The organism is Enterobacter cloacae complex sp. 2022EL-00788, assembly GCF_026627565.1.
GTDB classification, from domain to species: domain Bacteria; phylum Pseudomonadota; class Gammaproteobacteria; order Enterobacterales; family Enterobacteriaceae; genus Enterobacter; species Enterobacter pasteurii.
In genome coordinates this window covers 230,687-287,060 of the sequence record NZ_JAPNMC010000003.1, presented here as the reverse complement: position 1 = coordinate 287,060, position 56,374 = coordinate 230,687, and the positions used below count along the sequence as shown (strand labels likewise).

The 56,374-nt window shown below is 55.9% G+C and carries 52 protein-coding genes, 7 tRNA genes and 1 other RNA gene (2 of these 60 cut by a window edge); 32 read left to right on the top strand and 28 right to left on the bottom strand.

Features of this window, described 5'->3' with window-relative positions; genetic code table 11:
- The 6 genes from OWK27_RS06165 to pdxK all read left to right on the top strand — a co-directional run.
- Window positions 1–741, top strand: the 3' portion of a protein-coding gene (locus OWK27_RS06165) for a sulfate ABC transporter substrate-binding protein (protein ID WP_267590030.1). Its footprint begins 273 nt before the window's first position; 741 of the gene's 1,014 nt are visible here — the last part of the coding sequence; its start codon lies beyond the left edge, outside the window; it ends in the stop codon at window positions 739–741.
- Window positions 741–1,574 carry a sulfate/thiosulfate ABC transporter permease CysT gene (gene cysT, locus OWK27_RS06160; RefSeq protein WP_107533459.1) on the top strand — a complete coding sequence of 278 codons (834 nt, stop codon included), beginning with the start codon at window positions 741–743 and terminating at the stop codon, window positions 1,572–1,574. Before OWK27_RS06165 ends, cysT begins: the two co-directional genes overlap by 1 nt.
- Window positions 1,574–2,449, top strand: a complete 876-nt coding sequence (cysW, locus tag OWK27_RS06155) for a sulfate/thiosulfate ABC transporter permease CysW (RefSeq protein ID WP_148419999.1) — start codon at window positions 1,574–1,576, stop codon at window positions 2,447–2,449. Before cysT ends, cysW begins: the two co-directional genes overlap by 1 nt.
- Entirely contained in the window at window positions 2,439–3,533 is a 1,095-nt protein-coding gene (gene cysA / locus OWK27_RS06150) for a sulfate/thiosulfate ABC transporter ATP-binding protein CysA (RefSeq protein WP_193356700.1), read from the top strand. Before cysW ends, cysA begins: the two co-directional genes overlap by 11 nt.
- 118 nt (window positions 3,534–3,651) lie before the next feature.
- Complete coding sequence (gene cysM, locus OWK27_RS06145; protein WP_176609804.1) at window positions 3,652–4,563, top strand: cysteine synthase CysM; 912 nt, start codon at window positions 3,652–3,654, stop codon at window positions 4,561–4,563.
- 5 nt (window positions 4,564–4,568) lie between these two features.
- A complete protein-coding gene (pdxK, locus tag OWK27_RS06140; RefSeq protein ID WP_267590029.1) occupies window positions 4,569–5,405 on the top strand; it encodes a pyridoxine/pyridoxal/pyridoxamine kinase in 837 nt (278 codons plus the stop codon).
- Between the two features lie 44 nt (window positions 5,406–5,449).
- On the opposite strand, the gene crr is transcribed toward pdxK, so the two are convergent.
- The 5 genes from crr to cysZ form a co-directional block, all read right to left on the bottom strand.
- Window positions 5,450–5,953, bottom strand: a complete 504-nt coding sequence (gene crr, locus OWK27_RS06135; protein WP_022648946.1) for a PTS glucose transporter subunit IIA — start codon at window positions 5,951–5,953, stop codon at window positions 5,450–5,452.
- A 43-nt stretch (window positions 5,954–5,996) separates the two neighbouring features.
- A complete protein-coding gene (ptsI, locus tag OWK27_RS06130) occupies window positions 5,997–7,724 on the bottom strand; it encodes a phosphoenolpyruvate-protein phosphotransferase PtsI (protein WP_023314613.1) in 1,728 nt (575 codons plus the stop codon).
- A 45-nt stretch (window positions 7,725–7,769) separates the two neighbouring features.
- Window positions 7,770–8,027 (bottom strand): phosphocarrier protein Hpr, encoded by a 258-nt coding sequence (ptsH, locus tag OWK27_RS06125; protein WP_000487600.1) that lies wholly within the window; start codon window positions 8,025–8,027, stop codon window positions 7,770–7,772.
- 317 nt (window positions 8,028–8,344) lie between these two features.
- Window positions 8,345–9,316 (bottom strand): cysteine synthase A, encoded by a 972-nt coding sequence (gene cysK, locus OWK27_RS06120; RefSeq protein ID WP_006811453.1) that lies wholly within the window; start codon window positions 9,314–9,316, stop codon window positions 8,345–8,347.
- Between the two features lie 163 nt (window positions 9,317–9,479).
- Window positions 9,480–10,241 (bottom strand): sulfate transporter CysZ, encoded by a 762-nt coding sequence (gene cysZ / locus OWK27_RS06115; RefSeq protein WP_267590028.1) that lies wholly within the window; start codon window positions 10,239–10,241, stop codon window positions 9,480–9,482.
- Window positions 10,242–10,470: 229 nt separating this feature from the next.
- Between cysZ and zipA the strand changes: the two genes are divergently transcribed.
- The 3 genes from zipA (at window position 10,471) to OWK27_RS06100 (ending at window position 13,755) form a co-directional block, all read left to right on the top strand.
- Window positions 10,471–11,454 carry a cell division protein ZipA gene (gene zipA / locus OWK27_RS06110; RefSeq protein WP_148419994.1) on the top strand — a complete coding sequence of 328 codons (984 nt, stop codon included), beginning with the start codon at window positions 10,471–10,473 and terminating at the stop codon, window positions 11,452–11,454.
- Between the two features lie 68 nt (window positions 11,455–11,522).
- Window positions 11,523–13,538: an NAD-dependent DNA ligase LigA gene (gene ligA / locus OWK27_RS06105; RefSeq protein ID WP_242171839.1), complete on the top strand. Its 2,016-nt coding sequence runs from the start codon at window positions 11,523–11,525 to the stop codon at window positions 13,536–13,538.
- Between the two features lies 1 nt (window position 13,539).
- Window positions 13,540–13,755: a DUF3820 family protein gene (locus OWK27_RS06100; RefSeq protein ID WP_267590027.1), complete on the top strand. Its 216-nt coding sequence runs from the start codon at window positions 13,540–13,542 to the stop codon at window positions 13,753–13,755.
- Here OWK27_RS06100 and OWK27_RS06095 read toward each other — a convergent pair.
- Complete coding sequence (locus OWK27_RS06095; protein WP_252004509.1) at window positions 13,752–14,747, bottom strand: bile acid:sodium symporter family protein; 996 nt, start codon at window positions 14,745–14,747, stop codon at window positions 13,752–13,754. The two genes, OWK27_RS06100 and OWK27_RS06095, sit on opposite strands and share 4 nt — an antisense overlap.
- Before the next feature lie 89 nt (window positions 14,748–14,836).
- Between OWK27_RS06095 and OWK27_RS06090 the strand changes: the two genes are divergently transcribed.
- Window positions 14,837–15,778 carry a LysR family transcriptional regulator gene (locus tag OWK27_RS06090; protein ID WP_252004508.1) on the top strand — a complete coding sequence of 314 codons (942 nt, stop codon included), beginning with the start codon at window positions 14,837–14,839 and terminating at the stop codon, window positions 15,776–15,778.
- On the opposite strand, the gene OWK27_RS06085 is transcribed toward OWK27_RS06090, so the two are convergent.
- The 6 genes from OWK27_RS06085 to OWK27_RS06060 all read right to left on the bottom strand — a co-directional run bounded on the left by OWK27_RS06085 (window position 15,769) and on the right by OWK27_RS06060 (window position 16,768).
- Entirely contained in the window at window positions 15,769–16,113 is a 345-nt protein-coding gene (locus OWK27_RS06085; protein WP_267590026.1) for a FlxA-like family protein, read from the bottom strand. The genes OWK27_RS06090 and OWK27_RS06085 overlap by 10 nt on opposite strands.
- A 122-nt stretch (window positions 16,114–16,235) precedes the next feature.
- Window positions 16,236–16,363: non-coding RNA, RtT sRNA (locus OWK27_RS06080), on the bottom strand.
- A gap of 27 nt (window positions 16,364–16,390) precedes the next feature.
- A tRNA-Lys gene (locus OWK27_RS06075) sits at window positions 16,391–16,466 on the bottom strand.
- Between the two features lie 4 nt (window positions 16,467–16,470).
- Window positions 16,471–16,546, bottom strand: a tRNA-Val gene (locus tag OWK27_RS06070).
- Window positions 16,547–16,575: 29 nt separating this feature from the next.
- Window positions 16,576–16,651 (bottom strand) — tRNA-Val (locus OWK27_RS06065).
- 41 nt (window positions 16,652–16,692) lie between these two features.
- A tRNA-Val gene (locus OWK27_RS06060) sits at window positions 16,693–16,768 on the bottom strand.
- Between the two features lie 258 nt (window positions 16,769–17,026).
- Here OWK27_RS06060 and gltX point away from each other — a divergent pair.
- The gene (gene gltX / locus OWK27_RS06055; protein WP_242171847.1) at window positions 17,027–18,442 is read left to right on the top strand and encodes a glutamate--tRNA ligase; all 1,416 of its coding nucleotides are present in this window, start codon (window positions 17,027–17,029) and stop codon (window positions 18,440–18,442) included.
- 51 nt (window positions 18,443–18,493) lie between these two features.
- Here the strand turns inward: gltX and OWK27_RS06050 are convergent, their stop codons facing one another.
- Together OWK27_RS06050 and OWK27_RS06045 are read right to left on the bottom strand one after the other, a co-directional pair.
- Window positions 18,494–18,880, bottom strand: a complete 387-nt coding sequence (locus tag OWK27_RS06050) for a YfeC-like transcriptional regulator (RefSeq protein ID WP_267590025.1) — start codon at window positions 18,878–18,880, stop codon at window positions 18,494–18,496.
- 1 nt (window position 18,881) lies between these two features.
- Entirely contained in the window at window positions 18,882–19,244 is a 363-nt protein-coding gene (locus OWK27_RS06045; protein WP_148419988.1) for a YfeC-like transcriptional regulator, read from the bottom strand.
- Window positions 19,245–19,462: 218 nt separating this feature from the next.
- Between OWK27_RS06045 and OWK27_RS06040 the strand changes: the two genes are divergently transcribed.
- The 3 genes from OWK27_RS06040 to OWK27_RS06030 all read left to right on the top strand — a co-directional run bounded on the left by OWK27_RS06040 (window position 19,463) and on the right by OWK27_RS06030 (window position 22,056).
- Window positions 19,463–19,538: transfer RNA gene (locus tag OWK27_RS06040), tRNA-Ala, on the top strand.
- 41 nt (window positions 19,539–19,579) lie between these two features.
- Window positions 19,580–19,655, top strand: a tRNA-Ala gene (locus OWK27_RS06035).
- 211 nt (window positions 19,656–19,866) lie between these two features.
- Window positions 19,867–22,056 carry an EAL domain-containing protein gene (locus OWK27_RS06030; RefSeq protein ID WP_267590024.1) on the top strand — a complete coding sequence of 730 codons (2,190 nt, stop codon included), beginning with the start codon at window positions 19,867–19,869 and terminating at the stop codon, window positions 22,054–22,056.
- A gap of 44 nt (window positions 22,057–22,100) precedes the next feature.
- On the opposite strand, the gene nupC is transcribed toward OWK27_RS06030, so the two are convergent.
- Window positions 22,101–23,288, bottom strand: a complete 1,188-nt coding sequence (gene nupC, locus OWK27_RS06025) for a nucleoside permease NupC (RefSeq protein WP_148419986.1) — start codon at window positions 23,286–23,288, stop codon at window positions 22,101–22,103.
- Window positions 23,289–23,633: 345 nt separating this feature from the next.
- Between nupC and OWK27_RS06020 the strand changes: the two genes are divergently transcribed.
- Window positions 23,634–24,872 (top strand): Nramp family divalent metal transporter, encoded by a 1,239-nt coding sequence (locus OWK27_RS06020; RefSeq protein WP_148419985.1) that lies wholly within the window; start codon window positions 23,634–23,636, stop codon window positions 24,870–24,872.
- 29 nt (window positions 24,873–24,901) lie between these two features.
- On the opposite strand, the gene OWK27_RS06015 is transcribed toward OWK27_RS06020, so the two are convergent.
- Both OWK27_RS06015 and mgrA read right to left on the bottom strand, forming a co-directional pair.
- Window positions 24,902–25,243, bottom strand: coding sequence for a DUF2502 domain-containing protein (locus OWK27_RS06015; RefSeq protein ID WP_193354521.1), 342 nt, complete (start codon window positions 25,241–25,243; stop codon window positions 24,902–24,904).
- Between the two features lie 126 nt (window positions 25,244–25,369).
- Window positions 25,370–26,368 carry an L-glyceraldehyde 3-phosphate reductase gene (gene mgrA, locus OWK27_RS06010; RefSeq protein ID WP_267590023.1) on the bottom strand — a complete coding sequence of 333 codons (999 nt, stop codon included), beginning with the start codon at window positions 26,366–26,368 and terminating at the stop codon, window positions 25,370–25,372.
- A gap of 185 nt (window positions 26,369–26,553) precedes the next feature.
- On the opposite strand from mgrA, the gene ipdC reads away from it, so the two are divergent.
- Window positions 26,554–28,212: an indolepyruvate decarboxylase gene (gene ipdC / locus OWK27_RS06005; RefSeq protein WP_267590022.1), complete on the top strand. Its 1,659-nt coding sequence runs from the start codon at window positions 26,554–26,556 to the stop codon at window positions 28,210–28,212.
- On the opposite strand, the gene OWK27_RS06000 is transcribed toward ipdC, so the two are convergent.
- Entirely contained in the window at window positions 28,213–29,448 is a 1,236-nt protein-coding gene (locus OWK27_RS06000; RefSeq protein WP_267590021.1) for an ion channel protein, read from the bottom strand.
- Between the two features lie 205 nt (window positions 29,449–29,653).
- On the opposite strand from OWK27_RS06000, the gene glk reads away from it, so the two are divergent.
- A complete protein-coding gene (glk, locus tag OWK27_RS05995) occupies window positions 29,654–30,619 on the top strand; it encodes a glucokinase (protein ID WP_267590020.1) in 966 nt (321 codons plus the stop codon).
- Between the two features lie 35 nt (window positions 30,620–30,654).
- Here the strand turns inward: glk and OWK27_RS05990 are convergent, their stop codons facing one another.
- Both OWK27_RS05990 and OWK27_RS05985 read right to left on the bottom strand, forming a co-directional pair.
- Window positions 30,655–31,386, bottom strand: coding sequence for a LytR/AlgR family response regulator transcription factor (locus OWK27_RS05990; RefSeq protein WP_242171857.1), 732 nt, complete (start codon window positions 31,384–31,386; stop codon window positions 30,655–30,657).
- A 13-nt stretch (window positions 31,387–31,399) separates the two neighbouring features.
- The gene (locus tag OWK27_RS05985; RefSeq protein WP_148419978.1) at window positions 31,400–33,097 is read right to left on the bottom strand and encodes a sensor histidine kinase; all 1,698 of its coding nucleotides are present in this window, start codon (window positions 33,095–33,097) and stop codon (window positions 31,400–31,402) included.
- A 386-nt stretch (window positions 33,098–33,483) separates the two neighbouring features.
- Between OWK27_RS05985 and alaC the strand changes: the two genes are divergently transcribed.
- Entirely contained in the window at window positions 33,484–34,719 is a 1,236-nt protein-coding gene (alaC, locus tag OWK27_RS05980; RefSeq protein WP_176609817.1) for an alanine transaminase, read from the top strand.
- 55 nt (window positions 34,720–34,774) lie between these two features.
- On the opposite strand, the gene ypdK is transcribed toward alaC, so the two are convergent.
- Window positions 34,775–34,846: a membrane protein YpdK gene (gene ypdK / locus OWK27_RS05975; RefSeq protein WP_099458937.1), complete on the bottom strand. Its 72-nt coding sequence runs from the start codon at window positions 34,844–34,846 to the stop codon at window positions 34,775–34,777.
- Window positions 34,847–35,205: 359 nt separating this feature from the next.
- The gene (gene lpxP, locus OWK27_RS05970; RefSeq protein WP_176611187.1) at window positions 35,206–36,126 is read right to left on the bottom strand and encodes a kdo(2)-lipid IV(A) palmitoleoyltransferase; all 921 of its coding nucleotides are present in this window, start codon (window positions 36,124–36,126) and stop codon (window positions 35,206–35,208) included.
- Window positions 36,127–36,394: 268 nt separating this feature from the next.
- Here lpxP and OWK27_RS05965 point away from each other — a divergent pair, with 268 nt between their 5' ends.
- Entirely contained in the window at window positions 36,395–37,774 is a 1,380-nt protein-coding gene (locus OWK27_RS05965) for a diguanylate cyclase (protein ID WP_267590019.1), read from the top strand.
- A 13-nt stretch (window positions 37,775–37,787) separates the two neighbouring features.
- On the opposite strand, the gene OWK27_RS05960 is transcribed toward OWK27_RS05965, so the two are convergent.
- Window positions 37,788–37,859: transfer RNA gene (locus OWK27_RS05960), tRNA-Arg, on the bottom strand.
- 75 nt (window positions 37,860–37,934) lie between these two features.
- Entirely contained in the window at window positions 37,935–38,864 is a 930-nt protein-coding gene (locus OWK27_RS05955; protein ID WP_242171861.1) for a formate/nitrite transporter family protein, read from the bottom strand.
- Window positions 38,865–39,177: 313 nt separating this feature from the next.
- On the opposite strand from OWK27_RS05955, the gene mlaA reads away from it, so the two are divergent.
- Window positions 39,178–39,930 carry a phospholipid-binding lipoprotein MlaA gene (gene mlaA / locus OWK27_RS05950; RefSeq protein WP_003861365.1) on the top strand — a complete coding sequence of 251 codons (753 nt, stop codon included), beginning with the start codon at window positions 39,178–39,180 and terminating at the stop codon, window positions 39,928–39,930.
- Between the two features lie 44 nt (window positions 39,931–39,974).
- Here the strand turns inward: mlaA and fadL are convergent, their stop codons facing one another.
- Window positions 39,975–41,258 (bottom strand): long-chain fatty acid transporter FadL, encoded by a 1,284-nt coding sequence (gene fadL, locus OWK27_RS05945; RefSeq protein WP_148419971.1) that lies wholly within the window; start codon window positions 41,256–41,258, stop codon window positions 39,975–39,977.
- Between the two features lie 372 nt (window positions 41,259–41,630).
- Here fadL and OWK27_RS05940 point away from each other — a divergent pair, with 372 nt between their 5' ends.
- The 4 genes from OWK27_RS05940 (at window position 41,631) to sixA (ending at window position 46,307) form a co-directional block, all read left to right on the top strand.
- Window positions 41,631–41,915, top strand: coding sequence for a YfcZ/YiiS family protein (locus OWK27_RS05940; protein WP_028013973.1), 285 nt, complete (start codon window positions 41,631–41,633; stop codon window positions 41,913–41,915).
- A 239-nt stretch (window positions 41,916–42,154) separates the two neighbouring features.
- The gene (fadI, locus tag OWK27_RS05935) at window positions 42,155–43,465 is read left to right on the top strand and encodes an acetyl-CoA C-acyltransferase FadI (RefSeq protein ID WP_176609819.1); all 1,311 of its coding nucleotides are present in this window, start codon (window positions 42,155–42,157) and stop codon (window positions 43,463–43,465) included.
- Entirely contained in the window at window positions 43,465–45,612 is a 2,148-nt protein-coding gene (gene fadJ / locus OWK27_RS05930; RefSeq protein WP_267590018.1) for a fatty acid oxidation complex subunit alpha FadJ, read from the top strand. The genes fadI and fadJ overlap by 1 nt, the downstream gene beginning before the upstream one ends.
- A 209-nt stretch (window positions 45,613–45,821) precedes the next feature.
- Window positions 45,822–46,307 (top strand): phosphohistidine phosphatase SixA, encoded by a 486-nt coding sequence (gene sixA, locus OWK27_RS05925; RefSeq protein ID WP_148419967.1) that lies wholly within the window; start codon window positions 45,822–45,824, stop codon window positions 46,305–46,307.
- A 46-nt stretch (window positions 46,308–46,353) separates the two neighbouring features.
- Here sixA and smrB read toward each other — a convergent pair whose 3' ends face one another.
- Window positions 46,354–46,905, bottom strand: a complete 552-nt coding sequence (gene smrB, locus OWK27_RS05920; RefSeq protein ID WP_148419966.1) for an endonuclease SmrB — start codon at window positions 46,903–46,905, stop codon at window positions 46,354–46,356.
- Between the two features lie 145 nt (window positions 46,906–47,050).
- Between smrB and prmB the strand changes: the two genes are divergently transcribed.
- Genes prmB through OWK27_RS05890 form a run of 6 tightly spaced genes read left to right on the top strand, consistent with a single transcriptional unit; the run spans window position 47,051 to window position 51,602 of the window.
- A complete protein-coding gene (gene prmB, locus OWK27_RS05915) occupies window positions 47,051–47,983 on the top strand; it encodes a 50S ribosomal protein L3 N(5)-glutamine methyltransferase (protein ID WP_267590017.1) in 933 nt (310 codons plus the stop codon).
- Between the two features lie 60 nt (window positions 47,984–48,043).
- Entirely contained in the window at window positions 48,044–49,129 is a 1,086-nt protein-coding gene (gene aroC, locus OWK27_RS05910; protein WP_148419964.1) for a chorismate synthase, read from the top strand.
- Window positions 49,130–49,131: 2 nt separating this feature from the next.
- Window positions 49,132–49,956, top strand: coding sequence for a penicillin-insensitive murein endopeptidase (gene mepA, locus OWK27_RS05905; RefSeq protein ID WP_176609823.1), 825 nt, complete (start codon window positions 49,132–49,134; stop codon window positions 49,954–49,956).
- The gene (locus OWK27_RS05900; RefSeq protein WP_148419962.1) at window positions 49,956–50,765 is read left to right on the top strand and encodes a sulfite exporter TauE/SafE family protein; all 810 of its coding nucleotides are present in this window, start codon (window positions 49,956–49,958) and stop codon (window positions 50,763–50,765) included. Before mepA ends, OWK27_RS05900 begins: the two co-directional genes overlap by 1 nt.
- Window positions 50,765–51,310 carry an elongation factor P hydroxylase gene (locus OWK27_RS05895; RefSeq protein ID WP_267590016.1) on the top strand — a complete coding sequence of 182 codons (546 nt, stop codon included), beginning with the start codon at window positions 50,765–50,767 and terminating at the stop codon, window positions 51,308–51,310. The genes OWK27_RS05900 and OWK27_RS05895 overlap by 1 nt, the downstream gene beginning before the upstream one ends.
- A gap of 13 nt (window positions 51,311–51,323) precedes the next feature.
- Window positions 51,324–51,602 (top strand): YfcL family protein, encoded by a 279-nt coding sequence (locus OWK27_RS05890; protein ID WP_267590015.1) that lies wholly within the window; start codon window positions 51,324–51,326, stop codon window positions 51,600–51,602.
- Window positions 51,603–51,648: 46 nt separating this feature from the next.
- Here the strand turns inward: OWK27_RS05890 and mnmC are convergent, their stop codons facing one another.
- On the bottom strand, window positions 51,649–53,646 hold the full coding sequence (gene mnmC, locus OWK27_RS05885; RefSeq protein WP_267590014.1) for a bifunctional tRNA (5-methylaminomethyl-2-thiouridine)(34)-methyltransferase MnmD/FAD-dependent 5-carboxymethylaminomethyl-2-thiouridine(34) oxidoreductase MnmC: 1,998 nt from the start codon (window positions 53,644–53,646) through the stop codon (window positions 51,649–51,651).
- A gap of 158 nt (window positions 53,647–53,804) precedes the next feature.
- Here mnmC and fabB point away from each other — a divergent pair, with 158 nt between their 5' ends.
- Both fabB and OWK27_RS05875 read left to right on the top strand, forming a co-directional pair.
- Window positions 53,805–55,022: a beta-ketoacyl-ACP synthase I gene (fabB, locus tag OWK27_RS05880; RefSeq protein WP_267590013.1), complete on the top strand. Its 1,218-nt coding sequence runs from the start codon at window positions 53,805–53,807 to the stop codon at window positions 55,020–55,022.
- A 68-nt stretch (window positions 55,023–55,090) separates the two neighbouring features.
- Window positions 55,091–56,269: an MFS transporter gene (locus OWK27_RS05875; protein ID WP_148419957.1), complete on the top strand. Its 1,179-nt coding sequence runs from the start codon at window positions 55,091–55,093 to the stop codon at window positions 56,267–56,269.
- A gap of 40 nt (window positions 56,270–56,309) precedes the next feature.
- On the opposite strand, the gene flk is transcribed toward OWK27_RS05875, so the two are convergent.
- Window positions 56,310–56,374, bottom strand: the final stretch of a protein-coding gene (flk, locus tag OWK27_RS05870) for a flagella biosynthesis regulator Flk (RefSeq protein ID WP_148419956.1). It continues 940 nt past the right edge of the window; the window shows 65 of its 1,005 coding nt (coding positions 941–1,005); its start codon lies off the right edge, out of view; it ends in the stop codon at window positions 56,310–56,312.

Below are 56,374 nucleotides of genomic sequence, written 5' to 3'. Positions count from 1 at the left end.
GTACAGATCCTGCACGACAGGGGCAAGCTGATCCCGGCGGACTGGCAGAGCCGCCTGCCTAACAACAGCTCGCCGTTCTACTCCACCATGGGGTTCCTGGTGCGAAAGGGCAACCCTAAGAATATCCACGACTGGAACGACCTGGTGCGTTCTGACGTAAAACTGATTTTCCCGAACCCGAAAACCTCCGGTAACGCGCGCTATACCTATCTGGCGGCGTGGGGCGCGGCGGACAAAGCTGACGGTAACGATAAGGCGAAAACCGAACAGTTCATGACCCGGTTCCTGAAGAATGTCGAAGTGTTTGATACCGGCGGCCGCGGCGCGACCACCACCTTCGCCGAGCGCGGGCTGGGTGACGTGCTGATCAGCTTTGAATCTGAAGTGAACAATATCCGCAAGCAGTATGAAGCGCAGGGATTCGAGGTCGTGATCCCGAAAACCAACATTCTGGCCGAGTTCCCGGTGGCGTGGGTGGATAAAAACGTCAAGGCCAACGGCACCGAGAAAGCGGCAAAAGCCTACCTTAACTATCTGTACAGCCCGCAGGCTCAGACGGTGATTACCGACTATTACTACCGCGTGAACAATCCCGAAGTCATGAACAAGCTGAAAGACAAATTCCCGCAGACCGAGCTGTTCCGCGTGGAAGACCATTTCGGCGCCTGGCCTGAGGTGATGAAAACGCATTTTGCCAGCGGCGGTGAGTTAGACAAATTGCTGGCGGCGGGGCGTAAGTAATGTTTGCAGTCTCCTCCAGACGCGTGCTGCCGGGCTTTACCTTAAGCCTCGGGACCAGCCTGCTGTTCGTCTGTCTGATTTTGCTGTTGCCGCTCAGCGCGCTGGTGGTGCAGCTCTCTGAAATGAGCTGGTCCCAGTACTGGGAAGTGGTCACTAACCCGCAGGTGGTGGCCGCCTATAAGGTCACGCTGCTGTCCGCGTTTGTGGCCTCAATATTTAACGGCGTGTTTGGCCTGCTGATGGCGTGGATCTTAACCCGCTACCGCTTTCCGGGCCGCACGCTGCTCGACGCGCTGATGGATCTGCCTTTTGCGCTGCCGACGGCGGTGGCCGGTTTAACGCTGGCGTCGCTGTTTTCCGTGAACGGCTTTTACGGCGAATGGCTGGCAAAGTTCGATATCAAAGTTACGTACACCTGGCTCGGCATCGCGGTGGCGATGGCCTTTACCAGCATCCCGTTCGTGGTGCGTACCGTGCAGCCGGTGCTGGAAGAGCTGGGCCCCGAATATGAAGAGGCCGCAGAAACGCTGGGCGCCACGCGCTGGCAGAGTTTTCGCAAGGTGGTGCTGCCGGAACTTTCGCCGGCCCTGCTGGCGGGCGTGGCGCTCTCCTTTACCCGCAGCCTCGGTGAATTTGGCGCGGTTATTTTTATCGCCGGGAACATCGCGTGGAAAACCGAAGTCACCTCGCTGATGATTTTTGTGCGTTTGCAGGAGTTTGATTATCCGGCCGCGAGCGCGATCGCCTCGGTGATCCTTGCCGCGTCGCTGCTGCTGCTGTTCTCGATTAACACTCTGCAAAGTCGCTTTGGTCGACGTGTGGTAGGTCACTGATGGCGGAAGTTACGCAATTGAAGCGCTATGACGCGCCCCGCATCAACTGGGGCAAATGGTTTCTGATTGGTACCGGCGTGCTGGTTTCCGCCTTCATCCTCGTTGTGCCAATGGTATACATCTTCGTTCAGGCCTTCAGCAAGGGGATCATGCCCGCGCTGCAAAACCTGGCCGATCCCGACATGCTGCACGCCATCTGGCTGACGGTGATGATTGCCCTCATCACCGTTCCGGTGAATCTGGTGTTTGGCGTATTGCTCGCCTGGCTGGTGACGCGCTTTAACTTCCCGGGGCGTCAGCTGCTGCTGACCCTGCTGGATATCCCGTTTGCGGTTTCGCCGGTGGTGGCGGGCCTGGTTTATCTGCTCTTCTACGGCTCCAACGGCCCGCTGGGCGGGTGGCTTGATGAGCACGACCTGCAGATCATGTTCGCCTGGCCGGGCATGGTGCTGGTGACGGTCTTTGTGACCTGCCCGTTCGTGGTGCGCGAGCTGGTGCCGGTGATGCTAAGCCAGGGCAGCAACGAGGATGAAGCGGCCGTTCTGTTAGGCGCTTCCGGCTGGCAGATGTTCCGCCGCGTGACGCTGCCGAATATCCGCTGGGCGCTGCTTTACGGCGTGGTGCTGACCAACGCCCGCGCGATTGGCGAATTTGGTGCGGTGTCGGTGGTATCCGGCTCGATTCGCGGTGAAACGCTGTCGCTGCCGTTACAGATTGAACTACTGGAACAGGACTACAACTCCGTCGGTTCCTTTACTGCCGCAGCGTTGCTGACGCTGATGGCGATTTTGACCCTGTTTTTGAAGAGTGTGGTGCAGTGGCGTTTAGAGAATCAGGAAAAACGTCAGCATCAGGAGGGAAATCATGAGCATTGAGATTGCCAATATTAAGAAGTCTTTTGGTCGCACCCAGGTGCTGAACGATATCTCGCTGGATATCCCTTCCGGACAAATGGTGGCGCTGCTGGGGCCGTCGGGATCCGGTAAAACCACGCTGCTGCGTATTATCGCCGGTCTTGAGCACCAGAGCAGCGGGCATATCCGCTTCCACGGCACCGACGTGAGCCGTCTGCATGCCCGCGACCGCAAGGTGGGCTTTGTGTTCCAGCATTACGCCCTGTTCCGCCACATGACGGTTTTCGATAACATCGCCTTTGGCCTGACCGTGCTCCCGCGTCGCGAGCGTCCGAATGCCGCAGCCATCAAAGCGAAAGTGACCAAACTGCTGGAGATGGTGCAGCTTGCTCATCTGGCCGATCGCTTCCCGGCGCAGCTTTCCGGCGGGCAGAAACAGCGCGTGGCGCTGGCGCGCGCGTTAGCCGTTGAGCCGCAAATCCTGCTGCTGGATGAACCGTTCGGCGCGCTGGATGCGCAGGTGCGCAAAGAGCTGCGCCGCTGGCTGCGCCAGCTGCACGAGGAGCTCCAGTTCACCAGCGTCTTCGTGACCCACGATCAGGAGGAGGCGATGGAAGTGGCCGACCGCGTGGTGGTGATGAGTCAGGGCAACATCGAGCAGGTTGACGAGCCGGAACAGCTCTGGCGTGAACCGGCGACCCGCTTTGTGCTGGAGTTTATGGGCGAAGTAAACCGCCTGAAGGGCACCATCCGCGGCGGCCAGTTCCACGTCGGCGCGCATCGCTGGCCGCTGGGCTACACCTCCGCGCATCAGGGGCCGGTCGATCTGTTCCTGCGCCCGTGGGAAGTGGACGTCAGCCGCCGCACCAGCCTGGATTCCCCGCTGCCGGTGCAGGTGCTGGAGGCTAGCCCTAAAGGCCACTACACCCAGCTGGTGGTACAGCCCCTGGGCTGGTACACCGAGCCGCTGACCGTTGTTATGCGCGACGACGAGCCGCCGCATCGCGGTGAACGCCTGTTTGTGGGGCTGCAGCATGCCCGTATTTATCACGGCAGCGAGCGCATCGAGACGCGCGAGGATATTGCTCTGGCGGAGTCAGCCTGATAGGTTAGTAGGATGTTTATCGCCCGGTGGCATCGCGCCTGCCGGGCGTACAGTTATCACTGCGTCTTGTAGGCCGGGATCGCTACGCGTCACCCGGCTTTTTTATTGAGTAAAAATCGTGAATACACTCGAACACACCATCGGCAACACTCCTCTGGTCAAGCTTCAGCGCATGGGGCCGGACAACGGCAGCGAAATCTGGGTCAAACTCGAAGGCAATAATCCCGCAGGCTCGGTAAAAGACCGCGCGGCGCTGTCGATGATTGTCCAGGCCGAAAAGCGCGGCGAGATAAAGCCCGGCGACGTGTTAATTGAAGCCACCAGCGGTAACACCGGGATCGCGCTGGCGATGATTGCCGCCCTGAAAGGCTACCGCATGAAGCTGCTGATGCCTGACAACATGAGCCAGGAGCGCCGTGCGGCCATGCGCGCCTACGGGGCCGAGCTGATTCTGGTGACCAAAGAGCAGGGGATGGAAGGGGCGCGCGACCTGGCGCTGGCGATGGCCGAGCGCGGGGAAGGCAAGCTGCTCGACCAGTTCAATAACCCGGACAACCCGTACGCGCACTACACCACTACCGGCCCGGAAATCTGGCAGCAAACCGACGGGCGCATTACCCACTTTGTCTCCAGCATGGGCACCACGGGCACCATCACCGGCGTGTCGCGTTTTCTGCGCGAGCAGGCAAGCCCGGTGACGATTGTCGGCCTGCAGCCGGAGGAGGGGAGCAGCATTCCAGGAATTCGCCGCTGGCCTGAGGAGTATATGCCGGGCATCTTTAACGCGCAGCTGGTTGACCAGGTGCTGGATATTCACCAGCGCGAGGCGGAGAATACCATGCGTGAGCTGGCCGTGCGTGAAGGTATCTTCTGCGGCGTCAGCTCTGGCGGTGCCGTAGCGGGCGCGATCCGGGTGGCAGAGTCCACGCCGGGGGCGGTTGTCGTGGCGATTATTTGCGATCGCGGCGATCGTTACCTGTCTACCGGCGTCTTTGGTGAAGAGAGTTATTCGCAGGGGGCGGGGATTTAAGCGTCATGGAGATGATTTTATTCCGGGATAAAACCCGGGCGCAGCAAACCGATATTGTCGCCGTACAGTCCCAGGTGGTGTACGGCAGCGTGGGTAACAGCATTGCGGTACCGAATATTCGTACCCACCGGCTTAACGTGACCGCCGTGCCGACGGTGCTGTTCAGCAATACGCCGCACTATGACACCTTCTACGGTGGCGTGATCCCGGATGAGTGGTTCAGCGGCTACCTTAAGGCGCTGGAAGAGCGCGAAATCCTGCGCGAGCTTAAGGCGGTGACCACCGGCTATATGGGCAGCGCCAGCCAGATCGTTCTGCTGGCTCAGTGGCTGAAGGCGATCAAAGTGCTGCATCCTGAACTGCTGGTGCTGGTCGATCCGGTGATCGGCGATATCGACAGCGGCATGTACGTGAAACCCGATATTCCTGAGGCCTATCGGGAGCATCTGCTGCCGCTGGCGCAGGGCATTACGCCCAACGTGTTTGAGCTGGAAGCGTTAAGCGGAAAGCCGTGCCGCACGCCGGAGAGCGCCATTGCCGCCGCGCAGGGGCTGCTGTCTGATACGCTGAAGTGGGTGGCGATCACCAGCGCGCCCGTGGCCGACGATCCGCAGAATATTCACGTCGTGCTGGTGAGCAAAGCGGGCGTTACCGTAAGCGCGCACCCGCGCGTCGAGACGGATCTCAAGGGAACCGGCGATCTGTTCTGTTCAGAACTGGTGAGCGGTATCGTGGGGGGAAAAACCGTTGCTGACGCCATCCGCATGGCAGGCGATCGGGTGACTGACGTCATGATTTACACGCAGTCGAAAGGCTATAACGAGCTGATCCTGCCCGCATAAACAAAAATGGCGCCCGAAGGCGCCATTTTTCTGTGCGGTAAGAATTACTTCTTGATGCGGATAACCGGGGTTTCACCCACGGTGACGCTGCCGGACAGTTTGATCAGCTCTTTGATTTCGTCCATGTTGGAAATAACAACCGGAGTCAGGGTAGACTTCGCTTTTTCTTCCAGCAGAGGCAGATCGAATTCAATCACCGGGTCGCCAACCTTAACACGCTGGCCTTCTTCCGCGATACGTTTGAAGCCTTCGCCTTTCAGTTCAACGGTGTCGATACCGAAGTGAACGAACAGTTCGATACCGCTATCGGACTCAATAGAGAACGCATGGTTGGTTTCAAAAATCTTACCAATGGTGCCGTCAACTGGAGCAACCATTTTGTTGCCAGTTGGTTTGATAGCAATGCCATCACCAACGATTTTCTCAGCAAACACTACATCCGGCACGTCTTCGATGTTGACGATCTCGCCGGAGAGCGGAGCAACAATCTCAATAGTTCCGGAGTCGCTATTGCTTTTGTCACCGAACAGTTTACTAAATAAACCCATTAGACTTATCTCCTAAGCAGTAATTTGGGCCGCATCTCGTGGATTAGCAGATTGTTTTTTCTTCAATGAACTTGTTAACCAGCGTCATTAACTCGTCCGTTGTCGGTTGAGCAAGAGCCTGCTCTGCTAATACCTTCGCATCTTCGAAGTTCGTGTTACGGATAATCTTCTTGATGCGCGGGATGGAAATGGCGCTCATAGAGAATTCGTCCAGACCCATACCCAGCAACAGAAGTGTAGCACGTTCGTCGCCTGCAAGCTCACCACACATGCCAGTCCATTTACCTTCTGCATGAGAAGCATCAATAACTTGCTTGATCAAATTCAGTACAGACGGTGACATTGGCTGGTAGAGATGTGAAATCATATCATTACCACGGTCAACTGCCAGGGTGTACTGCGTTAAATCATTGGTACCGATACTAAAGAAATCAACTTCTTTGGCTAAATGACGCGCAATGGTCGCGGCTGCCGGTGTTTCCACCATCACGCCGATCTCGATTGACTCGTCAAACGCTTTACCTTCGTCACGCAGTTCCTGCTTGTAGATTTCGATCTCTTTTTTCAGTGCGCGCACTTCTTCAACAGAGATGATCATCGGGAACATGATGCGCAGCTTACCGAAAGCGGAGGCACGCAGGATAGCGCGAACCTGGTCACGCAGGATCTCTTTGCGATCCATAGCGATACGCACGGCACGCCAGCCCAGGAACGGGTTCTCTTCTTTCGGGAAATTCATGTACGGCAGCTCTTTGTCGCCGCCGATGTCCATGGTACGGACGATAACTGCCTGAGAGCCGCAGGCTTCAGCAACAGCTTTGTACGCCGCAAACTGCTCTTCTTCAGTTGGCAGGGCGTCGCGGTCCATGAACAGGAATTCAGTACGATACAGACCTACGCCTTCCGCACCGTTGCGCTCAGCGCCATCAACGTCGCGTACGGTACCGATGTTGGCACAAACTTCAACCTGATGGCCGTCCAGCGTGATGGCTGGCAGGTCTTTCAGTTTAGCAAGTTCTGCTTTCTCGGTAGCAACCTGCTCCTGAACGGCGCGCAGTTGCTCGATCACATCGTTAGTTGGGTTGACGTAAACCACGTTGTTTACGGCATCCAGAATCAGATAGTCGTCGTTTTTAACCTGAGAGGTAACGCTACCGGTACCCACGATGGCTGGCAGCTCCAGAGAACGCGCCATGATTGAGGTGTGGGAGGTACGTCCACCTGCGTCAGTAATGAAACCCAGCACCTTGTTCAGGTTCAGCTGTGCGGTTTCAGACGGGGTCAGGTCAGCGGCAACCAGGATCACTTCGTCCTGAATCGCGCTCAGATCGATGATGGCCAGACCCAGGATGTTGCGCAGCAGGCGCTTACCGATGTCACGTACGTCAGCCGCACGCTCTTTCAGGTATTCATCGTCCAGCTCTTCCAGGGCAGATGCCTGACCTTCGATAACTTCATGCGCAGCCGCGTCGGCCGTCATGCCTTTATCTTTAATCAGGGCTATGATTTCCTGCTCCAGCTCCTCATCTTCGAGCAGCATAATGTGCCCTTCGAAGATGGCTTCTTTTTCTTCACCGAAAGTTTCGCCAGCTTTAGTTTTGATCGCTTCCAGTTGCGCAGATGCCTTGGCACGACCGCTCAGAAAACGTTCAACTTCCTGATCAACCTTGTCGGCAGAAATTTTTTTCCGGTCAATGACGATTTCGTCTTCTTTCAGCAGCAGTGCTTTGCCGAAAGCGATACCCGGGGATGCTAAAATGCCTGAAATCATAACCCTACCTTACTTGTGACTGATATTGAAAAGAACCCGGTAAACTTACTCGAGCTCAGCCATCAGCTTAACCAGATGCTCAACTGCTTTCTGCTCATCTTCACCTTCTGCGGAGATGGTCACAACGGTACCCTGAGTCAGACCCAGAGTTTGCAGTTTGAACAGGCTTTTCGCGCTAGCGCTTTTGCCGTTAGAAGTCACAGTGATTTCAGAAGTGAAGCCTTTCGCTTCTTTAACAAACTGAGCAGCAGGGCGGGTGTGCAGACCGTTCGGAGCGGTAATGGTAACTTCTTGCTGGAACATTGTATTTCCCCAACTTATAGGTTTAGTGTTGTGGAACTAAAGTCTAGCCTGGCGACTTAACTTTAGCCTGTATAGTTAGCGCTGACGTTTCAATCGTCATTAAACATTATGCAGTGAAAGCAAGACTTGAACCAAATCATAAAATCGATTCAGCAGCGCTATTTCGTTCACTGATTAATTTCGCGCATCAAAATAATTGCTGGTTTAAATACCAGACCCAACGGGGTGAAGCAATGCCAGGAGGGGTAAAAGTTTGAAGCAGGCCACAAAAAAGCACCTGAAAAGGTGCTTTTTTACGCGTTTTTAACATACTGGCATCACTGTTGCAGCTCTTTCTCTGTGAAGAGATCGGCAAACAGTGCGGTGCTCAAGTAACGCTCACCCGAAGACGGTAGGATAACCACAATATTCTTGTTGGTAAAGGTTTCATCTTCCAGCAGCTTAAGGGCTGCCGCAACTGCCGCACCGGAAGAGATGCCTGCCAGAATACCCTCTTCGTCCATCAGGCGACGCGCCGTGGAGATAGCTTCTTCATTGGTAATGGCCACGACTTTATCAATCAGCTTAAGATCCAGGTTGCCTGGAATAAAGCCCGCGCCGATACCCTGAATTTTGTGCGGGCCAGGTTTGATCTCTTCACCCGCCAGCGCCTGCGCTATAACAGGAGAATCGGTTGGCTCAACGGCAACGGTAATCAGATCTTTTTTACCCTTCGTGCCTTTAATATAGCGAGACACGCCGGTCAGCGTGCCGCCGGTGCCGACGCCGGAGATAAACACATCGACCTGGCCGTCGGTATCTTCCCAGATTTCCGGGCCCGTGGTTTTCTCGTGGATCTCCGGGTTAGCCGGGTTGCTGAACTGCTGAAGCAGCAGATATTTTGCCGGATCGCTGGCGACGATCTCTTCCGCTTTCTGAATCGCGCCCTTCATGCCCTTCGCGCCTTCGGTCAGGACCAGATTTGCTCCCAGCGCCTTCAGCAGCTTACGGCGTTCAATGCTCATGGTTTCAGGCATGGTCAGCGTCAGCTTATAGCCGCGCGCCGCCGCAACATAGGCCAGCGCGATCCCGGTATTGCCGCTGGTTGGTTCAACCAGCTCAACGCCCGGCTTCAGCACGCCACGTTTTTCAGCATCCCAAATCATATTCGCACCGATACGGCACTTAACGCTGAAGCTCGGGTTACGTGATTCGACCTTCGCCAGAATGCGTCCATTACCGATACGGTTCAGTCGAACCAGGGGCGTATGACCGATAGTCAGCGAGTTGTCTTCATAAATCTTACTCATGGCCTGTCCTTAACTGTATGAAATTGGGATACCGACCCAGCATACCTGTTGAACAGGTATGGGGAAGTAAGGAAATCGCATATCTATATGCTGCAAGGAAATAATGGGGATCAGTATGGAATAAGGGATAGCATAAGCTACCCCTTGTTTACACATTTTTGCATTATTTCCATAACGCGTGCTTTGCACGATAGCAGTCAACCCACATCGCCGTCGCACCGCATACCGCAACCGGCATGATGAACAAGTTGAGGAAAGGAATCATGGTGAACAGGCTGGTGAGCGCGCCGAACTGCATATTGGTGACCTTCCGGCTGCGCAGAGCCGTGCGCATTTCCTTAAACGGCACCTTATGGTTATCGAACGGGTAGTCACAGTACTGGATGGCAAGCATCCAGGCGCTGAACAGGAACCACAGCACGGGCGCGACCGTCTGGCCGATGCCGGGCACAAAATAAAGGATAAGCAGCACGACCGCGCGCGGCAGGTACCAGGCAAACTTTTGCCATTCGCGCTTCATAATGCGGGGGATGTCTTTCATGATCCCCAGTACGCCCGTGTCGGGTGGCGTTGCACCGGTAAGGCGCGCTTCCAGCTGTTCGGCCAGCAGGCCGTTGAACGGCGCGGCTATCCAGTTCGCAATCGTCGAGAAGAAATAGCCGAAGACCAGCAGCACGGAGATAACCGCAATTGGCCAGAGCAGGTAGTTAAGCCACTGTAACCAGTCCGGCACATAGCTCATAAGGGACGGGATCCAGCTTTCCAGCCTGGTGAACAGCCACCAGAAGGCGCCGCCCATCAGAATAATGTTGATCAGCAACGGCAAGATCACGAAGCGCCGAATGCCCGGCAGGGAGACCAGTTTCCAGCCCTGAGAAAAATACCAGACCCCGCTGCGTGGGGCAGAAGAAGATGTTGAAACCATACCAGGCTGTACTCCTTTTTACACAACCAGTGGAATTGCCCGCCTATATTATCCAGTTACGGGACAATGACCAGTTCGGAAATGTTCGAAAAACCAGCAAAAAGCACGATTTAGTTCATCTTTATGCTGTGAATGCTCTGCACACACTTGCACTTGACGTAAACGGCAAATACTCTTAGTGAGTAAATGTTTGCCGTGGTGGCAAGGTGTTAGAACAACAGAGAATATAATGATGCAGGATTTGCGTCTGATATTAATCATTGTTGGCGCGATCGCCATAATCGCTTTACTGGTACATGGTTTCTGGACCAGCCGTAAAGAGCGTTCCTCAATGTTTCGCGATCGTCCACTGAAGCGCATGAAGTCCAGTCGTGATGACGATGACGTGGAAGACGACATCGACGGGCTGGACGATGACGGCGTGGGTGAAGTTCGTGTGCATCGGGTCAATAGTGCGCCCGGCGCGGCTCATGGGGAGCATGAAGCCCCCCGCGCTCCGCAGCACCAGTATCAACCGCCGTATGCCTCTGCCCAGCCGCGCCAGCCAGCGCCGCAGCCGGTGGAAGAGCCTGTGCGTCAGGCGCCTCCGCAGCCTGTGCAGCAGCAGCCCGTGGCGCCACAGCCGGTACAGCCACAACCCGTGCCACAACCTGCGCCGCCAGTTCAGCAGCCGCAGCCGGTGCAGCCGCCGCAGCCTGAACCCGTGCAGCCTGCGCCACAGCCCGCACCTGCTCCGCGCGTAGAGCCTGAGCCGGTCGCAGAGCCAGAACCGGTTGTTGAAAAACCGCAGCGTAAAGAAGCGGTGATCGTCATGAACGTGGCCGCCCATCATGGCACCCATCTGAACGGCGATGTGCTGCTTAACAGCATTCAACAGGCGGGCTTCAAATTTGGCGATATGAATATTTTCCATCGTCATTTGAGTCCTGACGGCAGCGGTCCGGCACTGTTTAGCCTGGCCAATATGGTGAATCCAGGAACGTTTGACCCGGAAATGACCGGTGATTTCGTCACGCCGGGCGTAACCATCTTTATGCAGGTGCCGTCTTACGGTGACGAACTGCAAAACTTTAAGCTGATGCTCCAGTCCGCTCAGCACATTGCCGACGAAGTGGGCGGTGTGGTGCTCGACGACCAGCGTCGAATGATGACGCCGCAGAAGCTGCGCGAATATCAGGACCGCATCCGCGAAGTTAAGGAAGCTAACGCGTAATCGTCGCGTTTACTTCAACTCCTCCTCAACCCCCGCCTGTCGGGGGTTTTTCTCATTGATGGTGCGATATGGACTCAATCGAACAACAACTTACTGAACTGCGAACCACGCTTCGCCATCATGAATATCTCTATCATGTTATGGACGCCCCGGAAGTGCCGGATGCGGAATATGACCGCCTGATGCGCGAGCTGCGCGAGCTGGAAGCCCGCCATCCGGAGCTGATTACGCCCGACTCCCCGACGCAGCGCGTCGGCGCGGAACCGCTTGGCGCATTCAGCCAGGTGCGCCACGAGGTGCCGATGCTGTCGCTGGATAACGTGTTTGATGAAGAGAGTTTTCTGGCTTTCAACAAGCGCGTGCAGGATCGCCTGAAGAGTGTCGACAACCTGAGCTGGTGCTGCGAGCTGAAGCTGGACGGTCTGGCCGTCAGTATTCTTTATGAAAACGGCGTAATGGTGCGTGCCGCGACGCGCGGCGATGGCACCACCGGGGAAGATATCACCACCAACGTGCGCACCATCCGTGCAATCCCGCTGAAGCTGCGCGGCGATAACATTCCCGCGCGGCTGGAAGTACGCGGGGAGGTGTTCCTTCCGCAGGCGGGCTTCGAGAAGATCAACGAAGAAGCGCGCCGCACCGGCGGAAAAGTATTTGCGAACCCGCGTAACGCGGCGGCAGGCTCTCTGCGTCAGCTCGATCCGCGCATCACCGCGAAGCGACCGCTTACTTTCTTCTGCTACGGCGTCGGGATCCTGGAAGGCGGAGAACTGCCTGATACCCACCTGGGACGTTTACTCCAGTTCAAAGAGTGGGGCTTGCCGGTAAGCAACCGCGTGCAGCTTTGCGACTCCCCGGAGGCGGTGCTGGCGTTCTATCACAAGGTAGAAGAAGATCGTCCTGCTCTCGGGTTTGATATTGACGGCGTGGTGATCAAGGTTAACTCCCTGGCATTGCAGGAGCAACTGGGCTACGTGGCTCGCGCGCCTCGCTGGGCGGTGGCCTTTAAATTCCCGGCCCAGGAGCAGATGACCGTCGTTCGCGACGTGGAGTTCCAGGTTGGCCGTACGGGAGCGATTACGCCGGTAGCGCGGCTGGAGCCGGTGCAGGTGGCTGGCGTGCTGGTCAGTAACGCCACGCTGCACAACGCCGATGAAATCGCGCGTCTGGGCCTGCGCATTGGCGACAAAGTGGTTATTCGCCGCGCGGGGGATGTGATACCGCAGGTGGTTAACGTTGTGGAGTCAGAGCGTCCCGCCGATACCCGCGCCATTGAGTTTCCGGCCCACTGCCCGGTATGCGGTTCGGACGTAGAGCGCGTGGAGGGTGAAGCGGTAACGCGCTGTACGGGCGGGTTAATCTGCGGGGCACAGCGTAAGGAGTCGCTCAAGCACTTTGTCTCCCGCCGGGCGATGGACGTCGACGGAATGGGTGACAAGATTATCGATCAGCTCGTTGAAAAAGAGTACGTCCATACGCCAGCAGACCTCTTTACGCTGACTGCAGGTAAGCTGACCGGCCTTGACCGGATGGGGCCGAAATCTGCCCAAAACGTGGTCAATGCGCTGGAAGCGGCAAAAAATACAACCTTTGCCCGTTTCCTTTACGCGCTCGGCATTCGTGAAGTGGGGGAGGCGACGGCGGCAGGTCTGGCGGCCTATTTCGGCACGCTGGACGCGCTGGAGAAAGCCAGCATTGAAGAGTTACAGAAAGTCCCGGATGTGGGCATTGTGGTCGCAACCCACGTCTTTAACTTCTTCGCCGAAGAGAGTAACCGCGAGGTGATCGGCAAATTGCTGGAGCAGGGCATTCACTGGCCCGCGCCGGTAGTGGTTAATGCAGAAGAGATCGACAGCCCGTTCGCGGGTAAAACGGTGGTCCTGACCGGTAGCCTGAGCCAGCTCTCGCGCGATGATGCGAAGGCGCGGCTGGTGGCGCTGGGGGCAAAAGTGGCGGGGAGCGTGTCGAAGAAAACGGATCTGGTGATTGCCGGAGAAGCGGCCGGCTCCAAGCTCGCCAAAGCGCAGGAGCTCGGCATTGACGTGATCGACGAAGCGGAAATGATGCGTCTGTTAGGAGAATAACGTGGAAAAAGAGCAGATCGTTGAGATCGCCAATACGGAGATGCCGTTCGGTAAATATAAGGGCCGCAGGCTCATTGATTTGCCGGAGGAGTATCTGCTGTGGTTTGCCCGTAAGGATGAATTTCCTGCCGGGCGTCTGGGCGAGCTGATGGCCGTCACGTTACTGATCAAAACCGAGGGGCTGACCCAGCTGGTTCAGCCCCTGAAGCGTCCTTAAGCCTTTGCGGCGCGGGTCTCTTCCTGCGCCAGTTTTTCCGTCTGCGCCTTGTAACGGCGCGCCAGTACCGCACAGACCATCAGCTGGATCTGGTGGAAAATCATCAGCGGCAGCACCATCATCCCAATGACCGAGGTCGGGAACAAAATATTGGCCATCGGGATCCCGTTGGCCAGGCTCTTTTTCGAGCCGCAAAACACGATGGTGATTTCATCGGCTTTACTGAAGCCGCATTTGCGGGCCACGAAGACGTTAACCGCGATGACGATCGCCAGCAGAACGATACTGACCACAACAATAAACAGCAGCGAACCGGCCCCCACCTTGTGCCAGATGCCGTTGACAACGGCTTCGCTAAAGGCGGTGTAAACCACGAGCAGAATCGAGCTCTGATCCGTCTTCGCGATCCATTTTTTGCGTTTAGCCACGAACGCGCCGATCCAGGGGCGGGAGAGGTGCCCAAGCACAAACGGCAGCAGCAGCTGCAGGCAAATTTTACCCACCTGCTCCAGGTTACCCTCCGCGCCGTGCATATTCATCAGCAGACCAACCAGCAGTGGGGAAACAAAGATCCCCAGCAGGCTGGAAGCGGAAGCGGAGCAGACCGCCGCCGCGACGTTGCCGCCCGCCAGTGAGGTAAAAGCGATGGCGGACTGTACGGTGGCCGGCAAAATACACAGATAGAGGAAACCGGTATAAAGCGCCGGATCGACGTTCACCGGTGCCCACCAGGCAAACAACACCCCCAGCACCGGGAAGAGGATAAAGGTGCTGCACATTACCCAGAGATGCAGCCGCCAGTGGCTGCCGCCTGCGATAATCGCTTCCCGGGAGAGCTTGGCGCCGTGCATAAAGAACAGTAGCGCGATGGCGGCCGTGGTCAGCCCTTCAATAACTGGAACGAAAGCGCCGCGCGCCGGGAAGAAGGAGGCCAGCAGGACGACGGCAATTAGGGTCAGCGTAAACGGATCAAGGATACGAAAAAGTTTCATAATCACTCCTGAAATCAGATATCGCTATTGTGCTTTCTTCCCTTTGAGAAATAAAATTGATTTATTGCATCCATTCATGAATTAATCAGATGAATTATTCACTACGTCAGCTTCGCGTTTTTGTTACCGTCGCGCAGGCCCGCAGCTTTAGCCGGGCAGGGGAGATGATCGGCCTCAGCCAGTCGGCGGTCAGCCATAGCGTTAAGGAGCTGGAAACCCAGACCGGCGTAAAGCTCCTTGACCGCACTACGCGGGAAGTGGTGCTCACCGAAGCAGGACAGCAGCTGGCCGCGCGTCTGGAGAGGCTGCTGGACGAACTGAACAGCACGCTGAGGGATGTGGGCCGGCTCGGGCAACAGCTTTCCGGCACCGTGAGAGTGGCGGCGAGCCAGACGATCTCCGCGCACCTTATCCCCCAGTGCATCGCTGAAGGCAACCTGCGCTACCCGGATATCGATTTTGTTTTGCACGACAGGCCGCAGCAGTGGGTGCTGGAGAGCATCCGCCAGGGCGAGGTGGATTTTGGCATCGTTATTGACCCCGGCCCGGTGAGCGATCTGGTTTCGGAGGTTGTCCTGTCTGAACCCTTCCTGCTGCTGTGTCGCGACGACGATCCGCTGGCATTGTTACCGCAGGTGGGCTGGCAGTCGCTTCAGGGGGCGAATCTGGTTTTGCAGGATTACGCGTCGGGAAGTCGCCCGCTGATTGACGCAGCCCTGGCGGCGCAAGGCGTTCAGGCTACCATCGTTCAGGAGATCGGCCACCCCGCAACGTTATTCCCCATGGTAGAAGCGGGAATCGGTATCAGCGTATTGCCGGCGCTGGCGCTGCCCCTGCCGCAGGGAAGCCGCCTGGTTGTTAAGCGTTTTACGCCGGCTATCGAGCGTCAGCTGATGCTGGTACGCCGTAAAAATCGCTCGCTCTCGGGAGCGGCGCAGGCTATCTGGGAAGTGGTGCGCATACAGTCTCAGAAATTAACCCAGGCCCGCACGCGCGACCCGCTGTTTAGCGCTTCTGATTGTCAGATATAGACATCAATCTGACCATCGTCGGAAGGGCGATTAACCCCTTCGGCTTTACCCAGCATTTGCTCCTGCTTTTTCTGCGCTTCTTCGGCCTGCTGGCGCTGCAATTGTGCCAGCTGCGCCTGTAGCATTTTGATTTGCGTCTGGATCAGCTCCTGCTGCTTTTTCTTTTCTTCTGCGCTGGCGGAGCTATCGGCAAGCTCTTTTAGCTGCTGAGTCAGCTTTGTGATCTGCTTCGTGATCCGCATGATTTGTGCGGAGATATCGTTGCCGCTCACATTTCCGCTGCTGCCGGTGCTTTGGCTCTGAACGGATGGCGTTGATGCATGAATGGTGGTCATCTTTATTCCTCTTGCCATAAATAAGAGGTATCGGCACGGCGGCGGGGAGCTTGAGAAAAACTGCAGAAGAAGGTGCTGTATCGCAGATAGTAAAAAAGCGCCTTTAGGGCGCTTTTTTACAATGGTGGGTCGTGCAGGATGACTCGCTTCGCTCGCCCTTCGGGCCGTCGTCGTAAACGACTCCGGTGCCTCACTGCGTTCGGCTCGAACCTGCAGCAGGTTCGAATCATCTATATTGCAGATAGCAAAAAAGCGCCTTTAGGGCGCTTTTTTACATTGGTGGGTCGTGCAGGATTCGAACCTGCGACCAATTGATTAAAAGTCAACTGCTCTACCAACTGAGCTAACGACCCGAAATGGTGGGCGATGACGGGCTCGAACCGCCGACCCCCTCCGTGTAAAGGAGATGCTCTACCAACTGAGCTAATCGCCCATTTCGGAACTGCTGCGATAAGGTGAGAATGGTGGGCGATGACGGGCTCGAACCGCCGACCCCCTCCGTGTAAAGGAGATGCTCTACCAACTGAGCTAATCGCCCAATCTCAATTCTTATCTACACTGCGAGCCTACCGAAGTAGATGGTGGGTGATGACGGGCTCGAACCGCCGACCCCCTCCGTGTAAAGGAGATGCTCTACCAACTGAGCTAATCACCCCCGCTGTGTGGAGTCGCATTATAGGGAGAGTTGAAAATGAGTCAACGCATTTTCTAAAGTTTTTATTCGTTCGTCGTAAAATTAGTCAAAACGATCGCAAAACCGACTGCGGTGCATGATTTCTAAACAAAAACAGCAATCTCGGGCCGGATAAAGTGATCGACATTGAGGAATCGGCCCACAGTGATAGAATATTGCCCATTGTTTTCTCCCCAGGATTTGCCGATTACCGGCATCTTTATAACGTAAGGCCATTTCATGAAAATCAAAACTCGCTTCGCGCCGAGCCCGACAGGCTATCTGCACGTCGGTGGTGCACGTACTGCTCTCTATTCCTGGCTTTTCGCACGTCACAACAAAGGTGAGTTTGTGCTGCGTATTGAAGACACCGATCTTGAGCGCTCAACGCCGGAAGCAATTGAAGCCATTATGGATGGGATGAACTGGCTGAATCTGCAGTGGGATGAAGGCCCTTACTTCCAGACCAAACGTTTTGACCGCTATAACGCCGTGATTGACGAGATGCTGGTCGCGGGTACCGCCTATAAGTGTTACTGCTCCAAAGAGCGTCTGGATGCGCTGCGCGAAGAGCAGATGGCAAACGGTGAAAAACCACGCTATGACGGCCGCTGCCGTCATGACCACAGCGAACATGCCGCTGACGAACCGTGCGTGGTGCGTTTTGCTAACCCGCAGGACGGCTCCGTTATTTTTGATGACCAGATCCGTGGCCCGATCGAATTCAGCAACCAGGAACTGGACGACCTGATTATCCGTCGTACCGATGGTTCTCCTACCTATAACTTCTGCGTGGTGGTGGACGACTGGGATATGGAGATCACCCATGTGATCCGTGGGGAAGACCATATCAATAACACGCCTCGTCAGATCAACATTCTCAAAGCGCTTAACGCGCCAGTGCCGGTGTATGCGCACGTATCAATGATCAACGGTGACGACGGTAAAAAACTGTCCAAGCGTCATGGTGCGGTGAGCGTGATGCAGTACCGTGATGACGGCTATCTGCCGGAAGCGCTGCTAAACTATCTGGTGCGTCTGGGCTGGGCTCACGGCGATCAGGAGATCTTCAGCCGCGAAGAGATGATCGAGCTGTTCTCTCTGAACTCGGTGAGCAAATCAGCCAGTGCGTTCAACACTGACAAGCTGCTGTGGCTGAACCACCACTACATCAATACCATGCAGCCAGAATATGTGGCGACGTACCTGCAGTGGCATATTGAGCAGGCAAATATCGATACCCGTACCGGCCCCGAGCTGGCGGATCTGGTGAAACTGCTCGGCGAGCGTTGTAAAACGCTGAAAGAGATTGCCCAGAGCTGCCGCTACTTCTATGAAGAGTTTGACGAGTTCGACGCCGACGCGGCGAAGAAGCATCTGCGTCCGGTTGCGCGCCAGCCGCTGGAAGTGGTGCGCGACAAACTGGAAGCCATTACCGAGTGGACTGCTGAAAATGTTCACCACGCGATTCAGGCTACCGCTGATGAGCTGGAAATCGGCATGGGTAAAGTTGGCATGCCGCTGCGCGTTGCGGTGACGGGGGCAGGCCAGTCTCCGGCGCTGGACGTGACCGTTCATGCGATCGGTAAATCACGCAGCATTGCGCGTATCAACAAGGCGCTGGGCTTTATTGCCGAGCGTGAAAGCCAGCAGTAATTCTGGCGTGGTACGATAAACGGCAGGGTGACCTGCCGTTTTTTATGTCTGCTATTCAGCAATACCGAGACGTGTAAGAAAACCCTGCAAACCTTCGCGGGCGAGCAACGTGCGTAAACGTTCCTGTTCAGCAGTCGTCATGTTTTCCAGCGAGTCGATGATTTGCGGAAGCAGGCTCGCTGAGGTCGCCACGACATACGGGGAGGGACTTTCCGCCAGCTGGTATACGGCGCGTCGGTTACGAATGGCAGGAAGGCTGATGATATGCTCTTTTACGTGAGCATCAATACAGACCACCCTTGCTCTTCCACCCTTTACACCGTTAATGCCCTCTGTTTTCCAGCCTTTTTGTCGTATCCAGCGATTAACGGTTTGTCGGGCTACGCCCAGACTGTCCGCCAGCTCTTCCGTGGTCATTTTGCTGCGTAATCTTTTCATATCAGCTCTGTTCGCGAATCCCTAAACGTTGCAATAATCCGGTAATCCCTTCCCGCAGTAACAGAGAGGTTAACTGCTTTTGCTCATCCGGCGTCATTTCATTCGCCAGCGTCAGAAGCAGGGCATGAAGCGAACCGTCGTGGTAAGCATTTTCCGGCATGTCCGGCGTCTCTGTTGCCCGGCGCGCGCTGCGAATAAAGTCGCGCACCTTATCATTGACGTGTACCAGACGCGCCTTGCCGCCCTGAACGCCTGGCTTTGGCGAAGTAATCCAACCCTCTTTACGTACCCATTTATTGATGGTCTGTCGGCTATAGCCAGTCAGCAAGGCTAACTCTTCTGGCGTCATTCGTTCCTTGATCATGCAATTTCCTGAATATCTGTGGGGTTAATTTAGTGGTTCATTTTATAGCACCGTTTTACGTGAAAACGTGACAGGCTTAACTCCTGACTGCGAGCAGGCTCGCAAAGTGGTTTATTTGCATGATTTTTCGGCGATTGAAAGGCAGAGACTGAATTTGCCGTTGACACTCTGCGGCGGAATTCATATTATGCCGCCCGTCAACATGACAGCTTTACTATGGGGCTATAGCTCAGCTGGGAGAGCGCCTGCATGGCATGCAGGAGGTCAGCGGTTCGATCCCGCTTAGCTCCACCAAACTCTGAACCCAACAGAGTGCGGTCGGTAAAGTAACATGTGGGGCTATAGCTCAGCTGGGAGAGCGCTTGCATGGCATGCAAGAGGTCAGCGGTTCGATCCCGCTTAGCTCCACCAAAATTTAAACCCTCGTCGCAAGACGGGGGTTTTTTTATATGTTGTAAAATATTTTTACGGGTTTTGTTGCCGATTACGTCGTTTTCTATACCTCACCTCAATCCAAATCAATAAACATGTCCATAATTAGACTTGAACTTGATTCGTGCAATTAATAAACCTATTATCCATGCGGTCAATAAGACGATGGTAAAATAGATTTTCTTAATTAATGAATAGAAAAATATACAATAATGTAAAGATATTTATCATTGCCCTGGCGCTATGCCTGTTTGTGATACCCCTTTCCCGTTATGTTTCTCCGCGCGCCATTGTAAACGAAAATGATGTTTATTTAGCATGGTTGCCGCTGAGCGCCATGCTCGCCATCGTGCTGTTATTCGGGCGACGGGCAGTCATTCCGCTGCTGTTTGGTTTTAGTTTTACTAACATATATAATTTTGATTTAGCACCGCTACAATCTGCCGCGCTATTATTTTGTCAGACGTTCGCGGTTTTTGCGGCATGCGGCGTAATCCGCCTGCTGCTGGGCAAGCGCTGGCGGTACAGCATGCCAAATAAGTCTGTTGGTATTCATATATTCTGGCTCGGTTTTATGGTACCTGTCGGTATCAAATTATCAATGTATCTGGCTGGCTATTTATTTGATTTTCCGGTGACAATCTCCTCTTATTTCGGCGAAGGCTCCGCAATTTATAATGTTATCGATATTCAGAGCCTGATTTGCGCCGCGCTGATTTTTACCATGATGTTCTATTATCCATTAAGAATGATTATTAATCCCCGTTATGCCCGCACGTTCTGGCGACGCAGCGTTAAGCCTCTGTTCGCAGACAGAAAAGCCGTATTTACAGTAGTGTGGCTAATGCTTTTAGTCTCCCTCATTGCAATTTTGTGCGCGCCTTTTGAATCGCAGATTATAGCAGGCTATTTGATGCCTTTAGTTTTCATTCTTTTTACGCTTGGTATTGGTCGCCTGAGCTATGCTCCCATCTCGCTGCTGTGGGCAGCGTCGGCGCTTATGCTATTGACCTATAATTATAATTTCCTCAACGGCGTTGAGTCGGGTCACTCGCTCTCCTTTATCCTGTCCGTTCTGATCTCATTCGCCATCTGCCTGCTTTTTATGTCGCGGATTTACCAGAAAAGCGAGTGGCTAAAGCAGGGCTGGCAGGACAGGGCACTTACCGATCCGCTCACCGGTTTGCCCAACGTCCGCGCGCTGGAAGCGTTCCTGCAAACACATCCAGAAGCCAGGGTGTGTTGTCTGCGCCTGGATAACCTCGAGTTCCTGAGCCGCTACTACGGCATTCTTATGCGCGTGCACTGTAAAAAGATGATTGCCACGTCGCTGCAACCGCTTTTGCAAAAAGACGAGAAGCTCTTCCATTTGCCTGGAAGCGAGCTGGTTCTGGTATTGCTGGGGCCGGGCACCGCCGAGCGGCTGCAATACATGGTTGACCATCTGAACAGCCGTAAGATTATCTGGAACAAGACGGAGCTGGACATTGAGTTTGGCGCATCCTGGGGAGAAGTGCCGGATGGTGAAAGCCTGCACCACACGCTGGGACAGCTGAGCTGGCTCTCCGAGCAGTCTTGTGCGGGGCATAATGTGCTGGCGTTAACGAACAGTCTGGACGATGTCTCCGGACAGACAACGGACAGGGTGCTGATGCTGGCCCGTATCAAACGCGCCCTGGATATCGGCGGGATTCACCTGTACGCCCAGCCCATTCAGAACGCGCGCGGGGAAGGCTACTTCGAAATTCTTTCTCGCCTGGAAAGTGAGGGCGAGATCGTCACCCCGGATCGTTTTATTCCGCTGATTGCGCAGTTTAACCTGAGCCACCGGTTCGACCTCAACGTGGTGGAAAAGCTGCTGGTCTGGCTGCGCGATCACCCGTCCAGCGAGGCCGGAACGCGTTTTTCCGTTAATCTGATGCCGCTGACGTTAATGCAAAATGAGAGTGCAGCAGAGATTATCGCGCTTTTTGAACGCTATGCCGTCGCGCCGCAGGATATCGTTATCGAGATAACGGAGGAGCAGGCGTTTTCCGACTCGGGCAGCAGCATGAAGAATATCCAGCAGCTGCGGGATTACGGCTTTCGTATCGCCATTGATGACTTTGGTACCGGATATGCCAATTTTGAGCGCCTGAAGCGGCTGGAGGCCGATATCATCAAGATTGATGGCTGCTTTGTGAAAGATATCTGTACCGACAGCATGGATGCGATGATCGTGCAGTCCATTTGCAATCTGGCAAAAACAAAATCCCTTTGCGTGGTGGCTGAATATGTAGAGTCGCCGGAACAGCGTGAGGCGCTGCTGGGCCTTGGCGTGGATTACATGCAGGGGTACTTAATCGGCAAGCCTGTGCCGCTCACGGCGCTGGAGACATAAAAAACCGGGAGCGAAAGCTCCCGGTTTTCGTTAAGCGGTCAGTATTACAGAACCAGAGCTGCAATAGAGGCAGACAGTACGCTCACCAGCGTTGAACCGTAAACCAGCTTCAGGCCGAAGCGAGAAACCACGTTACCTTGCTCTTCGTTCAGGCCTTTAATCGCGCCAGCGATGATACCGATAGAAGAGAAGTTCGCGAAGGAGACCAGGAACACGGACAGGATACCTTCCGCACGTGGAGACAGCGTGCTGGCAATCTTCTGGAGATCCATCATCGCCACGAATTCATTGGAAACCAGCTTGGTTGCCATGATACTTCCCACCTGCAGCGCCTCGTGCGCCGGCACGCCCATTACCCAGGCAACCGGATAGAAGATGTAGCCCAGGATACCCTGGAAGGAGATCCCCAGAACGGCCGCAAACAGGGCGTTCAGCGCTGCGATCAGGGCGATGAAGCCAATCAGCATCGCGGCAACGATAATCGCGACCTTGAAACCAGCCAGAATGTATTCACCCAGCATTTCGAAGAAGCTCTGTCCTTCATGCAGGTTGGACATCTGGATGTTCTCTTCGCTGGCGTCCACGCGGTATGGGTTGATGATCGACAGAACGATAAAGGTGCTGAACATGTTCAGAACCAGCGCCGCAACCACGTATTTTGGCTCCAGCATGGTCATATACGCGCCCACGATAGACATGGAAACGGTAGACATTGCGGTCGCCGCCATGGTGTACATGCGGTTGCGGGACATCTTGCCGAGGATATCTTTATACGCGATAAAGTTTTCAGACTGGCCCAGGATCAGCGAGCTGACGGCGTTGAACGATTCCAGCTTGCCCATGCCGTTGACTTTGGACAACAGGAAACCAATCGCACGGATAACCACGGGCAGAACGCGGATGTGCTGCAGGATCCCGATCAGGGCGGAGATGAAGACGATAGGGCAGAGAACCTTCAGGAAGAAGAAGGCCAGACCCTGATCGTTCATGCTGCCAAAGACGAAGTTTGTCCCTTCGTTGGCAAATCCGAGCAGTTTTTCGAACATTTCGGAGAAGCCTTTCACGAAGCCGAGGCCTACGTTGGAGTTCAGGAAGAACCACGCAAGTAAAACTTCAATGACCAGCAGCTGGACAACATAGCGAATACGAATTTTTTTGCGGTCTGTGCTGACCAGCAGTGCAAGTGCAGTAACGACAACGAGTGCCAGGACAAAATGAAGGACGCGGTCCATATTTGCTCCAAATATGAGGCAGGTTTAATTTCCGTGCACATTCTATGTAACAAGCACAAAGAAAACGAGATCAAGGCCACACTATAGTTACATCCTGTGACGAGTCTCAAAAATAGTGATCAACAATACATTTTTGTTATGTTAGGTAAATGAGTGAAAAGTTAAGTTTGTGTGCTACGCTTCACAAATGTTCGTGCATTATCACATTCTGTGATATCGCTCCACCTGCCTGTCTATCGTTCCCGGCTATCAGAGAAATCATGTTAACCACTTTAAATGATCTTGATAATCATTCTCATTTTGATAGCATAAAACATAGCAAAGGCTATATTTCCAGAGGCAGAAATGACTAACAGTCGCGTAGAGCGTAGCAGCGGCAGGGCGGCACGCAAGTTGCGGTTCGCATTAATGGGACCTGCATTCATTGCCGCTATTGGCTACATCGATCCGGGTAATTTTGCGACCAATATTCAGGCCGGAGCCAGTTTCGGCTATAAGCTGCTGTGGGTGGTGGTGTGGGCTAATCTGATGGCAATGCTGATTCAGATGCTCTCGGCCAAACTCGGCATTGCCACCGGAAAAAACCTGGCGGAGCAAATCCGCGACCACTATCCGCGACCGGCGGTATGGTTTTACTGGGTTCAGGCGGAAATTATCGCCATGGCCACCGATCTCGCCGAGTTTATCGGGGCGGCGATCGGGTTCAAGCTCATCCTCGGCGTCTCCCTGCTGCAGGGGGCTGTGCTGACGGGTATCGCCACGTTTCTTATACTGATGCTTCAGCGGCGGGGACAAAAACCGCTGGAGAAAGTTATTGGCGGCCTGCTGCTGTTTGTCGCTGCCGCCTATATCGTTGAGCTGGTATTCTCTCAGCCGAACCTGGCGCAGCTGACGAAGGGAATGGTAATCCCTTCGCTACCTACGTCCGAAGCCGTATTTCTGGCGGCCGGGGTGCTGGGGGCAACCATCATGCCGCACGTTATTTATCTCCACTCTTCCCTGACCCAGAACCTGCATGGGGGGACGAGTAAGGAGCGTTACTCCGCGTCGAAATGGGACGTGGCTATCGCGATGACCATCGCCGGATTTGTGAATCTGGCAATGATGGCGACCGCCGCTGCCGCCTTCCACTTTAACGGACATACCGGTGTTGCCGATCTCGATCAGGCCTATCTGACGCTGGAGCCGTTGCTGAGCCATGCCGCTGCCACAATTTTTGGCTTGAGCCTCGTTGCCGCCGGTCTCTCTTCGACGGTTGTAGGCACGCTGGCAGGCCAGGTGGTTATGCAGGGTTTTGTCCGTTTCCATATTCCGCTGTGGGTGCGTCGCTCGGTAACTATGCTGCCTTCTTTTATTGTCATTCTGATGGGGCTGGATCCAACCCGCATTCTGGTGATGAGCCAGGTATTGCTGAGTTTCGGAATTGCGCTTGCGCTGGTGCCGCTGCTGATCTTTACCAGTGACAAAACGCTGATGGGCGAGCTGGTCAATACGGCGCTGGTGAAACGCACCGGATGGGCCATCGTGCTGGTGGTCGTGGCGCTAAACCTGTGGCTGCTGGTCGGCACAATCGCAGGGCTATAAAAAAAGGAGCCGCAAGGCTCCTTTCAAAATTAATGATGATGGCCGTGTCCGCGGCCTCTCCCGTGACCCCTGCCGCCGTGGCGGTCATCGCGGTCGCGCCAGCCTTCACGGTAGCCGCGTTCATAGGCTTTGCGTTTATCCCAGCCGCGGTGATAGCCGTTGTCGTGTTTCCACCAGCGGTTTTTACGCCATTCATAATGACGATGCCAGTAGTCACGGTCGCGCCAGTAGCCACCGTCCCAGTATCTGCCGTAGTCATCACGATCGCCAATTTGTAATTTTACGGATGGCAACAGGGTGATTTCGCCCGCAGTGGCGACCAGCGGGGCCGAAGCCAGTAATACCGCTGCAAGAATCAGTGACCTGAACATACTTTTCTCCTTCACGATCGGGGCCGTTGTCCGGCCTGTTAACGCAATATTAAGGGGTGGTAAAGTCCCTTATCATCGCCTCAACTCCGAAATCACAGGTGAGAGCACTTTTTGCTAAAGATGATTTTATGTTGTGCTACCGAGTATGTTGTCGATCGCGATTAGCTCGTCCGCAGAGAAATGCAAATTCCCCAGCATGCCGACCGCATCATCGATTTGTGCGGTCTTACTTGCACCAATCAGCACTGAGGTAACGGCTTCATGGCGCAGTACCCACGCCAGGGCCATCTGCGACAGCTTCTGCCCGCGGCTTTCGGCCAGAGCGTTAAGCTGTTGTACCTTTTCCCGTTTCTCTTCGGTTATCTGCTCTGGGTTAAGAAACTTACTGCCGCTGGCTGCGCGGGAATCTGCGGGTATCCCGTGGAGATAGCGATCGGTCAGCTGTCCGCCCGCCAGGGGAGAGAAGGGAATACACCCCACCCCTTTCTGCTGCAACACCTGGAGCAAACCCGCTTCCGGAGCGCGTTCGAACATGGAGTACTTCGGCTGGTGGATAAGACAGGGCGTGCCCAGATCCTCCAGTATTTCAATCGCCTGTCGCGCCAGCTCTGCCGGGTAGTTGGACAGGCCGATGTACAGCGCTTTGCCCTGGCGCACCAGATGGTCAAGCGCTTTCATCGTTTCACCGAGCGGCGTTTCCGGATCGGGACGGTGGTGATAGAAAATATCCACATACTCGAGTCCCATGCGTTTGAGGCTCTGATCCAGGCTGGAGATCAGATATTTACGCGAACCCCAGTCGCCGTAGGGCCCGTCCCACATGGTGTAGCCCGCTTTGGTGGAGACGATCAGCTCATCGCGCCAGGGCAGGAAATCCTCCTGCAGGATGCGCCCGAAGTTGCGTTCGGCTGAGCCGGGAGGCGGGCCGTAGTTATTGGCAAGGTCAAAATGCGTAATACCCAAATCAAAGGCGCGCTGTAAAAGTTGACGGCTGTTTTCGAGTAGCGTCGTGTCGCCAAAATTATGCCAGAGGCCCAGCGAGATGGCGGGTAGCCTGAGTCCGCTCTGCCCGCAGCGGCGGTACTGCATTGTCTGGTAACGATTTTTGTCAGGCTGATAGCCCATAGTCATGTCCTCTGGCGAAGATAAGAAAAGTCAGTGTATGCGTTTACACAAACCTGAAGAAAATGAGAATAGCCGAGCTTTTTTCGTAAAGCATTCTTTCCATAACCTGTTTGTCGCCAATTCTGGACACGCTTCACGCTTATTTAATACTCAGAGGGAGGTCAACGTCAGAAGGACACCTGTATATGCGTACCCCATATTGCGTCGCCGATTACCTGCTGGACCGTCTTACAGATTGTGGTGCCGATCATCTGTTTGGCGTGCCGGGCGACTATAACCTGCAGTTTCTCGACCATGTGATAGACAGCCCGGACATCTGCTGGGTGGGCTGTGCCAACGAGCTGAACGCGTCTTATGCCGCGGACGGCTATGCCCGCTGCAAGGGCTTTGCCGCGCTCCTGACGACATTCGGCGTAGGGGAATTAAGCGCCATGAACGGGGTGGCGGGCAGTTTTGCTGAACACGTTCCTGTGCTCCATATTGTGGGGGCACCGGGCATGGCGTCCCAGCAGCGCGGTGAGTTACTGCACCATACGCTTGGCGATGGTGAGTTCCGCCACTTCTACCACATGAGCGAGCCGATTACGGTTGCGCAGGCGGTGCTGACGGAACAAAACGCCTGCTATGAAATTGACCGGGTGCTCACCACCATGCTGAGGGAGCGTCGTCCGGGCTACCTGATGCTGCCTGCCGATGTTGCCAAAAAAGCCGCCACTCCGCCTGTAAGCGCTCTCACGATGGACCCCGCTCCGGCCGATGCTGCCTGCCTGCAGGCATTCCGTGAAGCTGCCGAAAAGCGCCTGTCCATGAGTAAGCGCACGGCGCTGCTGGCGGATTTCCTGGTGCTCCGCCATGGGCTGCGGGCTGCCCTTCAGAAATGGGTCAACGAGGTGCCGATGGCGCACGCGACCATGCTTATGGGCAAGGGGATCTTTGACGAACGACAGAGCGGTTTCTACGGCACCTATAGCGGCTCGGCCAGTGCCGATTCGGTCAAGATGGCGATTGAGGGGGCCGATACGGTGCTGTGCATTGGTACGCGCTTTACCGATACGCTCACTGCAGGGTTTACCCACCAGCTGACTTCCGCCCAGACGATAGAGGTTCAGCCCCATGCTGCTCGCGTGGGTGACGTCTGGTTTACGGGGATCCCGATGCGCCAGGCCATTGAAACGCTCACGGCGCTGTGCAAAGCGCACGTTAGCGATATGCGAGCGCCATCGGATCCCAGCGGCTATTCCTTCCCGACCGTCGAAGGCTCGCTCACCCAGGAGAGCTTCTGGCGCACGCTGCAGACGTTTATTCGCCCCGGCGACATCATTCTGGCCGATCAGGGCACGTCCGCTTTTGGCGCTATCGATCTGCGGCTACCGGCAGACGTGAACTTTATCGTCCAGCCGCTCTGGGGATCGATTGGCTACACGCTGGCAGCGGCCTTTGGCGCGCAAACGGCGTGCCCGGACCGACGCGTAATCGTCCTGACGGGGGACGGCGCCGCGCAGCTGACCATTCAGGAGCTGGGGTCCATGTTACGCGACAAGCAGCGCCCGATTATTCTGGTACTGAACAACGAAGGCTACACGGTTGAAAGGGCCATCCACGGGCCAGAGCAGCGGTATAACGATATCGCCCTCTGGAACTGGACGCAGATCCCGCAGGCGCTGAGCCTGGCGCCCGAGGCCGAGTGCTGGCGCGTCAGCGAAGCGGAGGAGCTGGCGGAGGTGCTGGATAAAGTGGCGCACCATGAGCGGCTTTCGCTGATAGAAGTAATGCTGCCGAAAGCCGATATCCCACCGCTGCTGAGCGCGCTTACGAAAGCGCTGGAGGCGCGTAATAACGCCTGATTATCCGTCGTTTCGCCATCCCATCATTATCGGTTTGCCCGCCAGCAGGAGCCAGGCGGGCAACATCACGATGCAGAGCAGCGGCAGAAGCGTGGTATCCGGAACGACCACGGCCGCCATAAACAGGCTCAGCCAGGCATCGCGCGTCACCACCAGTACCAGCCCCAGGATGGAGCAGGAGACGGTAATCGCCGCAGGAACAGCGTCAACATGCTCATGCAGCATAAGCCCCAGCGCGACGCCAACAAACACCGCCGGGAAGATACGCCCCCCGCGGAAGCCGCACGCCGCGGCCACCACCAGCGCCGCCAGCTTCACCAGCGCAAACAGCAGATAATCCGAAACGCTGAAGACCTGGCTGAACGCCAGCTGCTGCATCTCGTCCAGGCCCTTGAACAGGGTTACCGACCCGCCGATCGCGCCTAATGCGCCCAGAATAAAGCCACCCGTGCCCAGAATCAGCACCGGATGCTTCAGCCTGTGCATCAGCCGATGCAGGCGCGGAAGGCACCACACCGCGACCATTCCCAGCGCGATCGCTATCGCAACGACGACGGCACCGCTGAGAATATCGGCTATTTGCATCTGGCCGTAGTGGGGGATAGGGAGGGAAAAGTGGGGATTGAAAAACAGGCTGGTGGTAAGTGCCCCCGCCGCCGCCGCCATCAGCGGCGCAAAAAGTTTATCCCACAGCGGCACGTCCTGATTACTGCTGAGGGTTTGAGAAAAGATGAGCGCAGCCGCGACGGGGGTGCCGAACAGCGCTCCGATGGTCCCGGCGGAGGCGAGGATCGTCCAGTCCAGCGCGCCGACGCGCGGGAAGAGACGCGCTCCCAGAAAAACCGCCAGCGCGATGTTAACCGCCATAATGGGATGCTCGGGGCCGAGGCTGACGCCACCCGCAAGGCCGAGAATCAGCGCGATAATGAGCCCCGGCAACGCAGAGGGAGCGATTGGCTCGCCAATCAACGGCTCCAGTGCCGGATCGGGACCGGCATGACCCGGGCTGTAGCGGATAACCAGACCCACGGCTATCCCGGTCAGGGTCAGCATCATCACGATCCATCCCGGCGAGTCAATGCTGATGCCCAGTTTTACCGGAAGCGCTGTCCATAATATCGTTTGCAGCACCGACGCCACTTTCATGACGACAATGAGCACCAGGCTCGACGCTACGCCAATAATCAGCGCCGGGATAGCCAATAACAGCATGGTTCTGGCTCGCGGATGGAGCATGATGATTTCCTTGTACAAAACGGCTTAACGTTACTTTGCACAATCAGCATTGTGGCAATAGTGCAAAAGGTGCTGAAACGGTAAAGTTATTATGTGACGAAGATCGATAATCCATGGGCAGTCACCTTCTGGTCGTTGTTGTTATCACGCCTTGAATTTACAGTGTCCCAAAGATTTATTCTGACTTTAGCGGAGCAGTAGAAGAATGACAAAGTATGCTTTGGTAGGTGATGTGGGCGGCACCAACGCGCGCCTTGCCCTGTGCGATGTGAATAGCGGTGAAATTTCCCGGGCGAAAACCTATTCAGGGCTGGATTACCCAAGCCTGGAAGCGGTGGTTCGCGTCTATCTGGAAGAGCATCACGTTAACGTGGAAGACGGCTGTATCGCCATTGCCTGCCCGATCACCGGCGACTGGGTGGCGATGACCAACCACACGTGGGCATTCTCCATTGCCGAAATGCAGAAAAACCTCGGTTTCTCTCACCTTGAAATTATTAACGACTTCACCGCGGTCTCCATGGCTATTCCGATGCTTAAGCCCGAGCATCTGATCCAGTTCGGCGGCACTACACCGGTGGAAGGCAAGCCGATTGCCGTTTATGGCGCTGGCACGGGCCTCGGGGTAGCGCACCTGGTCCACGTCGACAAGCGCTGGGTGAGCCTGCCGGGCGAGGGCGGTCACGTGGATTTTGCGCCGAACAGCGAAGAAGAGGGGATCATTCTTGAGGAGCTGCGCGCGGAGATTGGCCACGTGTCGGCCGAGCGCGTGCTGTCCGGGCCGGGGCTGGTGAACCTGTATCGCGCAATTGTGAAATCAGACGGCCGTCTGCCGGAAAATCTGCGGCCGAAAGATGTAACCGAGCGCGCGCTGGCAGACAGCTGTATCGACTGCCGACGTGCGCTGTCGCTGTTCTGCGTAATCATGGGACGCTTCGGCGGCAACCTGGCGCTGAATCTCGGCACCTTTGGCGGCGTCTATATTGCGGGCGGGATTGTGCCGCGCTTCCTCGACTTCTTTACCGCCTCCGGTTTCCGCGGCGGCTTCGAAGACAAAGGACGCTTTAAAAGCTACGTGCAGGACATCCCCGTTTACCTGATTGTCCACGATAATCCAGGCCTGCTTGGCGCCGGTGCGCATCTGCGTCAGGTGCTCGGTCAGATCCTCTGACAACCGCCTCCCTCTCCTGCGGGAGAGGGAACATTCTACAGGTGCATTAGCTGGCGGAACGCTTTAACCCTGCTGCGGCTTACCGGCACCTGAAAATCCAGATCCTTAAGCCGCAAAATGTAGGTGTTATTAAACCAGGGTTCGATTTCGCGGATCTTGTTCAGGTTCACGCAGAACGAACGGTGGCAGCGGAAGAAGTGGGCGGCCGGCAGTTTGTTGCAGAATTCGGTAATGTTCATTGCCATCACGTAGGATTCACGCCGCGTATAAACAAACGTCATTTTTTCATGCGCTTCGGCATAGTAAATATCGTCGATCGGCGTGACGATAATCCGCTCGTCCTTCACCAGATTAATGGTGTCGTTTTCCCGCGCTGCCGGGCTGTTGCCTGCGGGCTGCGCCTGCTGCTGCCATGCCGCCTCCAGCTTATGCAGCATGCTGATAATCCGCGACTCCTGGTACGGCTTGAGAATGTAGTCAAACGCCTCCAGCTCAAAGGCCTCCACCGCATGCTCTTTCCAGGCAGTGACAAACACGATAAACGGCTTGTGGGCGAACTGGTTGATATTTTGCGCCAGCAGGACGCCGTCCAGCGAGGGAATATTGATATCGAGAAAAATGGCGTCGACCCGGTTATGCTGCAAAAATTTCAGCACGTCCAGACCGTCGTCAAAGCAGCCGACAATCTCCATCTGGCTGTGGGTTTTAATCAGCCAGCTCAGCTCCTGTTGAGCCAGAAATTCATCTTCTACGATGATTACTTTCATGCGTTACTCCGGCTTACGGCAACAAGGATATGGGGGCATGAACGGGGGTTCGTTCATTTGGAACATAAAAGGCGATTTCGGTGCCCGGCTCAAGGCGGTGAATGTGCAGCCCGTCGCCGAACAGTAGCTTGACCCGGTGATGCACGTTCAGCAGCCCAATTTTATTGCCCGGCATTTCGTTAGATTCAACGCGCTCAATCACTTTTGGATCAATGCCGTGTCCGGTATCGCGGACGGCAATACGCACGCGGTTGCCGCTTTCCGTCACGCTAATCGTTACCACGCCCTTGCCTTTACACGGCTGAATGCCGTGAACAATGGCGTTTTCCACCAGCGGCTGGATCAGCAGGCTTGGGATCACGCAGTTGACCTCTTCATCAATATCGTAAATGACGGTGAGCTTATCGCCAAAGCGCGCCTGCTCAATGGCGATGTAATCCTTGATTTGGTATAGCTCTTTTTTGATGTCGATCTGCTCGTCGTCTTTCAGCTCAATGTTGTAGCGCAGATAGCGTGACAGATTGAAAATCAGCTGGCGTGCGGTGTCCGGATTAAGACGGATGGAGGAGGAGATAGCATTCAGGGCGTTAAACAGGAAATGGGGATTGATTTTACTTTGCAGCGCACGCAGCTCTGCCTTATTTGCCATCTCCCGCAGCTGCTCGGCGCGGGAAACCTCAAGCTGGGTAGAGATGATCTGCGACAGGCCAATCGCCATCTCCTGAAGCGAGGAGGTAATTTGGTGCGCATGGCAGTAGTAAATTTTCAGCGTCCCCGTCACTACGCCCTTTTCCCACAGGGGGATCACCAGCATCGAGTGGATCTCTGGCGTTCGGTGGGCTTCATCATTGTTTTTAATGATGATTTTACCGTAGTTAATCGCCTGTCTGGTGGTGGGGCTGATGGTGTCGTCATTGTCGCGATAGTTATGTTCACCCACGCCCACGTAAGCCAGCACGTGATTGATATTGGTGATGGCAACCGCATCGGCGTGAATATCCCGACGGATGATCTCGCACACCTGGCGCAACGATTCGGCGTTAACGTGACGGAAAAGCGGCAGCGTTTTGTTGGCAATATCCAGCGCCAGCTTGGCCTGACGTGCGGCGCTGGCCTCCTTTTCCCCTTCCACGCTCTGCACCAGCAGCACGATAAAACCGATACAGACGCTGCCGAGGATCATCGGAATGCCGATCTTCGAGACGATATCCAGCCCCAGCGCAACGGTTGGTGCCCAGGCGACAACCAGAATCATGGTCAGCGTTTCGCAGATCATCCCGGCGATAATCCCCGCCCGCCAGTGCTGTTTTTTCGGGAATTTGCGGTTAATCCAGCCGGAGAGCACCCCGGCGATAATGCTGGTGATAAAACAGGGGATTGCCGTCACGCCGCCAATATCAATCAGGTAACGATGGGTACCGGCGATAATGCCCGTAATAATCCCGACCCAGGGGCCAAAGAGGATCCCGCCTGACATCACGGCGATGATGCGCACGTTGACCAGCGAGCCTTCTACCGGCACGCCGGACCAGGTACTGAACAGGGCAAGCAGCGAAAAGATGAACGTGACGGCCAGGAGCTCTTTTGGTGAGTGGGCAGATTTATGCAAAAGCTCGCGGAACAGGCGAATGCGTATGAGAAAAAACAGACAGATCAGCATTAACGCCGCGCGGTCAAACACCGCCAGGAGCATATTGAAGATTTCGTGCACGGTCAGGCCTGGGAATACGGGAAAAAGCTATGATAAAAAACCTCGCGTCCGATCGCCAGTTATCCGTCAGATTTATCAAATGAGGAAAAACCATAATTCTCAAAGGGGATTGTTCGCTTTTGACTGAAAGACGCTGCGTTTCCGTTTGTCGGAAAATGCCAGGTAAAGATACTGATAACAACCTGTTAAATCGTAGCGGTAAAAACTGGCCGCTCGCGATAATGGTTCCGCTTTTCACTGCGATGTGATTCCCGTTTTAGTGCAAAATGTTTTTTTGTCGATTGCCCCTCGACAGCATCTTTTTCTTCAGGTTATTTTCTAGGCATGCCACGCTGGTGGCAGCGTCGCTCGGACGGTCCGGGCGCTAACGTGACTCTGAGGAACCTATGGCTGAATTCAGTCCTGAACGCCGTTTTACGCGTATCGATCGTCTCCCCCCTTATGTTTTTAACATCACTGCTGAACTGAAAATGGCTGCGCGTCGGCGCGGCGAAGACATTATTGATTTCAGCATGGGTAATCCTGACGGCCCTACGCCTCCCCACATTGTGGAAAAACTCTGCACGGTTGCCCAGCGTCCTGATACGCACGGCTATTCGACGTCGCGGGGTATTCCCCGGTTGCGCCGGGCGATCTCACGCTGGTATCAGGATCGCTATCAGGTCGATATCGATCCCGAAAGTGAAGCGATCGTGACCATCGGCTCGAAAGAGGGGCTGGCGCACCTGATGCTGGCGACCCTCGATCATGGCGATACCGTACTGGTGCCAAACCCGAGCTACCCGATTCATATTTACGGTGCGGTGATTGCCGGCGCGCAGGTTCGTTCGGTACCGCTGGTGGAAGGCGTCGACTTCTTTAACGAGCTGGAACGTGCCATTCGCGAAAGCTACCCGAAGCCGAAGATGATGATCCTCGGCTTCCCGTCAAACCCAACGGCGCAGTGTGTCGAACTGGAATTCTTTGAGAAAGTGGTGGCCCTGGCGAAGCGTTACGACGTGCTGGTGGTACACGATCTGGCCTACGCCGATATCGTCTATGACGGCTGGACAGCCCCGTCAATTATGCAGGTGCCCGGCGCCCGTGACGTGGCGGTTGAGTTCTTTACGCTGTCGAAAAGTTACAACATGGCGGGCTGGCGTATAGGTTTTATGGTCGGGAACAAGACGCTGGTGAGCGCCCTGGCGCGGATTAAAAGTTACCACGACTATGGCACCTTTACGCCGCTGCAGGTCGCGGCCATCGCGGCGCTGGAGGGCGATCAGCAGTGCGTGCACGACATCGCCGCCCAGTACAAGCGCCGCCGTGACGTGCTGGTCAAAGGGCTTCATGAAGCCGGCTGGATGGTGGAAATGCCAAAAGCGTCGATGTACGTCTGGGCGAAAATTCCCGAGCCGTATGCGGCGATGGGCTCGCTGGAATTTGCTAAAAAATTGCTTCAGGATGCAAAGGTGTGCGTCTCGCCGGGCATCGGCTTTGGTGACTACGGCGATACGCACGTTCGGTTTGCGCTTATCGAAAACAGCGACCGTATTCGTCAGGCCGTGCGGGGAATAAAAAGCATGTTCCGTGCCGACGGCCTGCTTGCGACGAAGAGCGTGGCGGAACAACCGGAATCGTAACCGACAAAAAAAACAGGCGCCGCTGGCGCCTGTTTTTTTGACTGCATTTTCTTAACTAGATCATCAGAGCAAACGTCCCGGCCCAAACTAAAACAATAACCGAAATGCCCATAAAAAAATATTTCACGTTTCATCGCTCCGCGTATCTACCGGTACGCATTAAAAAAACAGAGTCCAACTGAGTATAGAGAGTTGAAATCGCGCGCAGGGGTAAATAAGAATTATCCCGTTACGCCGCTAACTTCAGCTCAGAATTCTGTGCTTTCCTGTCGCCAGACGGCGCTAATGTACGCCTAAATTTCAGGGGTGACAAGAGTCATTTTTTTAAATAATTTCCTATACTTACAGGTGTCGTGGAACGGCGACAGTTTGATTTCATCACGCAATAAAAGTGTATTGAGCGACGGCTCGAATAAGCCGTCACGCAATGTGATTACAGGTGATTGAAAAGGTTAGTTTCTTAGCGAAACTAACCTTCAGAAAGGCTTAGACGTAGAGGGAGGCTTCGCCCAGAGGGCGGGTTTTAAAGCGGCGGTGCATCCACAGATACTGCTCAGGCGCGCGCATAATCTCGAACTCAATCACCTTGTTGATAAAGGAGGCAGCTTCGCCTTCGTTTTCAGGATAGTCGGCCATTTCAGGAGAGATGTGCAGGCGGTAGCCTGATTTATCCGCTTTCCTGACCATGGTCACCGTTAACATCGCGGCGCCTGAAAGACGTGAAATCACAAAGGTACCGTTCGTCGTGGCGACATTTTTCACCGCAAAGAAGGGGGCAAAGCTGCTGCCTTTAGGACCGTAGTCCTGGTCCGGTGCAAACCAGACGGCTTCGCCTTTCTTCAGGGCACCGACCATGCCGCGCAGGTTGTTTCGGCTGATCATGGCTTTATTCGAACGCATGCGTCCGCGCGTTTGTACCCACTCCATCAGCGCGCTGTTATGCGGACGATAGGTAGCCATCATCGGCTGGCAAAGGCCCATAACGCGGCCACCCAGCTCAAGGGACATAAAATGCACGCCGACAACCATCACGCCGCGGTTTTGCAGCTGGGCGCGCTTCAGGTTATCCAGACCTTCAACGTCAAACCATTTACGCACGCGCTCGTCCGACCAGAACCAGGCCATGCCGGTTTCGAGCAGCGCCATACCGATAGATTTAAAGTTTTCAGCAATCAGCTTTTCACGCTGCTGCGCGTTGTAATGCGGAAAGCAGAGTTCGAGATTTTTACGGGCAATGGATTCGCGACGCTTCAGGAAATGGCGCGATGCGCTACCCAGCTTCGAGCCCAGGAAACGAATCACGGGGTAGGGAAGTTGCACCAGCAGCCAAAGCACGCCAAGACCGAACCATGTAAACCAGTAGCGCGGGTGCAGAAACGCCCGCTGAAATTTGGATTGAGACAAAATAGTGGAACCTTTGTAAAGCCTGTGAAGGTAGCGCAGACTTCGCGATACCACGTGCCATTAAGACCGTAGGACGAGGTCATGGTTGCAGGCTTTACCGTTCTTTACGACGTTGCCTGGCCATTGCTGACTTGGGTGGGCGGCATAATGTAGCACCGTTATACGATATGAGCTATCACTCCTTTTTGTTTAAAAAAGCGACAATTGCGGAGTGGGTTGATTTTGCTATTGTTAAATCTGCATTCCCGCGTGTCTCCTGAAGGAGCTGACCATGGAAACCTACCTGCAAACGGTAAAACAAGAGTGGGTAAAGCTGATTAATGAAACCGATCCCGAAGTGCACCGGCTTGCGGCCGAGCTTGCCGGGGATAATGCCACAGCGCTGATCGATGAATTCTATCGTATTGTTCTGGCCGATCCCTCCGTCGCTGAATTTCTGACTACCGAGCAGGTGGAAAGGCAGCTTCAGGAGGCGCTGCGTCGCTGGCTTACCGACGTACTTTCCTGCGAGGCCGGCCAGGTTGAAGAACAGATCCGGGCCCAGCAGCGCGCCGCGGACGTTCATGCCCGTATCGGCATTTCGGTTGATTTGGTCGAAATGGGGTTTCGCGTTCTGAAAAAGCTGCTGTTGCCCATCGTTACCACCAGCCCTCATTCGTCTGAGGTAAAGCTCCATATTTATCATTACGCGATAAACAGCATCGACCTGGCTATGGAAGTGATGTCGCGGGCTTACGTGTTTAGCGAAAACAATGCGGCGAAAGAGGACGAAAACTACCGAATCTTTTCCTTAATGGAAAATGCCGAAGAGGAGAAGGAGAGGCAGACCGCGGCGCTGCTGACATGGGAAATGGTGCTTCTGTATAAAATCACGCTTAATTCCAGCATCGGCAACAGCCTGCCGCTGGGCCAGTCTGAGTTTGGGCTGTGGTTTAGCCATAAGGGACGCCACTATTTCAGCGGGATCGCTGAGGCCGGTCATATTTCGCGTCTGATTCAGGAGTTTGACGAAACCTTCGAGCGCATCCGTCAATCCGAGCAGGGCCTGAACGATAACGTGCACCGGGATAAATTCCTGCATCAAATGCGAAACTCGCTCTCCCAAATCATTACGCTGCTGCGGGAGCTGTTTGACGAGGTCTCACGTCACGAGGTCGGCGTGGATGTCCTGACCCGGCTGCTGAACCGCCGTTTCCTGCCAACCATATTCAAACGCGAAATTCTGCACGCCAGCCGGGCCGGAACCAGGCTTTCTACGCTGCTTATTGACGTTGATAAATTTAAGCAAATTAACGATACCTGGGGGCACAACACGGGAGATGAGATCCTGCGTAAGGTCGCCGGCGCGTTTTATGACAACGTGCGGACCTGCGATTACGTTTTTCGCTACGGCGGAGATGAGTTTCTGATTGTGCTAACGGAAATCTCAGAGGCAGACACGCTGCGAATTGCCGAGCGGATTCGCAAACGGGTGGAAAAAATCAAGGTTAACTCTCCGGCCGGCGATATTATCCCGCTCTCTCTTTCGATAGGGGCGGCGATGTTTAACGGGCATCCTGACTACGAGCGGTTGATTCAGGCAGCGGATGAAGCGCTGTACGGCGCGAAACGTCGTGGCCGCAATTGCGTGGAGCTGTGGAAGGAGGCATAAGGGAAATCGGAAGTGTCCCCTGCAGGAATCGAACCTGCAACTAGCCCTTAGGAGGGGCTCGTTATATCCATTTAACTAAGGGGACGAAGCGGCAAGAGTATAGCGTTATTTACACTTTTCGTTAAGCGCCTTGCCGCCTGACTGGTCAAAGAGTCACCGTTTAGCCCGATTTTTTAGTGGATTGCGCCTTTTTTTCCTGTGCTTTTAGCTCTGCCTTACGCTTGTTGGACATATCGTTACGGATTTGCGCATGGCTCAGCAGCGCGAAGATAAAGGTTCCGCCACAAATGTTGCCCGCAAGGGTGGGGATCGCAAACGGCCAGAAGAAATCGCTCCAGTGCAGGGTGCCGTTAAAGACCAGATAAAGGATCTCAACGGTTCCGACCACAATGTGCGTGGTATCGGCGAGGGCGATTAGCCAGGTCATCAGGATAATCACCACAATCTTCGCGCTGCCCGCTGACGGGAACATCCAGACCATGGTGGCGATGATCCAGCCGGAAATGATGGCGTTAGAGAACATTTCCACCGGCGTGTTTTTCATCACGTCCATACCGATCTTCACGAAGGCATCGCGGGTAGGTTCATCAAATATTGGCATATATTCGAAGGCCCAGGCGGCTACGCCTGTACCGATGAGGTTACCCAGCAGCACGACGCTCCACAGGCGCATCAGCAGGCCAAAATTCCCGAGGGTAGGATTTTGCATTACCGGCAATACGGCGGTGACGGTGTTCTCGGTGAAAAGCTGCTGCCGCGCCATAATGACGATAATAAAGCCGAACGTGTAGCCTAAGTTTTCCAGCAGAAACCCGCCCGGTACGCCTTCCAGCTGCACGTGAAATATCCCTTTGGCAAGCAGCGATGCGCCCATCGACAGGCCGGCGGCTATGGCCGACCACAGCAGGGCCATCGCGTCGCGCTCCATCTCTTTTTCGCCGTCCTGGCGAATATGCTCATGAATGGCCATGGCGCGCGACGGCAGGCGGTCCTCATCGACCTCTATCTCTTCTCCCCGGTCTTTCTCCTCGCTCTCAATCTCAGGTTCTTCATTATTCTCGCCAATTTTTTCTTCGTTAATGTCTTTCATAACTGCTCCTTCGGGGTTATCGCTCATTTAAGCGTAGCGGCTTTTAGCGCGCTGCCCGTGGGGAAGCTCTTAAATTGCTGAAAATGGCAATAAAGGTGAGACATCCCTTTCAAAGCCAATATAAAATTGCCGGCGAAACGAATTCTGAAAGCCAGGCTATGCTGAAATTAGCGTGATGACGAGAGCGGGTCGTCATTGTCCTCGTAGACATCGGTAAGCGTGCTGTTACAATCACTTGCACGTTTCGGCGGAGCGTAAGATGCTCCGTCTCGGATGGCATTCAACGATAGCCATACTGAACAGGGAGAAATTTATGAAACTTCGGCTGTCGGCGCTTGCGCTGGGCGTCACAATGCTTGTGGGCTGCGCCAGCTCTGGCGAGCAAACGGGACGCTCCGATCCTCTCGAAGGATTTAACCGTTCAATGTACAGCTTTAACTACAATGTGCTGGATCCGTACCTGGTTCGACCGGTTGCCGTGGCGTGGCGTGACTACGTTCCGCAGCCAGCGCGTAACGGCCTGAGCAACTTCACCAGCAACCTGGAAGAGCCTGCGGTGATGGTGAACTACTTCCTCCAGGGCGACCCGTATCAGGGAATGGTGCATTTCACCCGATTCTTCCTGAACTCCCTGCTGGGGATGGGCGGCTTAATTGATGTCGCCGGCATGGCGAACCCGAAACTGCAGCGCGAGCAGCCGCACCGTTTCGGCAGTACGCTGGGGCATTATGGCGTGGGTTATGGTCCGTATGTGCATCTGCCATTCTACGGCAGCTTCACCGTGCGTGATGATGGCGGCGACATGGTGGATACGCTGTATCCGGTGCTGTCATGGCTCACCTGGCCGCTGTCGATTGGTAAATGGACGGTGGAAGGCATTGAAACACGTGCGCAGCTGCTGGACTCTGATGGTCTGCTGCGTCAGTCGTCAGATCCGTACATTATGGTGCGTGAGGCCTACTTCCAGAACCACGACTTTATTGCCAACGGCGGCAAGCTGAAGCCGGAAGATAATCCAAACGCGAAAGCCATCGAGAATGAATTAAAAGATATCGATTCGGAATAAATAAAAAAGGTGAGCGATGCTCACCTTTTTTGATGCCTGCGCGATTAGAACGCGTAGTTGAAGTTGGTACCGAACAGCCACGCTTTACCTTCAGAGGTAAACTCGTAAGGGCCTTCCTGGAACGTCACTTTCTGACCGTGCATATAAGAGACGCCAGCGTCGATGGAGGCATTCTCGTTAAACGCATAGGTTGCACCCGCACTAAGCCAGAAACGGTCCTGATCAGGAATGGAGATGGAGCGTTTATCCGCCGGAACCGGACTGTCATCAAACGCGATACCGGTACGGAACGTCCAGTTGTCATCCATATAGTAGGTTGTACCCAGCGCCAGACGGTATGCGTCGTGGAAGCTTTCGTCCTTATAGAACAGCGTCTGACCGTTGGTGCCGGTGGCTTTCAGCTCCTGGAACTGACTCCAGCTGGTGTAAGCCAGGCTATAGTGGATCGCCCACTGTGGCGCGACGCGGTTATAGCCGGAGACTTCCCACATTTCTGGCAGATGCAGCGACAGTGAACCCGGTACGGTCTGGTTAGATGTACCCCATGGAATGGTGGTGCCCGCACCCGGAACCAGGCCGTTAACAGGGCTCAGGATGCCGCTTTTGTAATCGCCATCGAAATCAATTTTCACTTCTGAGCGATAGGTCAGACCCCAGCGGTTATTCTTGTCCAGCTCGTACAGGATCCCGGCGTTCCAGCCGTAACCCCATTCATCGCCTTTCAGGCTGGCAATTTTATTGCTGTTTTTCGGCAGCGCGGCGGTTTGCTCGCCGGTGTAACGCTCAATTTTCGCATCAGCATAAACGGCATTGAAGCCCAGACCGAAGCTCCAGCTTTCGTTCAGACGATAAGCGCCGCTCAGGTTGAGGTTCAGGGTGGTCAGATCGGTTTTACCGCCGTATTCCCCGGCCGGATAGTCGTTATTGAATTCCGTCGCCAGGCCATAGTTAGAGGTAACGGAAGCCCCCCAACCAAACTGCTCGTTAATAGGTGCAACAAAGTGCAGGTTAGGCACCCACGCCGTCGGCGCAATGTTATCCGCCTTCAGGTCTGCACCGGTGAAGCGAGATTTGCCGGAAATGTTGACATCAGGATCGATGTAAACCGCACCAGCAGAGAAGGTAGGGCGATCGAACATCATGATCAGCGCCGGGTTACGGCTCGCGTTGCCTGCGTCATCGGCAATCGCACCTTCCCCGGAATACGCACGGCCAAGGCCAGAGGAAGAAAATTCGTTTAACTGGAAGCCCGCTGACCAGGCGGACGTTGAGACGATTGCCACTGCAACTGCTAAAGCAGTTTGTTTGAACAGGGTTTTCTGGCTCATGACCATAACCTCATTGAGTTATTTTTATTCAATAATTGTTACATACCGTAACAGGAGCGCGAAGTGTAGGGTCTGAGGTATGACTTACAAATCAGACCAGTGGCGAGAGTATAGGTCTGACCAGCTGGGATGTTGCAAGTTTGTTTATTAATATTTTCAGATATGTTTCTTGAAACGAGATCTGGTTGGCAAAATTGTGACCAGTGCGAATCATCTGAAAAGGTGAATTTTGTTTTAGATCATTTTTTAGTGTGATATTGCTCACTTATCCGATTTTGCGCCATTAACGGCTGGAGGGGGCACGCGAGGGGGCGTAAAATAGTCGCATCGTGTTTATCTCGCGCGCTGCGCGAATACAGAGGAAATTGAGCTATGAGTAAATGCAGTGCTGATGAAACCCCGGTTTGCTGCTGTATGGATGTTGGCACCATCATGGACAACACCGATTGCACCGCCTCTTACAGCCGTGTATTCACTAACCGCGCTGAAGCAGAAGAGACGCTGGCTGCGCTGAGCAAGCGCGCGCGCGACGTGGAGTCCGATCCGTGCGAAATCAAATCCACCTTCACGGAAGTGGACGGCGGCGTGAAGCTGGATATCGACTTTGTCTTCGCCTGTGAAGCAGAAACGCTGATTTTCCAGTTAGGGCTGCGTTAATCTCCGCGGCCTGATGCCCTCACCCCCAGCCCTCTCCCACGGGAGAGGGTGCAAACACTAAAAACGGTAACCTATGGGTTACCGTTTTGCTTTTACCTCGGCGCATTTTCTTTTTCTTCTCTGTGCCTTAGCTCGCAATTTTTCGCTTCCCCGATTGGCTCAATGTAAAAAAATAGTTAAGACTATTATCAGGTCAGACCACTTTGTGCGTGCGCAAATTTTTTTTACAGGGGAGTGTTATGAGTCAGGCATTACCGCTTATCACCCGACACGGTGACCGCATTGCCATCGTCAGCGGGCTGCGTACGCCGTTTGCGCGTCAGGCAACCGCGTTTCACGGAATACCGGCTGTCGATCTGGGAAAAATGGTGGTGGGGGAGATGCTGGCTCGCAGCGACATTCCGCCTGAAATCATTGAGCAACTGGTTTTTGGTCAGGTCGTGCAGATGCCGGAGGCGCCAAATATCGCGCGTGAAATCGTTCTGGGAACGGGCATGAACGTGCACACCGACGCCTACAGCGTCAGCCGTGCCTGTGCCACCAGTTTCCAGGCGGTGGCGAACGTGGCGGAAAGCCTGATGGCGGGCACTATTCGCGCCGGGATCGCCGGAGGCGCAGACTCCTCATCCGTGCTGCCCATCGGCGTCAGCAAAAAGCTGGCCCGCATTCTCGTGGATGCCAATAAAGCCCGCACCACCGGGCAGAAGCTGAAGCTTTTCTCGCGTTTGCGCCTGCGGGATCTGCTGCCTGTTCCACCCGCCGTCGCCGAATACTCCACCGGCCTGCGCATGGGCGACACCGCCGAGCAGATGGCGAAAACCTACGGCATCACGCGTGAGCAGCAGGATGCGCTGGCGCACCGTTCCCATCAGCTTGCCGCAAAGGCCTGGTCGGAAGGCAAACTGACCGGCGAAGTGATGACCGCCTATGTCCCGCCCTATCGTGAGCCGCTTTCGGAAGATAACAATATTCGCGGCACCTCGACGCTGGCGGACTATGCGAAGCTGCGCCCGGCCTTTGACCGTAAACACGGAACGGTAACCGCGGCTAACAGCACTCCGCTGACGGACGGTGCTGCCGCCGTGATCCTGATGACGGAGTCCCGGGCCAAAGAGCTGGGCATAACGCCGCTGGGCTATTTGCGCAGCTACGCCTTCACCGCTATCGATGTCTGGCAGGACATGCTGTTAGGGCCTGCCTGGTCCACGCCGCTGGCGCTGGAGCGCGCGGGGCTGACGCTCTCCGATCTCACGTTAATTGATATGCACGAAGCCTTTGCCGCACAAACGCTGGCAAACGTTCAGCTTATGGCGAGCGAGCGCTTTGCCCGCGACGTGCTGGGCCGCGCGCATGCCACAGGCGAAGTGGATCAGAGCAAATTCAACGTGCTGGGTGGCTCCATCGCTTATGGCCATCCGTTTGCGGCGACGGGGGCGAGAATGATAACCCAGACGTTACATGAGCTACGCCGCCGGGGCGGCGGCTTTGGTCTTGTCACCGCCTGTGCGGCGGGCGGTCTGGGCGCAGCAATGGTTCTGGAGGCTGAGTAATGGAAACGACATCTGCATTTAACCTGACCGTTCGCCTCGATAACGTGGCCGTTATCACCATTGACGTGCCCGACGAAAAGATGAATACCCTGAAGGCCGAGTTTGGCGTTCAGGTGCGCGACATGCTCAGACAAATTCGTGAAAACAAGGCGATTCGCGGGCTGGTGTTTATTTCGGCAAAGCCGGATAACTTCATTGCCGGGGCCGATATCAACATGATTGTCCGCGCCAGAAGCGCGCAGGAAGCAGAGGATCTGGCGCGCCAGGGCCAGCAGGTGATGGCGGAAATCCATGCGCTGTCGATACCCGTTGTCGCCGCAATTCACGGCGCCTGCCTGGGCGGCGGGCTTGAACTGGCGCTGGCCTGCCACAGCCGCATCTGTACCGACGATGCGAAAACCGTGCTGGGCCTGCCGGAGGTGCAGCTTGGACTGCTGCCCGGCTCCGGTGGAACGCAGCGCCTGCCGCGTCTGGTGGGCGTCAGCACGGCGCTGGAGATGATCTTAACCGGAAAACAGCTGCGCGCCCGACAGGCGTTAAAGGCGGGGCTGGTTGACGAGGTCGTTCCCCACGCCATCCTGCTCGATGCCGCCGTTGAGCGGGCGCTTAAAGGCCGCCAGGCAAAACGCGCGCTGCCGGTGCGCGAGCGCGTCCTTGCCGGGCCGCTGGGGCGCGCGCTGTTATTTAATATGGTGGGTAAAAAAACCGGGCAAAAAACCAAAGGTAACTACCCGGCCACGAAGCGCATTCTGGACGTGATTGAAACCGGGCTGTCGCAGGGCAGCAGCAGCGGCTATGCCGCCGAAGCGAAAGCTTTTGGCGAGCTGGCGATGACGCCGCAGTCGCAGGCGCTGCGAAGCATTTTCTTCGCCAGTACTGACGTGAAAAAAGATCCGGGCAGCGAGGCTGAGCCTGCTCCGCTGCGCGCCGTTGGCGTACTGGGCGGTGGGCTGATGGGCGGCGGCATCGCGTTTGTCACCGCCAGCAAAGGCAAATTGCCCGTACGTATCAAAGACATTAACCCTAAGGGCATCAACCACGCGCTGCAGTACAGCTGGCAGAACCTCGAGCGAAAGGTTAAACGCCGCCATATCAAAGCCAGCGAGCGCGATAAAACGCTCGCGACGATCTCCGGCACCACGGACTACAGCGGGTTTACGCATCGCGACGTTGTGATTGAAGCCGTTTTCGGAGATCTGGCGCTTAAGCAGCAGATGGTGGCGGAGGTTGAGGAGCACTGCGCGCCGCACACCATTTTCGCTTCAAATACCTCCTCCCTGCCGATTGGCGATATCGCAGCGAAAGCCGCGCGTCCGGAGCAGGTGATAGGGCTGCACTATTTTAGTCCGGTCGAAAAAATGCCGCTGGTAGAGGTCATCCCTCACGCCACAACCCGTCCGCAAACTATTGCCACGGTGGTGAAGCTGGCGAAAAAACAGGGGAAAACCCCCATCGTGGTAGCGGACAAAGCCGGTTTCTACGTCAACCGCATACTGGCGCCGTACATCAACGAAGCGATGCGGCTCCTGACGGAAGGCGAGAAAATTGAGCACGTTGACGAGGCCTTAGTAAAGTTTGGCTTCCCCGTAGGCCCTGTCCAGCTTTTGGATGAGGTAGGCATTGATACCGGCACTAAAATTATCCCCGTGCTGGAAGCCGCTTATGGCGATCGTTTTTCGCCGCCTGCAAACGTTGTTTCTGCAATTTTGAAGGACGATCGCAAAGGCAGAAAAAATGAACGCGGTTTCTATCTTTACGGCGCGAAAGGGCGTAAAAGCAAGAAACAGGTCGACCCTTCTGTTTATGGGCTTATACCTGCCGCGGGACAGGGAAAATTGTCGGCGGTTCAGTGTGCTGAACGCTGCGTGATGATGATGCTCAATGAAGCGGCACGCTGCTTTGGTGAGAAGGTTATTAAAGGCGCGCGCGATGGCGACATCGGCGCCGTCTTTGGCATTGGTTTCCCGCCGTTTCTTGGCGGCCCGTTCCGGTATATGGATACCCTCGGGGCGGGTGAAGTGGTTGCGATCCTGCAACGTCTGGCCTCGCAGTATGGTCCGCGATTTACACCTTGTGACGAATTATTGCAGATGGCGGAACGGGGCCAGACCTTCTGGCCCGCAAGGGAAACTGATTTCGTAAACTGAAGTCAAAGAAGGGTAAATCCTCCGGTGAGGGGACCTGTTCTGGCGAAATTGTAAACAGAGATTGACTATACTTACGCCATTGAGGTAAAAAACAGCGTTTCATTCACCGAATGGATCAGGCACAATGCCCGGCCATCGGGTTTTCTACCTCAGAGCATTTATCGCGGGTAGTTAACGCCGGTGATTCTGGTTAACAAAAGCGGTGCAATATGCAAGTTTTTATCATGCGTCACGGCGACGCGGCACTCGATGCCGCCAGTGACTCAGTACGTCCTTTAACCGTCTGTGGCTGCGACGAATCCCGTCAGATGGCGACATGGCTTAAAGGTCAAAAAGTGGACATTGAACGCGTTCTGGTGAGTCCGTACCTGCGGGCAGAACAGACGCTGGATGTGGTGGGGGAGTGTATGAACCTGCCATCCAGCGTGGATGTTCTCCCTGAACTCACGCCGTGTGGCGATGTTGGCCTTGTCAGCGCTTATCTTCAGGCGTTATGCAACGAAGGCGTCGCTTCCGCGCTGGTCATTTCCCACCTGCCGCTGGTCGGCTATCTGGTATCTGAGCTGTGCCCGGGCGAAACGCCACCGATGTTCACGACGTCCGCCATTGCCAACGTCACCCTCGACGACACCGGCAAAGGGGTCTTCAACTGGCAAATGAGTCCGTGCAACCTGAAGATGGCAAAAGCAATCTGACGTGACGTGCGATATGGCGGGGGGCAGCGTGCCTCCCGCCATCCTGTCAGGGTAATTCTGGCGGCTGCCACTCCTCAACTTCAATCAATACCAGCAATGCGGCATCTCCGCCGTACTCTTTTGGTGCCTGATGAAAAGCCATCACGTGCGGATGCTGGGCCAGCCACAGCGGCGTCTGTTGTTTGAGAATATGCTTACCGTGACCGTGCATTACGCAGGCACAAAAAACATGTTCGCGACGACACGCTGCTATCAACGCCCCCAGCTCCTGTTTCGCCTGCATCTGGGTCAAACCATGCAAATCGAGAAACAGCTCCGGCGAATAATCTCCCCGACGTAATTTTTTCAGCTCAAAATGGCTGACGTCTTCGCGCACGTATTTCACCGCACCCTGGGTATTCAGCAGCGGCTGAAATTCATCTGAAAAATAGTGACTGTTATCGGCCTGCTCCTGGAGCAGCCGTTTGACCGGTACTTCGCTGATTTTTTTACGCTGCGGGCGATGAACAATGGTGTCCTGCCTGATCTGGCGCGTCCCGGTCATAAGCTGTCGGAAGAGAGCCTGATCCTCCTCGCTGAGCGATGTTTTCTTTTTCATTCGTCATTCTCATCTCGTATTTCCGATAGTGTACCCGACTAAATGCATTTTTTAACCTCAAGCGGCACGCGTCATTGCTGATTTATCGCCGTCTTCATGGCAAACTAGCCGCCGAAAATTATGCGAGCATGCCCTGGAGGAAAGAGTGGATAAAATTTTTGTCGATGAAGCAGTAAACGAGCTGCATACCATACAGGACATGTTGCGCTGGTCGGTTAGCCGCTTCAGCGCCGCCAATATCTGGTACGGTCACGGTACCGACAACCCGTGGGATGAGGCCGTTCAGCTGGTGCTGCCGTCGCTCTACCTGCCGCTGGATATTCCGGAAGACATGCGCACCGCGCGTCTGACCTCCAGCGAAAAACACCGCATCGTAGAGCGCGTGATCCGCCGCGTGAACGAGCGCATTCCGGTGGCTTACCTGACCAACAAAGCCTGGTTCTGCGGCCACGAGTTCTACGTGGACGAACGCGTGCTGGTGCCGCGCTCGCCGATTGGCGAGCTGATTAACAACCACTTTGACGGCCTGATCGATCGTCAGCCGCAGCACATTCTCGATATGTGCACCGGCAGCGGCTGCATCGCGATTGCCTGCGCGTACGCCTTCCCTGAAGCGGAAGTGGACGCCGTGGATATCTCCACCGACGCGCTGGCCGTCACCGAACACAATATTGAAGAGCACGGGCTGATCCACCACGTTACGCCAATCCGCTCTGACCTGTTCCGCGACCTGCCAACGCTGCAATACGATCTGATCGTTACCAATCCGCCGTACGTGGATGCGGAAGACATGTCCGATCTGCCGAACGAGTATTGCCACGAGCCGGAGCTGGGCCTGGCGTCAGGTACTGACGGCCTGAAGCTGACCCGCCGCATTCTGGCCTGCGCGCCGGATTACCTGACCGACCACGGCGTTCTGATTTGTGAAGTAGGCAACAGCATGGTACATCTGATAGAGCAGTACCCGGATGTGCCGTTCACCTGGCTTGAGTTCGACAACGGCGGTGACGGCGTCTTTATGCTGACCAAAGCGCAGCTCCTCGACGCTCGCGAATACTTCAGCATTTACAAAGACTAATCCAGCGGGCTTCGGCCCGTTTCACAACGCTCAAACGCAAACAACAACATCGGAGCCGTGATGGCAGGAAACAGTATTGGACAGGTATTCCGCGTGACCACCTTTGGGGAGTCGCACGGGCTGGCACTGGGTTGTATCGTTGATGGCGTCCCGCCAGGCATCGAACTGACCGAAGCCGATTTACAGCACGACCTCGATCGTCGTCGTCCGGGCACCTCTCGCTACACCACGCAGCGTCGCGAGCCGGACCAGGTTAAAATTCTCTCCGGCGTTTTCGAAGGCCGCACCACCGGCACCAGCATTGGCCTGCTGATTGAAAATACCGATCAGCGCTCCCAGGACTACGGCGCGATCAAAGACGTCTTCCGTCCGGGCCACGCCGACTACACCTACGAGCAAAAATACGGATTCCGCGACTATCGCGGCGGCGGCCGCTCATCGGCGCGTGAAACCGCGATGCGCGTGGCGGCAGGGGCGATTGCCAAAAAATACCTTCAGCAGAAGTTTGGCATCGCGATCCGCGGCTGTCTGACCCAGATGGGCGACATTCCGCTGGCGATCAAGGACTGGGATCAGGTCGAGCTTAACCCGTTCTTCTGCGCCGATGCCGACAAGCTGGACGCGCTGGACGAACTGATGCGCGGCCTGAAAAAAGAGGGCGACTCAATTGGCGCGAAGGTTACCGTGGTAGCGGACGGCGTGCCGGCAGGCTGGGGCGAACCGGTATTCGACCGCCTCGATGCCGATATCGCCCACGCGCTGATGAGCATCAACGCGGTGAAGGGCGTGGAAATCGGCGACGGATTTGACGTGGTTCAGCTTCGCGGCAGCCAGAACCGGGACGAAATCACCAGAGACGGTTTCCAGAGCAACCATGCGGGCGGTATTCTCGGCGGGATCAGCAGCGGGCAGCAGATAGTTGCCAACATTGCGCTGAAGCCAACCTCCAGCATTACGGTGCCCGGGCACACGATTAACCGCGCTGGCGACGAAGTTGAGATGATCACCAAAGGGCGTCACGATCCGTGCGTGGGGATCCGCGCGGTGCCGATCGCAGAGGCGATGCTGGCGATCGTGCTGATGGATCACTTCCTGCGCCAGCGCGCGCAGAATGCGGATGTGACGACCACCATTCCACGCTGGTAACTATGAAAAAAACCGCAATCGCGCTGCTGGCGCTGCTGGCCAGTGGTGCCAGCCTGGCCGCCACGCCGTGGCAAAAAATCACCCATCCGGTGGCGGGAAGCGCGCAGTCCATCGGCGCCTTCTCTAACGGCTGTATCGTGGGCGCGCAGGCGCTGCCGCTCCAGTCGGATACGTATCAGGTGATGCGTACCGATCAGCGCCGTTATTTCGGTCATCCCGATCTGGTGCTGTTTATCCAGCGTCTGGGGAACCAGGTGCATAACCTGGGGCTGGGTACGATGCTGATTGGCGATATGGGGATGCCTGCCGGAGGTCGCTTTAACGGCGGACACGCCAGCCACCAGACCGGTCTGGATGTGGATATCTTCCTGCAGCTGCCGAAAGCGCGCTGGAGCTCAGCGCAGCTGCTGAAGCCGCAGGCGCTGGATCTGGTGTCGGCCGACGGGAAACGCGTCGTTGCTTCGCGCTGGTCGCCGGAGATCTCCAGCATGATCAAGCTGGCGGCGGAAGATAACGACGTCACGCGGATCTTCGTTAATCCGGCCATCAAGCAGCAGCTCTGTCTGGATGCGGGAACCGATCGCGACTGGCTGCGTAAAGTACGACCGTGGTTCCAGCACCGGGCACATATGCACGTTCGTCTGCGCTGCCCGGCGAACAGCCTTGAATGTGAAGATCAGCCGCTGCCGCCGCCTGGCGATGGCTGTGGCTACGAACTGCAAAGCTGGTTTGAGCCGGCCAAGCCTGGAACCTCTAAGCCTGAGAAGAAGACACCGCCTCCGTTGCCGCCTTCCTGCCAGGCGCTACTGGATGAGCACGTACTTTAATGGATACTTTCGTCGATCTGTTTATGGTGTCGCCGCTGCTGCTGGCGGTACTGTTTTTTGTTGCGATGCTGGCCGGATTCATTGATGCCCTGGCGGGCGGCGGCGGGTTGCTCACCGTTCCGGCGCTGCTGGCGGCAGGCATGAGTCCAGCTCAGGCGCTCGCCACCAACAAACTCCAGGCGTGCGGCGGCTCGCTCTCCTCCTCGCTCTATTTTGTTCGCCGCAAGGTGGTGAATCTCGCCGATCAGAAGCTCAATATCCTGATGACCTTTATCGGCTCGACGGCGGGCGCGCTGCTGGTTCAGCATGTGCAGTCCGACATTCTGCGCCAGATCCTGCCGATTCTGGTTATCTGTATCGGCCTTTACTTCTTACTGATGCCAAAGCTTGGTGAAGAAGACCGTGCGCGGAGGCTGCACGGCCTGCCGTTTGCGCTGATTGCCGGTGGCTGCGTCGGTTTTTACGATGGTTTCTTTGGGCCGGGTGCCGGCTCGTTTTACGCGCTGGCGTTCGTGACGCTGGCCGGGTTTAACCTCGCTAAATCCACCGCCCATGCCAAGGTCCTTAATGCGACCTCCAACGTTGGCGGCCTGCTGCTGTTCATCATTGGCGGCAAAGTTATCTGGGCAACCGGCTTTGTCATGATGGCCGGACAGTTTTTGGGCGCGCGCGTCGGCTCGCGTCTGGTTTTAAGCAAAGGGCAAAAGCTGATCCGCCCGATGATTGTTGTCGTCTCGGCGGTGATGAGCGCCAAACTTCTTTATGACAGCCATGGACAGGAGATCCTCACCTGGTTGGGGATGCACTAATGAACAGTACGCATAACTACGAACAGCTGATTGAGATCTTTAACGGCTGTTTTGCTGATGATTTTAATACCCGTCTGATTAAAGGCGACGACGAACCGATCTATCTTCCTGCAGATGCCGAGGTTCCTTACAACCGCATCGTATTCGCGCACGGCTTTTACGCCAGCGGTTTGCACGAGATTTCACACTGGTGCATCGCGGGGAAAGCGCGTCGCGAGCTGGTGGACTTCGGTTACTGGTATTGCCCGGACGGGCGCGATGCCGCTACTCAGGGCCGGTTTGAAGATGTGGAAGTGAAGCCGCAGGCGCTGGAATGGCTGTTCTGCGTGGCGGCGGGTTTCCCGTTCAACGTGAGCTGTGACAACCTTGAGGGCGACTTCGAGCCCGATCGCATCGTCTTCCAGCGCCGCGTACACGCGCAGGTGATGGAATATCTTGAGAAAGGCATCCCGGAACGTCCGGCACGTCTGATCGAGGCTTTACAGAATTATTACCACACGCCGGAAATAACGGCGGAATGCTTCCCGTGGCCGGAAGATCTTTAACAGAGGAAAGAAGATGATCGCAGAATTTGAATCACGCATTCTGGCGTTAATTGATGACATGGTGGAACACGCCAGTGATGATGAGCTGTTCGCCAGCGGTTATCTGCGTGGACACCTGACGCTGGCGGTTGCCGCGCTGGAGGCAGGGGACGATCACTCTGCCGGGGCGGTGCATGATGAAGTGACCCGCAGCCTGGAAAAAGCCATTCTGGCCGGAGAACTCTCCCCGCGCGACCAGTCGCTGGTGCTGGGTATGTGGGACAGTTTGTTCCAGCAGGCGAACGCGAAGTAAGTGTTTCACCACCCTCTCCCTGTGGGAGAGGGCACCAGACCCGATCCTACTTAACCAACTTCCCCTTCAGTAATTTTCTTACCCATAACCGGTTGGGGTTCAGCCCCGCAAGCGTCACGCTGTCCAGCGGAAGGGGCTCGTCGCTCATTTGTGCGGCTAACACTTCAGCCAGCAGCGGCGCGGTGCACAACCCGCGCGAGCCTAACCCACCCAGCATGTATAGCTCCGGATAAACCGGCGCACTCACCGCGCTTTCCCGGCTTTCAGCGAGGTGGTGATATACCTCAAGCGTGGTCTCGTAGTCCGGCACGCTTCCCGCCATCGGCAGGTGATCGCGAGTGGCGCAGCGTACGCCGCAGCGGGCTTCGCCTTTGCTGACGTCAACCTCTTTTGCCCATTCGGCATTCGGGAAACAGTCAATCAGGCGCTGGCGATTCTGCTGCTGATCCGCGTCGCTGTATTGCATAACCGCTTCACCGCGATGGTAGCTGGCGCCGATGCAGTGATGGCCGTTTGAGGGGTTTTGTGGCGTCAGATAGCCGTCGTAGCACAGTACCTGGCGCAGTTCGTTCAGCGCGGGCGTGGAAGGGATATGGCTCACCTGGCCGCCGACGGGGTAGACAGGCAGCTTTTCCGTCTGAACAAACTGGCTGATGCAGTGCCCGTTTGCCAGCACAACGCTGGCATGCTCTGCCTCTTTTCCATCAGCAAAATGCAGAACCCAGCGTTCTGCACGACTGAGCGATTCAACCTTGTGGGCATAGCGCACCGTCAGCCCGCGCGACTGGCCGAGGGCAATCGCCGCAGAAGTCAGTTCGGCCGGGCACAGCCAGCCGCCGAGCGGGTACTGAATGCCGCCACAGCCGGCGTCGACCCCAGCGGTTTCTAAAACCTGCTGCGCAGTCACCGCCTGGGCGATGGCCTCCGGTAAACCCAGCGACAGCATTTGCGTGATTTTTTGCTGGCTCTTCTCATCCCAGCCGAGCTGCGTCACGCCGCACCAGTCGTGGTCGAACGCGACCGGCAGGCTATCATAAAGACGTCGGGCGAAAGTAAACGCTGCCGGGAAAAACTGGAACAGCGCGGGATCGTGGGCGCTCAGCAGCGGGTAGAGCGCTCCCTGACGGTTGCCCGAGGCGCCGTTTGCCGGCGCCTCGTCAGCGCAGTAGAGCGTCACCTGCCAGCCACGGTTCAGCAGCGCCAGCGAGAGCAGGGCGCTGGCAATGCCGCCGCCCACGATTGCGACCTCACGCGAGGTGCTGGCGCGACGCGCGAACCAGGGGGTTTTGGCCGGGAGCGCCAGTTCCTGCTCCATCACGCCAACCAGCATGTCGCGTTTGCGGCCAAAGCCTTTGGTTTTGCGCATGGTAAAACCCGCCTCCTGTAACCCACGGCGGACAAAGCCCGCCGAGGTGAAGGTGGCAAGCGTCGCGCCGGGACGGGCCAGCCGCGCCATGGCGCTGAACAGATGCTGGCTCCACATGTCCGGGTTTTTAGCGGGAGCGAAGCCGTCCAGGAACCAGGCATCAACCTTCTGATTCATCGCGTCATCGAGCTTATCGGTCAGGTCGTTAATGTCGCCCAGCCACAGGTCGAGCGTGACGCGCCCGTCGTCCAGAATCAGACGATGACAGCCGCCGATAGCCGGTGGCCACTGGGCCTGAAGCTGCTCCGCCCAGCGGGCAAGCTCCGGCCAGCGCTGATGTGCAAGCCGCAGATCGTGCGCGGTAAGCGGAAATTTTTCGAAACTGATGAAATGTAATCTTTGTAGCGTAGCCTCGGGGTGTGCAGCGCGAAACTGCTCGAACGCCTGCCAGAGGGTCAGAAAATTCAGCCCGGTTCCGAAACCGCTCTCCGCCACGACAAACAGACTGCGCGGATGCTCGGGAAAACGGGTGCCGAGATGATTTCCGTCGAGGAAAACATAGCGCGTCTCTTCCAGTCCGTTATCATTAGAAAAGTAGACGTCATCAAAATCTCGGGAAACAGGTGTACCCTCAGCGTTGAATTCGAGGTTGGCAGGTTGTATGGCGTTTTGTTTCACGTAAGTTACTCGTCCGACAGGCAGTGGCACGATCTTAGCGATGTGGGCCCATCGGTGCAAATTTCCACAGAAAATCGCTGATCGGACTTGTTCGGCGTACAAGTGTACGCTATTGTGCGACTCGAAACTTTTTATAGTGCGACTTACAGAGGTATTGAATGAAACGTGCAGTGATTACTGGCCTGGGCATCGTTTCCAGCATCGGTAATAACCAGCAGGAAGTCCTGGCATCTCTGCGTGAAGGACGCTCCGGGATCACTTTCTCTGAAGAGTTTAAAGATTCTGGAATGCGTAGCCACGTATGGGGTAACGTTAAACTGGACACCACCGGTTTAATTGACCGTAAAGTGGTTCGTTTCATGAACGATGCCTCTATCTACGCCTATCTTTCCATGCAGGAAGCGATCAAGGATTCTGGTCTGAACGAAGACGTCTACCAGAACAACCCACGCGTTGGCCTCATTGCAGGCTCCGGCGGTTCCTCTAAAGCACAGGTATTCGGTGCTGACGCCATGCGTAGCCCGCGCGGCCTGAAAGCGGTAGGTCCCTACGTTGTGACCAAAGCGATGGGTTCTGCGGTTTCCGCGTGCCTGGCAACGCCGTTCAAAATCCACGGTGTGAACTACTCCATCAGCTCTGCATGCGCGACCTCCGCGCACTGCATCGGTAATGCGGTAGAGCAGATCCAGCTGGGCAAGCAGGACATCGTATTTGCTGGCGGCGGCGAAGAGCTGGGCTGGGAAATGGCCTGCGAATTCGACGCGATGGGCGCACTGTCCACCAAATATAACGAAACCCCGGCTAAGGCTTCCCGTACCTATGATGCGCACCGCGACGGTTTTGTTATCGCAGGCGGCGGCGGTATGGTTGTGGTTGAAGAGCTGGAACACGCGCTGGCACGCGGTGCTCATATCTACGCTGAGATCGTTGGCTACGGCGCAACGTCTGACGGTGCCGACATGGTTGCCCCATCCGGCGAAGGCGCGGTGCGCTGCATGAAGATGGCGATGCATGGCGTTGATACCCCAATCGACTACCTGAACTCCCACGGGACCTCTACTCCGGTAGGCGACGTGAAAGAGCTGGGTGCGATCCGCGAAGTGTTCGGCGACAACAGCCCGGCTATCTCTGCAACCAAAGCCATGACCGGTCACTCTCTGGGTGCGGCAGGCGTGCAGGAAGCAATCTACTCTCTGCTGATGCTGGAAAACGGCTTTATCGCCCCAAGCATTAACATCGAAGAGATGGACGAGCAGGCGGCTGGCCTGAACATCGTGACCGAAACCACCGAACGTGAGCTGACGACCGTTATGTCTAACAGCTTCGGTTTTGGCGGCACCAACGCCACGCTGGTGATGCGCAAGCTGAAAGCGTAAGCGTTTGAAGGTATAGTAGAAGGGAGCCGCGCGGCTCCCTTTTTTTATGCCTGAACACGGAGTTATGCATGAAGGCCGTTATCCCTGAGAAGCGTACCCCTTCCGGGAACCTTTCCCTTTTCCGCATCGCCTTTGCGGTATTCCTGACCTACATGACCGTTGGCCTGCCGCTGCCTGTTATCCCACTTTTCGTACATCACGAGCTGGGCTACGGCAACACCATGGTCGGCATTGCGGTGGGCATTCAGTTTTTAGCCACGGTATTAACCCGGGGCTACGCCGGACGACTGGCGGACCAGCACGGCGCAAAACGCTCGGCGTTGCAGGGCATGCTGGCCTGCGGACTGGCCGGAGGTGCGTGGCTGCTGGCGGCACTCCTGCCGGTAGACGCCGCGTATAAGTTCGCCCTGCTGGTGGCGGGACGCCTGATCCTCGGCTTCGGCGAAAGCCAGCTGCTGACCGGTACCCTGACCTGGGGAATGGGGCTGGTTGGCCCTGCGCAGTCGGGCAAGGTGATGTCGTGGAACGGGATGGCGATTTACGGCGCACTGGCGGCAGGCGCGCCGTTGGGGCTGCTGATCCACAGCCAGTTTGGTTTTGCGGCGCTGGCAGCAACCACTATGGTATTGCCGCTGCTGGCGTGGGCATTTAACGGTTCGGTGCGCAAGGTGCCAGCCCATAAAGGCGAGCGTCCTTCGCTGTGGAGCGTGGTGGGGCAAATCTGGCAGCCGGGTCTGGGGCTGGCGCTTCAGGGAGTGGGCTTTGCGGTTATCGGTACCTTCGTCTCCCTCTATTTCATGAGCCGCGGCTGGGCGATGGCGGGCTTTACGCTGACGGCTTTTGGTGGCGCGTTTGTGCTGATGCGCGTGCTGTTTGGCTGGATGCCGGATCGCTTTGGCGGTGTGAAGGTCGCCGTGGCGTCTTTGGCGATCGAGGCCATTGGCCTGCTGCTGCTCTGGCAGGCGCCCGGCGCGTTCGTTGCGTTACTGGGGGCGGCGTTAACCGGCTGCGGCTGTTCGCTGATCTTCCCGGCGCTGGGCGTCGAAGTGGTGAAGCGCGTCGCGCCGCAGGTTCGCGGCACTGCGCTGGGGGGCTACGCGGCGTTTCAGGACATCTCTTATGGGATCGCCGGACCGCTGGCGGGGCTGCTTGCAACCTCGTTTGGCTACCCTTCCGTATTTCTCGCCGGTGCGGTGTCCGCGGTGGTGGGGATTGTGGTGACGCTGGTGGCGTTTCGAAAGGGCTAACGTGTTGCCGGGTGGCGGCTACGCCTTGCCCGGCTAAACGTCAGGCAACCAGCCAGAAAATCGCCAGCGCAATCATCAACGCGACAAACATCAGTCCCGGTCGGG

Bases quoted from the DNA above. Each gene is read 5' to 3' on its own strand.
- cysT (WP_107533459.1), top strand. From the start codon at position 741: ATGTTTGCAGTCTCCTCCAGACGCGTGCTGCCGGGCTTTACCTTAAGC.
- cysW (WP_148419999.1), top strand. From the start codon at position 1,574: ATGGCGGAAGTTACGCAATTGAAGCGCTATGACGCGCCCCGCATCAAC.
- cysA (WP_193356700.1), top strand. From the start codon at position 2,439: ATGAGCATTGAGATTGCCAATATTAAGAAGTCTTTTGGTCGCACCCAG.
- pdxK (WP_267590029.1), top strand. From the start codon at position 4,569: ATGGAGATGATTTTATTCCGGGATAAAACCCGGGCGCAGCAAACCGAT.
- crr (WP_022648946.1), bottom strand. From the start codon at position 5,953: ATGGGTTTATTTAGTAAACTGTTCGGTGACAAAAGCAATAGCGACTCC.
- ptsI (WP_023314613.1), bottom strand. From the start codon at position 7,724: ATGATTTCAGGCATTTTAGCATCCCCGGGTATCGCTTTCGGCAAAGCA.
- ptsH (WP_000487600.1), bottom strand. From the start codon at position 8,027: ATGTTCCAGCAAGAAGTTACCATTACCGCTCCGAACGGTCTGCACACC.
- cysK (WP_006811453.1), bottom strand. From the start codon at position 9,316: ATGAGTAAGATTTATGAAGACAACTCGCTGACTATCGGTCATACGCCC.
- cysZ (WP_267590028.1), bottom strand. From the start codon at position 10,241: ATGGTTTCAACATCTTCTTCTGCCCCACGCAGCGGGGTCTGGTATTTT.
- zipA (WP_148419994.1), top strand. From the start codon at position 10,471: ATGATGCAGGATTTGCGTCTGATATTAATCATTGTTGGCGCGATCGCC.
- ligA (WP_242171839.1), top strand. From the start codon at position 11,523: ATGGACTCAATCGAACAACAACTTACTGAACTGCGAACCACGCTTCGC.
- OWK27_RS06095 (WP_252004509.1), bottom strand. From the start codon at position 14,747: ATGAAACTTTTTCGTATCCTTGATCCGTTTACGCTGACCCTAATTGCC.
- OWK27_RS06090 (WP_252004508.1), top strand. From the start codon at position 14,837: ATGAATTATTCACTACGTCAGCTTCGCGTTTTTGTTACCGTCGCGCAG.
- OWK27_RS06085 (WP_267590026.1), bottom strand. From the start codon at position 16,113: ATGACCACCATTCATGCATCAACGCCATCCGTTCAGAGCCAAAGCACC.
- gltX (WP_242171847.1), top strand. From the start codon at position 17,027: ATGAAAATCAAAACTCGCTTCGCGCCGAGCCCGACAGGCTATCTGCAC.
- OWK27_RS06050 (WP_267590025.1), bottom strand. From the start codon at position 18,880: ATGAAAAGATTACGCAGCAAAATGACCACGGAAGAGCTGGCGGACAGT.
- OWK27_RS06045 (WP_148419988.1), bottom strand. From the start codon at position 19,244: ATGATCAAGGAACGAATGACGCCAGAAGAGTTAGCCTTGCTGACTGGC.
- OWK27_RS06030 (WP_267590024.1), top strand. From the start codon at position 19,867: ATGAATAGAAAAATATACAATAATGTAAAGATATTTATCATTGCCCTG.
- nupC (WP_148419986.1), bottom strand. From the start codon at position 23,288: ATGGACCGCGTCCTTCATTTTGTCCTGGCACTCGTTGTCGTTACTGCA.
- OWK27_RS06020 (WP_148419985.1), top strand. From the start codon at position 23,634: ATGACTAACAGTCGCGTAGAGCGTAGCAGCGGCAGGGCGGCACGCAAG.
- OWK27_RS06015 (WP_193354521.1), bottom strand. From the start codon at position 25,243: ATGTTCAGGTCACTGATTCTTGCAGCGGTATTACTGGCTTCGGCCCCG.
- mgrA (WP_267590023.1), bottom strand. From the start codon at position 26,368: ATGGGCTATCAGCCTGACAAAAATCGTTACCAGACAATGCAGTACCGC.
- ipdC (WP_267590022.1), top strand. From the start codon at position 26,554: ATGCGTACCCCATATTGCGTCGCCGATTACCTGCTGGACCGTCTTACA.
- OWK27_RS06000 (WP_267590021.1), bottom strand. From the start codon at position 29,448: ATGCTCCATCCGCGAGCCAGAACCATGCTGTTATTGGCTATCCCGGCG.
- glk (WP_267590020.1), top strand. From the start codon at position 29,654: ATGACAAAGTATGCTTTGGTAGGTGATGTGGGCGGCACCAACGCGCGC.
- OWK27_RS05990 (WP_242171857.1), bottom strand. From the start codon at position 31,386: ATGAAAGTAATCATCGTAGAAGATGAATTTCTGGCTCAACAGGAGCTG.
- alaC (WP_176609817.1), top strand. From the start codon at position 33,484: ATGGCTGAATTCAGTCCTGAACGCCGTTTTACGCGTATCGATCGTCTC.
- OWK27_RS05965 (WP_267590019.1), top strand. From the start codon at position 36,395: ATGGAAACCTACCTGCAAACGGTAAAACAAGAGTGGGTAAAGCTGATT.
- OWK27_RS05955 (WP_242171861.1), bottom strand. From the start codon at position 38,864: ATGAAAGACATTAACGAAGAAAAAATTGGCGAGAATAATGAAGAACCT.
- mlaA (WP_003861365.1), top strand. From the start codon at position 39,178: ATGAAACTTCGGCTGTCGGCGCTTGCGCTGGGCGTCACAATGCTTGTG.
- fadL (WP_148419971.1), bottom strand. From the start codon at position 41,258: ATGAGCCAGAAAACCCTGTTCAAACAAACTGCTTTAGCAGTTGCAGTG.
- OWK27_RS05940 (WP_028013973.1), top strand. From the start codon at position 41,631: ATGAGTAAATGCAGTGCTGATGAAACCCCGGTTTGCTGCTGTATGGAT.
- fadI (WP_176609819.1), top strand. From the start codon at position 42,155: ATGAGTCAGGCATTACCGCTTATCACCCGACACGGTGACCGCATTGCC.
- fadJ (WP_267590018.1), top strand. From the start codon at position 43,465: ATGGAAACGACATCTGCATTTAACCTGACCGTTCGCCTCGATAACGTG.
- sixA (WP_148419967.1), top strand. From the start codon at position 45,822: ATGCAAGTTTTTATCATGCGTCACGGCGACGCGGCACTCGATGCCGCC.
- smrB (WP_148419966.1), bottom strand. From the start codon at position 46,905: ATGAAAAAGAAAACATCGCTCAGCGAGGAGGATCAGGCTCTCTTCCGA.
- aroC (WP_148419964.1), top strand. From the start codon at position 48,044: ATGGCAGGAAACAGTATTGGACAGGTATTCCGCGTGACCACCTTTGGG.
- mepA (WP_176609823.1), top strand. From the start codon at position 49,132: ATGAAAAAAACCGCAATCGCGCTGCTGGCGCTGCTGGCCAGTGGTGCC.
- OWK27_RS05900 (WP_148419962.1), top strand. From the start codon at position 49,956: ATGGATACTTTCGTCGATCTGTTTATGGTGTCGCCGCTGCTGCTGGCG.
- OWK27_RS05895 (WP_267590016.1), top strand. From the start codon at position 50,765: ATGAACAGTACGCATAACTACGAACAGCTGATTGAGATCTTTAACGGC.
- OWK27_RS05890 (WP_267590015.1), top strand. From the start codon at position 51,324: ATGATCGCAGAATTTGAATCACGCATTCTGGCGTTAATTGATGACATG.
- fabB (WP_267590013.1), top strand. From the start codon at position 53,805: ATGAAACGTGCAGTGATTACTGGCCTGGGCATCGTTTCCAGCATCGGT.
- OWK27_RS05875 (WP_148419957.1), top strand. From the start codon at position 55,091: ATGAAGGCCGTTATCCCTGAGAAGCGTACCCCTTCCGGGAACCTTTCC.